The following is a 57098-nucleotide window of genomic DNA, read 5'->3' on the forward strand; positions in this document are numbered from 1 at the left end:
GTCGTGACGCAGAAGACCTACTACGCAAAGTGAAAGCAGCTCAATACGTAGCAGCACACCCAGGCGAAGTTTGCCCAGCTAAATGGAAAGAAGGTGAAGAGACGCTAGCACCATCTCTAGACCTAGTTGGCAAAATCTAAGCCACTGAATTTAAGCTCCTATCTGACATGCTGATAGGAGCTAAATAAAGAGAGCATTCCGGGTTAGATACTTTGACGACCTTCGGCCTGGTTTGCTCTCCCCCTCCGATTTTATCCAGAGTAACCATTGAATTAAGGCATTAACAACGATGTTAGACCAAGGGATCCAACAACAACTCAAACAATATCTGGCTAACGTGAAACAAGAAGTACGTTTAGTGGTTAGCCTAGATGAAAGCAAAGCATCAAATGACATTTTGTCTCTAGCGAACCAAATCGCAGAGATGAGCGACCTAATTACCGTTGAACGTGACGACAACGCAAGCGCACGTAAACCAGTGATGGCGGTAACGAACCCAGCGAAAGGCACATCATTGAGCTTTGCAGGCTTGCCAATGGGTCACGAATTTACCTCTCTAGTTTTGGCACTGCTTCACTCTGGCGGTCACCCAATCAAACTAGAACCAGAAGTGATTGAGCAAATCGCGGCACTAGACAAAGATCTCGACGTAGAAATCTTCATTTCACTGTCGTGTCAAAACTGTCCGGACGTGGTTCAAGCGTTCAACATGATGGCGGCGATCAACCCGAAAGTAAAAGCAACCATGATCGACGGTGGTTTGTTCCAAGATGAAGTGAAACAACGCGACATCATGGCCGTACCAAGCGTATTCGTGAACGGTGAGCTATTCGGTCAAGGTCGTATGTCTCTGACTGAAATCCTAAACAAAGTGGATGACGGCGCGAGCGAGAAAGCCGCGAAAGCACTGAGCGAAAAAGACCCATACGACGTACTTGTTGTCGGCGGTGGTCCTGGTGGTAGCGCAGCTGCTCTATATGCTGCTCGTAAAGGTATTCGCACTGGCGTTGTTGCTAAACGCTTTGGTGGTCAAGTTATGGACACCATGGCAATCGAGAACTTCATTTCGGTAAAACGCACTGAAGGTCCAAAACTGGCAACTGACCTAGCAGAACACCTAAAAGAATACGATGTTGACGTCGTGACTGAGCAACAAGCTGAGAAGCTAATGGGCGCAGCACACACAGAAGATGGTTTGATTCACATCCAACTTGAAAGCGGCGCAACGCTGAAGAGTAAGAGTGTCATCCTAAGCCCTGGTGCACGCTGGCGTGAAATGAACGTTCCGGGTGAGCAAGAATACCGCAACAAAGGCGTCGCGTACTGCCCACACTGTGACGGTCCACTGTTCAAAGGCAAGAAAACTGCGGTTATCGGTGGTGGTAACTCAGGCATCGAAGCCGCTATCGACCTTGCTGGTATCGTAGAACACGTAACGGTTCTTGAATTCGCAGACGTACTTCGCGCAGACCAAGTGCTTATCGACAAAGCGAACTCACTACCAAACGTAGACATCATCACGATGGCGCAAACTACTGAAGTAGTGGGCGACGGTACTCGCGTAACAAGCTTGAAGTACAAAGACCGCAACACAGATGAAATCAAAGAGATTGAACTGTCAGGTATCTTTGTTCAAATCGGTCTAGTACCAAACACAGAATGGCTAAAAGATTCAGAAGTAGCGCTATCTGAGCGCGGTGAAATCGAAGTCGGTAGCCGTGGCGATACTAGCCTAGAAGGTGTCTTTGCAGCCGGTGACGCAACAACCGTTCCTTACAAACAGATCATCATTGCGATGGGTGAAGGTGCAAAAGCAAGCTTAGGCGCATTTGACTACCTAATCCGTAAGCAAGGTTAATCTTAACAATTTGTCGCAGAACATGCGGTGTGGGTTTGAACAAAATCCATCGGGGCACCGTAGAATTTGACGATAAGAAATAAAACAAAAACTGGAAGCCCAAAGTATTGCCAGCAGGTATTCACTGCTGGCTTTTTTGGTTTTGGGGCAAGTAATTTAAACCTTAAGAGCGTGCTCGGGAGTGACCTCTACGCCATCGGGTGGTTATGGTTATATGGTCATTTTTCTAACGAGAGCGATGTGATAGCTTCAGCTATGGATGAAAAGTGGATCTTGGTCAGGCACATTTCTGCTTTCGCAAACTCATGCTCTTGAACCAATTGAGTTACTTCTGACAAAGTTAGCTTGATACCTTCAGACTCCAACAGATAGCCATCACCTTCTATTTTGACCAAAAAACACTGCCCATAACTATCTATAAGACGATCTGAACTATCCCAAATTAGACCTTCTAACTCAGTAACTAGCTGAGAGTTGGAGCCAAGATATAGCAGTTCCGAGTCACCATCTAGTTTAAAAATACATGGCCAAGTAATCATTTATTTATCCCCTAACCTAACGTCCAATTAAGGTGAACAACACTAAAAGCCCAAATTAAACCATTGCACCTTAAACACACAAACCAACTTCAAACGAAGTCGCTATGCACCGGAAATTTGTTTTGAATTATTAGTTGGCCACGAACTGCATGAATCACTCTTAGATACTTGTCTCGCTTTAGTGTTCGATAACCTGATGCGTTGCTTGTGGTAACAATTTATCTTTTGGATACTCAGGTAACAAAAACTCTATACCCTCTCTATTATTAATACCTGAGGCATCAACAAACTTCCATTCACTACCGCCTTGAGGCTTAAAGCCTATTAAGTAACTATCTGACTTTATCGTTACTGCGTCAGACTTAATCTCCATTTGGGTGGGGATCAACACTATAGTATTGAGTGATGTTACCGTCTTATCGTTCGGCATTTCATAAGTAAAATTGCTTATTTTTAAGCCATTCGACTTTAGCTCACGAAAAGACATCGCAGACATTTCAATCAATTTTTCCTTGCCACCCGCTGCATCAACCAACTTTTGAGGCATGAAGTCCACAACGGTCTTAAAATCTAAACTAATCGTAGCCTCTATAATCTTATCCGCGGAGGCCGCTATGGTTACAGTTTCATCATCTAATAACGTTTCCGCGTACCCAATGTTAGGTAATATAGTTAGCATTGCTAGCAACACTATTCTCATTTTGTCATTCCTTCTAACTAAAAATAATTAAGCTAACGCTCTCCTTTTACGTGCACATCATGCAGTCTTCAACATCTCCATTCAATTATTAATCAATAGGTTAATGGCTATATTGTGAACCTTGACGCCCGCACGGCGTTTATTTCATCGCTTCCCAAATTCAGCTAACTTCTGCTAGGAAAAATAACGTTAACAGAACATGACAGAGTGTTTTCTCTGAAGGTAATTAATGACAAACTATCGTCAGTTTATGGATTAACGCTTTAGTTATCGGCTTTCGATGACTAGATTTTTCAAGAGGCTACGGATAGAAGTGAAGTTTCGAGCAGCAATACTTTTTGGAGCATTGACTCTTACAATGGGGTGCGTTTCAAACCAACAAAGACTAAGTCAATCAATCTCAACAGCGATCAGTGAGTATGAGAATGGAGAAGAGTACTATGTTCATCCTGTTATTATTGACGCGACTGTAGAGAGGCTTATCTCTCAGGGTCTGGATGTAGATAAAGCCGCCCACAAGAACATCCTGATCGCAACCTCTGACAAAAAATGCATGAAAAACCAGAGCAGTCGCTCATTCGATAAAATCGTCGCTCATTGCCCTGATGGCTATTCAGTTTTGGTTGGCCAGCAAAGTAAAAGAATAGTAGAGGGAAAGGTAACATCATTTTTCACGGAATCGAACCGAGAAAGTGACAGCAGTTGGTTTGTATCTTTTCAAACACCTAATGAAGCGACCTTTGATATCTGCCTAACGGCTATCTGTTTTAAAATTGAAGACTAGGTTTACTTCTTCACGGCAGGAAAACTCGAGGCAAAAGTAAATGTATTACGAATATCGGGCTTTACATACTGAGGAACACACATGAAGAAAGTACTGATAACCGGGTTCGAACCCTTTGGCGGTGCATCGATTAACCCAGCGTTAGAAGCGCTCAAAAAGCTGCCTCATACCAAGCTAGACGGCGGCGAGATTGTCGTTTGCGAAGTACCCGTCACTCGCTACAAGTCCATCGAAACAGTGATTGCCGCAATTGAAACACAAAAACCAGACGTAGTAATTACGGTAGGCCAAGCCACAGGGCGAACCAGTATTTCACCAGAACGTATAGCAATTAATGTCGATGACTACCGCATCCCTGATAACGAAGGCAATCAGCCAATTGATGAGCCAATAGAAGTGAACGGCCCGACGGCTTACTTCACGACCTTACCTATCAAGGTAATCACCCAAACATTGCGTGAAAAAGGCATTCCTTGTCAGGTATCGAACACTGCAGGAACATTTGTCTGTAACCATCTGTTCTATGGCGTTCAACATTATCTAAGAGATAAAACCATACGTCATGGTTTCGTGCATATTCCTCTGCTACCAGAACAAGATACAACTGGAGATCAAGCGACCATGTCGCTCGACGTTATCGTAGAAGGGTTGCGCTTAGTCGCTCAAACAACCATCGACAACCAACATGATATCGCCTTCACTGGCGGCCAGATTTGCTGATCGCTAGTTAATCAAGCATTTCACTTATTGAACGTCGTCTTCTTCGTTGATTTCTCGCCCGCACCCAAGACATTGAGGCTCAATGTCAGTAGGTAACATAACCATCAAACCACAGTGCGGACAAAAGTCTCCTTGAGTATACATAACAGCCCTTAAGACGCAGAAAACTCGCCATTGTAAGAAACTAGACCTGTCTTTTTGCCCTTTAAAAGAATCGTAACACCACGTTCAGTTTGACCGGTAACCTGCCAGCCAAGCTTTTGTGCTTTGGCCAATGTCGCCAACATTAATGGTTTGTCTTGAATCGACTGGATGATGCTTTCAACATCCGTATCTTCTCCAATGGAGTCGATAAGGATCGGATTATCATAGTCCACTTCTGCTAACGTAATACCAGCTGTAGTTGTAGATAATGAAACAATACGAAAAACAGCTTTATCGTTGTAATCGACAATATGAGATTTGCCACTCTCATCGACGTAGCCATCAATTGTCACGATGTAGCCTGGTTTGCCCTGTGCGATCGCTTTCACGTGTTTCGCTCGTTCCACCCCACCAGGTCGCATTCTTCCCTCACTGTCTATCTCCATACCTGTACTCGCGATATCAAACTTGTCCCCGACTTTGGTACGGTTCCAAGCTCTAAGATAAATGCCTTTATCATTCTCGCTTCCCCAAGACCAAACGGTATTGTGGAGTGGAGCTTCCAGTCTTTGCTCAAAAAACTTAGAAATTGCAATCTTAGACACGACTTACCTCGATATAAAACATTCAAATGAACAGCTAATTTACATACAGAACATCATACTTAAAGTTATTTATCCATTCAACATATTGTCTATTATTCATCCAAGACGCTAACGCACTGGTGATCTGTAGGGGATTTGAGAAAGATAACTACCTCCGAGTCACAGAGCATAGAACTACCGATAATCCATATGATGGAAGCGAAGCTATTTGTGAATGGAAAACGATTCGATCAAGGCCAACTCTGACTGAAGCCCTTAACAAAAGTGACGTGAGTTTTTACATACGACTAGATATGAAATGCCTGCAAATGGATAGGAGTAAATTTGCAGGCTTTAGTTCATTACAAGCGATACTCTTTGAGTTCACCTTTATCTGTGATGGTCGCATTGGCGAGCTTATTGCCATAAATGTCTTTAAAGCCAATGTCGATCGAGTTACTCGCGTGGACAATTTTAGTGATTAAGATTTCACCTACATCATTGCTAAGAGTGAGGTAGTAATGCACATTGCGGCTGCAAGGAATTACTTTTTCTTTAAAGGTTTTGCTGATGTAGTACATGGATTCGCTGTTTAGCTCTACGCCATGCTTCTTAACGATATCCACTAAGTTGCTAACGATAGTGCCGACTTTTTTTAGTTCACCGGTTAAAATCATCATTGCCTCCAATCAATCGTACAGCCCATTGGCTCATCCAAAGGAAAAGCTTGGGCGCTGTGCTTGCAACCGCGACTAGACGTAGACAACTCTGAAAAAGCAACGGCAGCAGAAGGAACATTCAAATTATTCATATTTATATTGATTATTTTGTTGTGTCCCACCCAAGCTATCTTGAGAGCAATTACTGAAAAAGTAATTTAAAGTTGCATTTTTGCTCGGTATTTTCGAAGAGTCCTCGAAAGATGATTAAAAATATGTTTACTTTCAATAATTAACAGAAGAAGCATCGCTAGCCAGAATGTGCAAACCGCAACCAAAGCGAAGCAGAGATAACGCGATTACTATGATCTAAGTCAGACGTTTATTTATTACTCAGCTCAAAAGAAACCCTTGATTTTCAAAACATTGAATGTGTTTATCGAGCATCTAATGCACTTCATGCCTACTGTTAGTTAGGCCTAGACATAAAGCGACGAACCATTCACTATTGTCTGAGATTTCATCACCGAATAACGCTCACGTGACTGCCTCGCACTCTATACTGACATATATAAGATTAATCTCATCAAGGGTACGACCAATGCGCTTTCTGCTCTTAGCATTAGTCATTACACTGAGTTCTACGGATTTAAATGCTTCTACAATCAAGACGTTAACATTTGCATACTCTGATGTGGAATCTTTCCCTTTTCAAATGGGCAATGGCACTTCTGTCGCTACACCGCCTGGTTTATCAATTGATGTCTTAGAGCAAGCTGCACGTAAGCTAAATATTAGAATCAATTATGTGAGGCTTCCTGGAAAGAGAGTTCTAAGCCAAATTAAAGCCAACCGAGTAGACGGCGGTTTTATCTTCTCTTACAACCCAGAGCGAGCCCAATTCGCAAAGTACCCAATGAAAGAGCAGAAAGCGGATAGCACGCTGCGCATTGCTACGTTAGATTACTATTTCTATAAACTGAAAGATCAGCAATTGAAGTGGGACGGAGTAAAGCTGGAGTCGCTTGGAAATAGGTTAGTTGGTGCTCACGCAGGTTTTTCAATCATCAATAAACTGAAAGAAAATGAAATAAATACGCTAGGAATAGAAAGTACAGCAAAGTTATTTGAGATGTTGTACAAAAGGCGATTAGCTGCTGTTGCTATCCAAAGCAATATTGCTAGTAGTTATATTGATGCAAAAGGCCTAAGCAACATCGAACGAATGAACCCTCCTATATCGACCAAGGATTACTATCTCATCTTTAGCCCTAAGCTCGCCAAAGAAGATCCAGCATTAGTCAGTGAACTCTGGAGAGTCATCGGCGAAATACGCGATGAAGTGATAGAGGGCAATATGAACAAATACTTAGCCGAAGAGAAATAATGATCACTTGTTCTCTTTAAATGTCAGTGTTTATCCCTTTTTAATAAGCACTGACATTTGGTCCTTCTCACCTAAATAAGTGTCTGGCGAATACGGCCACATTCTTCCAGCTCTACGCTCGCTAATGCGCCATTAATCAAAGTGAGGTTAGGGGGTAGATGGCCGATATCCAAATCATAGATAACCGGAATACCAATATCGGCTAAGCCGGCTTGAATCGCTTCATAGTAGGTAAGCGCCTCTTCATCGGTTGGCTCTGGCACAGCGCTGCGGCCAAGTAGTAGACCATTGATATGCTTGAATACACCTTTAAACTTCATGCTAAGTAACGTTCGTGCCACATCAGTAGGCGACATTTCTGCGTTCTCCAAATAAAGTACAACGCCCTCTGGGTAGTCTTGAGACAAGGCTGCGAGATCCAAGAACTCTGTATTAAAAAGATGCAGCAAGGTATCCCAGCAACCACCAATCAAGCGTCCTTCTATAACTGAGCCAAATTCTGGCTTTACTAACCATTTCCAGCTTGAAGGCGTATCGGGATCTATCCCTGCAGCGGGTTTATTGGCAATATCAGGCCATTGACTAGCATACATACCTAATGCGTTTTGAGAAAAACTCTCGCCTAGAGGGGTGGCAAGATGGTTGAGTGTGTTGGAAGTAAGGGCGTCCGTCGCTTCTGGGACTACATCCATTAAGTTAGAGCAATGTCCTGTCGCCCAGCGAAGTCTGCTCGCAAACACAACTGCCACAGTACTAATATCAGAAAAGCCTAAAATCCATTTTGGTCTTGCATGCTCTAGTTTGGAAAAATCAATGAGGGGTAATAGCTCCATCGCCAACTCCCCACCCCAAGGTGGGTAGATAGCATCAATGTTGTCATCGAGAAGAAACGTCATCAGCTCTTCTAAACGCTGCTCGATGGGCGCACTAACATGCTTGAGCTCACCGTATAAACAGTCGCCAACAACGACATTGAAACCAGCTGATTCAAGATGCTTCTTAATGATATCGAACCTAGGCTGGTGGGCTTTGGCTATCCCAGAGGAGAATGCCGTAATTGCAATGGTGCTTCCTTGACGTAACGGATTAGGGTACTTCATTGTTTTTTCTCATTAATTTAAGCCAAAGACCAAACTAACGACTTACTCAATCAATTACAACGAGTTGCAATGACTAAATTTAGATAAGTAACGTAACAATAAGAATTATCATTTAGATTTGCATAAAGGTTTGACCACTTGTAATATCGCGGTCCATTCATCAGCCTTAGAAATATAATAATGCAACAACATAAATTTACAGCATTACTGACTGCTATTTTACTTGCTGGTTGTCATTCTGACGGAAGTTCTGACAACACCCCTGCTCAACAAACCAAACACGTTGAGTTGTCCGCTCAACGTATTCAAATCATCGACGAGTCCAAACTAGCACTGGATGCACCGGGTATTACCATAGAAAACGCCGCTTCTGTAAGCGACATATCCAGTAACTTTGGTCACGCCGAAGTCGATACTGCAACGGGTAAACTAAACTTCTCTCCATCTTACCTACCTACTGGCACCATGTCGGCGCGCTCTACCACTGCGGCAAATATGACAGCGTCTGAGCAAAATTATAAATTTGAAATTCACTACCAAATAGGTGAGCAAACCTATCAAGTTACTGGATACGCTCTACCTTTATTCAAAGACGACCAAGGTCAAGTAAGCACTCGCTTTTCAAAAATTTCACTCGAAGGAACACCTTTACCTGCAGAGGATCAAGTGCTCACTAAACAAGCCAGTGATTGGGCGTGTATCGTCGACGCTTCTTCCGAGCTAACTTGGCAAGTACCGCAGTCTAACGGTTCATTTGCGTTTGATGCGACGTACTATTGGGGTGATCGTACAATCAATCATCGCGATTTTGCCACCGCAACCTGCCACCTAACAGGGGACTGCAATACCGACAGCTTAATCGAGATCGCCAATCAACAGCAGCTATGCGGCCATTCAGACTGGCGGCTACCGACGCGCAACGAATGGAAAACGCTCCTAACTGCAGATATGTTTGATAACGAAAAGCGCCTATCTCCGATTGATCGCTTCTTCTTCCCTTACATGGATGCAAACTTTGATGAAGCGTACTGGACGGCTACCTTCACTCAATACAAAGACGGGCATGACGCAGATGCGGTTGACGGAGATTGGCAAGGTTCTAACTCTACGGTTGGTGATGCTTATGTGATGTGGATGAGTGATGACTTCGCCTATGAAAAAATGCCACCACGTTCAACCAATGAGCCGCGCCTATCAATGCTGGTTCGCGGGGATACCATTCCCGATGAGATAGACACCAAACCAGATGACGTAGAGATCATTACTGTAGATTTGAAACAAGAAATCAATGTAGACGGAAATGAAGATGACTCCTGGCAAGAACGTTTTGTAAAACTCGGTAAGTACGGTCAGCCATTACAAGATCAAACTGCTCTAGAATGGCAATGTACACAAGACAACCACTATGCGACGGTTTTACCTAGTATCAATATTCTTTGGCAACGAGTTGCTCCTGAGGCTTCACTGATGACTTACGCCCAAGCTGAAGCGTACGTTAGCCAAATCAACCAAGCGACACTTTGTGGTCGTGATGATTGGCGTTTGCCTACCGAAAAAGAACTAAAATCCCTGCTCATCGATACATTCGAGTTCAATCTGGAAGGCTTCTTCTTCCGCGCGGGTTACACCGACACCATTTTCAATGACACGGTTGTCGGCTTTGATAGCTACTACTGGACACAAACTGAGAGTCTTAACTATCCTGGCACTCGTGCTGCTGTTGCATTCCAAAGCAAAGGGGCTGAAAGCAGCTTCAAAGCTGACACCAGCTTGTTCCGTGTTCGTTTAATCTCGACTTCTCACGCTCAATAATGAAAATTCTTTCAATCAATCATGGCGCTGCACTGGTTGCAGCGTCGCTACTTTTGGGTGGCTGTAACGGTTCTGGTTCCTCATCAGACTCGTCGGCTAACACACAACCTGCAGTTATCGACACTCAACCTAAATCTCAATTGCATTTAGGAGAGAGTATTGAGTACCGCTATACTCTGACAAAACAACAAACCTTGCATATTTTGGAGCGTCCGAAGTATGGTCAACTGACCATTAATGACGCGACGATAAACTATACCGCTTCAGATTCGCAAATCGGCACGGACCAATTTCGTGTAGAAATCCGTGACGCGGCTAGCCAGACAACCATCAAATGGGTGGTGCGAGTCGACGGCGATGAACCTAGGTTTCATTCACTGGCGCTCAATGACCAAAACCAACAAGATCATTGGCAATGTGTCAGTGATTCGCAGACTCACTTAGGCGTCAGCTGGGCTGTTCCAAAAACACCACAACATCAGACTTTTGGTTGGCAAGATTGGGATGCCAACTTACCAGATCTAGAAGCACAGTGCTTTCTTGGCCAAAGAAACTGCAATACGGAAGCCTTGATTGAGTACGCTAATACCCAACAATGGTGCGGCAAATCTGATTGGCGCTTACCTTATGCTTACGAGCTCAAAAGCCTGACAAGCCAGCAAGATTTCGCTTTGGATCGTAACCAAGCCGCCATCGACCCGTTCTTTTTCCCAGAAACTGGCTTTGAGTATTACTGGTTAGCTTCCGATGCCAGTGATGTGCAGCAAGATAACCTCGCTCATCGCTATAGCTTTGGCGCGCAGAATATGCAGGTGTCGAAGCAAAATAAACGTAAGCCTGCATCTGCGATGTTAGTCAGCGGTGAGTTTCGCGATCCCAGCAAACCGAGTGAGCAAATAGAGCCACAATCAGAGCAGTCGAGCTTTATTCGCCTCAATGACCAAGGTCAACCCATTGCACTTGAGAAACAAACGGATGAGTTCAACCAAACGCCTTGGCGCTGTTTGGATGATATGCGCGGACGAGTACGTGATAACTTCTACCTGCGTGACGGAAAATTCTCATACGTTTACTGGCTAACACCTAACGATAATGACATTACAGGTACTCGCAATGAGTTTTCTATCGACGGAGACTCAACCGACGAATGCGGCCAATCTCATTGCCAATTACAAGAAGTGCTCGAATACGTCAACCAAGGAACAGAGTGTGGACGGAGCGATTGGCGCGTACCAACCATAGGTGAACTCGTTATGTTGCTGCACCAGCAAGTAAACGGTGGCAGCTATGAACTGCTTTACGCCGAGTCGCTAAACCACCCACAACAAGGCGAATATTGGGTCGCAACAGAGTCTGGTTACGGCACTATTGATCTACCAAGCCCAGATTCACTCACCTTGTCAGAACCAGAATCTGGGCAACGTGCGAAGCTGCTATTAGTCGCAAGTGAGTTCGAGCCACGAGCAAGCGAAGATCCGCGTTCTATCGGCCTACACCGCAAACCCAATATGACGCAGCTAAGACAAGCCTACGCCACTTCTCCAGACAATTGGCCTGCGCCCTTTGTCGATGATATGGATGAGTACCAAGAGCTGGGGACTATGCCAAAGCCTGAATTTCCACATACCAACCCATACCAAACGGAAAAAGTGGCTTTAGGTCGAGATCTCTTCTTCGACCCATTCTTATCCCAAGATCGAGATGTGTCTTGCGCTAGCTGTCACGATCCCAAAAAAGGATGGACGGACAATTTAGAAGTCTCTATCGGTCACAATCGTCAACATGGCAAACGCAACGCCCCGACTATCGTAAACAGTGCGTTTCTACCTTCGCTATTTTGGGACGGTCGCGCGGCTGATCTTGAGCAACAATCTTTGATGCCAATCCAAGACCCATTAGAGATGGCGGAAACTCTGCCCAACTTGATTGACCGACTTAATAATCACCCAAGCTATCCGCAACGATTTACAGCGGTGTTTCACGAAGAAACGATCACGAAGGAGCAACTTTCAATGGCATTGGCGACCTTCCAAAGAACCATTGTCAGCAACCCAAGCCGCTTAGATCAGTTCATCGAGGATGCACCGAACGGTGAGACGAATACCCTCTCCGATCAAGAGCTTTGGGGGCTGGATATTTATCGTCGCAACGGTCGCTGCGTCAATTGCCATATGGGCCCAGAGCTGACCAATCATAAGTTCGAAAATGTTGGCCTAACCTACTACAAAGCCTTCTATGAGGATCTAGGGCAATACAATGTTGATAAAAATAGCGACAGTGTCGGTAAGTTCAAAACACCATCGCTAAGAGATGTGATGAATACCGGACCTTGGTTTCACAATGGTTTAGTTCATACCATGGATGGCGTAATTTCAATGTATTCGGAAGGCATGGCAAGCAACGCTCCGTTTGGTTGGGATAAATACGATCCAAACTACCCTAAGCTGTCAGAGAAGATCCGCCCTCTCAATCTCACCTTTGAGGAGGCTCAGGCACTCAAAGCCTTTATGCAGGTGATTACCGCGCCTAGCCCGCAGCAGCCTGCATCCAAAGAGCAACTCGGCCAATAATGAAAAAGCCAGTATGAGTTATCATACTGGCTTTATTTTAAGGCTTAGCACTGCGTTAAATAGCTAATTCCCTATCTAGCTAATTACTTACCACCAATGCTCAAACGAGCAAAGCGGACATCTGGTGCAAAGAAGGTACGACTATCATTGATAAGCTGAGTCTCACCGACTGCTTCCACTTCTTGCAGCATTTTGTAGAAGTTACCTGCGACTGTAATACCGCGCACAGGTTGCACTCGCTGGCCATCGCGGCACAAGAAACCACTCGCACCAAACGAGAAATCACCGCTTACCGCGTCTGCCCCAGAGTGAACGCCCTGTAGCTCAATAAGCTCTAGGTACTCGCCTGATTTTACTTCTGAAGCACTGCTTTGACCTGTCGCAATGACCTTGTGATTGGCGGCAACATCAAGGCTCGATTTTGCTCCGCGAGCAGCACTAGCCGTTGACATCGCACCTAAGTAACTTGCCGTTTGGCTATTATGCAATAGGGTATTCAGCTGACCGTTAGCGATAAGCACGTTATCTTGAGTCGCAAAGCCTTCACTATCAAAACTCGCGATTGCCATCCCATTAGGCATGTATGCCGCATCCGTTAATGTGATCAGATCGCTGGCAACACCTTGACCGAGTTTGTCACCCAGAGGCGTGATACCTTTCATCGCACTCACACCAGAGAACGCGCTGCCAAATGCGCCAAACAAGCTGCTAAGTGCATTGATGTGGAAAATAGCAGGGTAGTTACCTGTTGCTACTGGTGAGCCGTCCAAAAGGTCGCGAGCAAGGTTGTAACCGTGCTCAATGCAGTAGGCTGAATCTAGTTCTTCAAAACGACGACCTAATGACATTCTTCCCGCCATAGATTGCTTGCCATCCTTTTCAAACAAGGTGTAGGCATAACAATGGAACGCTCGCTCAAAGTGTTGACACAATGTCCCTTGCGTATTGGCTATGATGGTACGACTCTCACTATCACCGTAACCATTGTATGGCGAACTCGATGCATGCGGGCGAGAGACAACGCCTTGTTCTAACGCTAAAGAAAGCTCAATTTTCTCATCAGCAGACGTCGAGTCTTGTTGTGCGATTTCAGCCACATCCGTGGTAATTTTACTCTCCACACAACTAATTGCTTGGTGTTCATCTTGCTTAGAAAAACGGGCGCTTTGCAGGGCGTTTGTTAGCATCAAGTCCAAGCTTGATTGTTCCAATGACTCCGAATAGCTGGTCGCTACACGCGCGTCTTTTACCACACGAACACCAAGTACTTGGCTAGAGCTGACTTTATATTCGTCCAATTGGCCTTGGTTAGCTTTTAGAGAAAAGCTGTTGCTACCACTTACGATTACGTCGGCTTCTGCACCTTGGCGTTTCGCTTCTGATAGAACGTAATCAACAGCATTTAGAAGTTGTTGTTCTTGGCTCATTAGTTACCGCCTCCCACCAAAATATTATCAACTTTCAACGTTGGCTGACCGACTGTGGTCGGGACTGAACCACTCACTGACCCACACATACCTGGTGCCAGCGCCATGTCTTTGCCGACCATGCTGATCTCTTTAAGCACTTTTGGTCCGGTGCTGATGAGCGTTGCTGTTTTCAGAGGCTTAGTGATTTTTCCATTTTCGATTAGATAGGCTTCGCGAACAGCAAAATTGAATTCGCCCGTGCCCGGTTGAACCGAGCCACCGCCCATCTTCTTGGCGTAGATACCTCGCTCGATGCCTGCCAACATATCATCAAGTGAGTGCTCCCCTTCTTCAATGAAGGTGTTACGCATGCGTGACGTTGGCGCAAACTTGTAGTTTTGACGACGACCAGAACCTGTTGGCTCATAACCGGTCTTCATACCGCCCATTTTGTCGACCATGAAGCTGGTCAACTGACCATCTTTAATCAATTGAGTTCGCTGGGTTGGCATACCTTCATCATCAACATGGATAGAGCCCCACTCATTGGTCATGGTGCCATCATCTACCGCGTTCACCGCACTGTGGGCAATCATCTCACCCATCTTGTCGTGGAACACCGACGCTTTCTTCGCAACAGAGGTGGTTTCAAGTAAGTGACCACACGCTTCGTGGAAAATTACACCGCCAAAGCCGTTGCCAATCACTACGGGCATTTCACCTGATGGACATGCATCTGCACCAAGCTTAACTAGCGCTTGTCTAGCAATAGTTTGCCCGAGTTCTTGCGCATCTAACTGATCGCTATATTCCCAACCAGACAATGCACCCGGCCCCTCTGAGCCAGAAGATTGCTCACTGCCCTTTTGGGCAACCGTATTACCTGCCACACGAATGTAATGACGCGTATCATCAACGTGCAGTCCTTCAGAGTTGAAGATAGAAACCTGCTGCTCTCGCTGCAGCACACTACCAATAAACTGACTAATGTATTCACTTTCAGCGCGGGCCGCTTTGTCAGCTTGCAATAAGAAAGCGATTTTCGAATCTAGGTTAGCGTCTTTACTCAGCGGCATACGACAACCGTGCTGCACTGGGTAACGGTTCAGGTTGATAGAGCCCGCCGTCGCGATCTGCTCGCGTTTATCTTTCGCTGCTAACAGTGATGTTACGCGTTTAAGCTCAGCTTCATCGGTACTGTTTGTGTAGCCATATAGCACTTTAAGACCGAAGAACAGACGAATACCGATACCAAAATCAATACCCGAGTTAACCTTATCCACTTCTCCAGAAGCAATCTGGACCGTGTTGGTTTGGTGGTGCTCAACGAATAGCTCTGCGAAATCAGCGCCTAGAAAAAGGGCATGATCGATCACCGCTTTCGCCGTTACAGAATTAAGCATGAAATCTCCTTGCTTGTAGAACGTCCTAGCTTTTCTCACCTTAAATTTGGCTCTTGATGGTTGAGCCGACTGGAATTGAGTTCATATAAGGGGATAAGCAATACACAAGATTTTAACATTTTTTGGCAAAATAACTCCCCTGATATTTTTTATAATTTATGAGGAGAGTCGCGATGATTTACATTAGTAAGTTACGATCTTCTCAATTTGCTTGGCCAAGCATCAGCAATACCACTAACACCAAGCTTGCTCCAAAGCAGCGGTTGACCAGCCTCATTTTCTCAGGCGTTTGAATCATTCGGTTCAACATCGAACCAAAACAGGCCCAAACCAACATGCCTAGAACACCCGTCACCACCATAACGCTGATAATAAACACAACTTGAGATAGGTAGTGCGCGTCAGGTGTGACGAATTGCGAGAACACCGTCAGCGAGGCAACCCAGCTTTTAGGGTTCAGAATCTGCACCAAGATGCCTGATAAAAAACCTGATTTTTTGGTGTTTGAACCACCTGAACTCTCCATATTGGCAATACCCCAAGCCATGTAAAGCAAGTAAGCGGCACCAATCCACTTAAGTACATTGTAAAGGTCAGGATAAAGAGTAAATAAACCGACTAAGCCAATACTCGCTCCTGCTAAAATTCCTATCACCCCAACTGCGCTACCAAAAATGAACGGTAACGTTGCCTTAATGCCATAGCGACTCGAAAGCCCAATCAAGGCAATATTTCCTGCCCCTGGCGTCAACGAAATAGATACAGCAAACAACAAAAATGCCACCAACCATTGAGCACTCATTCCTCTCTCCTCTATAAGTAATTTTTTGATATGGAGAACAGTCTAACGATTTGGCTAGAAATAAAATTGCTATGTACGCTACAGTAAAGGTTAATTTGAGCAGGCTATTTCTAAAAAGAGCATGAAAAAGAAAGAATCCACCAATTTTGAATTAGATAGTACCGACTTCGCCATTCTTGAACATATTCAGAAAGATGGCCGTATGAGCAACTCCAAACTCGCCGAAACAGTGAACTTAAGTGAGACCCCGTGCTGGCGTCGCTGGAAGAAAATGGAAGAAGAAGGTTACATTGAAGGGTACGCTGCCAAGCTAAATCGCAAAAAGCTTGGCTTTCAAGTTTCTGGTTTTACGCTTGTCACCCTCGGCAGCCATGAAGTCGAAAACACCGAGCCCTTTGAAGACTTTGTCGCTGAGGCCGATTGGATTCTAATGTGCCACTGCATTGCAGGCGGCGCAGACTATATCGTTCAAGTGGTTGCCCATGATCTCGATGAATATTTTGAACGCATCAGCTCGATGAGACGAGTGAAAGGGGTTAGCGCTATTCAATCCAACGTGTCAGTGAAAGAAATCAAAAGCACCTTTAAATTGCCATTGGAGTAGCGCCGTAGATTCAGCGACCCTCGTCATCCACGCCGACCATTAACGCGGAACTGCTGTGGGGTGACGTCAAAATACGCTTTAAACGCTTTGATGTAAGAAGAGTCGTTTTGATAGCCCACTTGGTCGGCAATACTTTGGATAGAGAATTCTTCGTCGAGTAAAGACAGTGAATAAATTAGCCGAATTTGTTGCCGCCACAACTGAAACGATGTGTTGAATTCTTTGGAGAACAAGCGCGATAAAGTGCGTTCAGATGCACCCACTTTTTCTCCCCAATCTTTGAGTGACAAGTCTAATGTTGGCGCGTCGGTCAGTGCTTCGAATATCAGCTTTAAGCGCCTATCTTCTGGTAACAACAACTGAAACGTCTGTACGTTATCTTTCATGATTTGATCATGCAGTACGTCTAGCAAGCGCGATACCTCCTCATTGCTCACCACTCCTTCACATTGACGACGTATCTCCTGTAGTAACTCGTTTAAGAACGGCGTCAGCGTGATGGTTCGCACTTGATGCTCATATTCAGTGCCAAAAGCGGGATTAAGGTAGATACCAACAAATGTGGTGTGGCTGAGAGCAATTGATTCATGCTGAATACCCGCCGGCACAAACAGCGCAGAGGTATGCGGCACTAGATGCTGGTAGTAGTCAGTTTTTGTTTGCAGCAGCCCTTTAATTGGGAAGATGACTTGATGCCAGGTATGTTGATGCATCGCATCGATGTAGCCTTTGGGCATATCGATGGTCTTAACCAGTGCCGGAGAGTGAGGGTTAGCAGCCATCATATCATTTGACGTTAAGACACCGGATCGCGAGTCAATTTGGCGGGTTAGATTCATTACCTGTCTTTACATCCCTATTCTGACAAAGATTAGCTAGGCTATCATGATTTACAGATTAGGTTGAGCCGAAAAGGAAGGAATATGAATAAGATTGGTGTCATCAATAGCGTATTGACCGGAAAAACGGTGGCTTTTGCGCATGGTGAGAAAAGTGCCATCAACAAGCAAATTGTGGATGAACGTCAATACGCGACTGAGCTTGGGTTTACCCACGACGAACAAGGTGACCCGCGTTTTCACGGTGGCATTCAAAAAGCCCTTCATATTTACCCTAGTGAACACTACCCTGCTTGGCAGCAAGATATTGGCAAAAAAGCGATTTTTCAATCTGCAGGTGCCTTTGGTGAAAACCTAAGTTCTAGTGGTGTTACAGAAGAAACCATTTGCTTAAAAGATAAGATTCGCATTGGCTCTACCTTATTGGAAGTCTCCCAGGGCCGTATGCCCTGCTGGAAGCTCAATGTGCGCTTTGACCAGCACGATATGGCAAAAAGAGTACAAGACACACTTCGAACAGGTTGGTATTTCCGAGTGTTAGAAGAAGGTGATATCGGTGCTGGTGACGAAATTCTTCTGTGTGAGAGACCTTATCCAGATTGGCCGCTATCTCGCATCATGGGAGCCGTATTTACAGCTAGCCTAGACAAACAAGAACTGAGTCAACTGGCTGAACTGCCACTAGTCGAATCGTGGGGAGCACTGATTGAACGTCGCCTAGAAACAGGGGAAGTTGAAGAATGGGAGCGACGCTTGGTTGGCCCGACAGCCCAACCACGATAGGTGAAGAGCGTAGTGATGGAGACTCGCAGCCTGGTGAGCTTCCATCACCTACCTATTAAGGTTCCAATCTACTCCGCCACCGCTTGGTGCTGAACAATATCAATGTTGATACCTGACGGGTCTTCAACCATAAAATGAATCTGCCCCCACGCCTCTTCTTTTAAAGGCATAGAGATAGTCATATTAAACTCTTGCGCCTGTGTATAGGCTTTCGCGGCATCTTTGACCTCTAAGCTGATCACATAGCCATTCGGGTCCATAATTCGATGCAAAAACTCTGGTTGAAAGGGGTGGTTGGGAACTAAGAACCCCAGTTGGACACCACTTTCCATTGAGACCAAATGCAAATAGAAGCCTTCCTGATAGTATACCGACTCAAAGCCAAAAAACGTCTCATAGAAGGCTTTCACTTGGGCTAGATTTTCCGTCACCATGACAGGGAACATCGCGTTAAACTCGATCATAGTATTCTCCTTGCTGACAATGCTGAGTTACACGTTATCGCTAGGGAGAATGATGCGCGATTGCGAAGATGTTCTATTGTACAAAACGGACATAACGGAAAACTTGTTCGGTGAAATTCCTGCTAAGCGGCTAAATTCGCGAGAAAAATGGGACTGATCAAAATACCAATCCGCCCACGCCATTTTGTCTTGCTCGACTTGCCACGCTCTTAATACATGTTGAAAGCGCGCAACCTGAAAAAACGCTTTCGGGCTTACCCCTAAATATTGTTGCGTCAGACGCCTAAGCTGCCTGTCGGTAATCCCAAATTGATCGGCGGCTAATTCTTTTAAGGAAAAATGACGAGGAGATTGATAGCAGTAGCGAACAAACTTTAGCACCCTAGGGTCAATCACTGGCCTGTCGATATGATCCAACATGACTCGCGCTAAGCGCACACAGTTTTGTTGAAACCCTTCATGGTTAGAGAGCGATTCCTGTAGCTGCTCAATGAACAAAGGTGAGAGCAACTCTCTTATCGGCAATTGATGATCAACTGGGCTCCACTCCTCGACCGTCTCTGAAAATAGAGCATATTGGCCAAGCAGTCGAAACCGAACACCAAAATAGCGCGTCGGCCCAACAATTGGGTAGATGATAGATTCGGTAAATGGCGACACTAATATCGCCTCATCTAGGTTATTCAGGCTAATAATCAGGTCTACGCAATTATCCGGCACGCTTCTATAAAAGTACTCTCCCATCGGCACATCTAGTTGCCAAAAGTAGTGCACCCAGTGGCTCAAAGGCGGTGGAGGCGTCCACGTTTGGTAGAGATTGTTATGTACTTGACCTTGGAGAGGTTGAAGTTCGGGTATCAGCATAAGCTTCAGTATAGGAGATTAGCCTGGCTTCGCTATACGCACTCTGATTAGGTAGCTTGATGAATCTTTAAGTATTACGTTAACTCGGAGGTGATGAACAAAAACGTAATAGATAAAGTGTTCGAGATACCTTTATTCACAGTCATCTCCTGTAGGCTCTGTTATTTCAAAAGCGGTTCCATCCAATGCTTTGCTGTAGTATGCATAATGCTGGCTTCTTAACTCTGTATTTAAAGTCAATGCAAAGACCATGTCCTGAGAGTCACTAGCATCATCCCAAACTAGATTAAGTTGCACCATGCAGTGAATGACAGGTTCAAACTTCATTGCGTGTGCATGTGCAATCTCCGTATCTATTTCCGTTCCCCCGGAGTAGTCGTAGTCAAATACCGTTTGTAAATACCTTGCACTTTGCTGATAAAAGCCACGCTCATTTTCTGGGATCACCAATGCGTTAATAAATTCATCGATATCATCTCTGATGCCATTTTCATCGGCATCAACGCCTTTCAATGTGTCATCCCGATTTAGCACAGGCTCAAAATTCTGATACAGATACGTTAATTGCTCCTTGGTGGTTGATGCGCTCTCTAAGGCTTGGCGATCTTGTTCTGAAAGCACAATTTTATCTTCCTTGTTTCTCGCGTTACCCTCAGGGACAAATCCAGCCAACAATAAACACCCAACTAGGGCTGCAACAGTTTTGTTCATTTAGCCATTCCAAATTCCATTGAATCAACGTATTAGATTGAAAATATAACCTATTTGGGTTATCTCAATACACCCAACTAATAGGGAGGGTTGTAGTAAATACGTTTGGGACGGATGGTTCCAGTGACGAACCATCCTGAGAGTTGCGAATTCGTAATGTGTTTTAATCACGAAGACCTGTAAGCAAGAGGCTGGCATCACGCAGCCTCTTTCTGTTATTGAGTACTTTTATTCGTTCGGCCTTCTTCTCATGACTACTCGGCCAGCCCCGAGCAATATCATGCTCAGCAATAGTAAAATGTTCATACTGCCACCACCGCCGCCACTACCACCGCCAGAATAAGTCGGGGAGGGCTGGGTAAATGCAGGCTGATTCTTGTCTGCGCGAGTTGGTTTCACCGGTTTGTTCTGTTTAATCTCGCGGACGCGTTGTTCTTTCAGTACTCTCTCTTGGTTCTTGCGCTCCATACCCAGTTGCTGGAACACATCTTCTTGTACCACAAGTAGAGAGGTGTAATCCGTTAACAGTCCATACTCCAATGCAATGTCTTCAATCGCCTGCTCTTTGTCGCTGTCTTTTTGCTCCAGGTAATCCATTTGCTCCTGTAGATCTCGAATTGCTGAAAACGCCCACATTCTCTCAAGTTCAGGATGCTCAGTCGCGGTATCTGGCAACATTACCTTGGTGCGATATGCACGAGATTCACCACCAATATCCATGGTTAATTTGATATCTGCTTCTCCACCTGTGAAGTAATGCCCAAACACGATCAGTTGCTCACCACGATACAAACTGCTTATCTGCTCTGGCGTCAGGTCTTTAATTTTCACGCCATCAATATCAAGCTGGATATTTCGGTATGCCTGATGAGTCAATTTGCTGGTGATGCTCATAAGATGACCGATAATGTCATCAGCGTTGGATACCGACATCGCCACACCATTCGATAATTTGGTCATTGGTACTAGCAGCGGCGTGTTCGCGCTGTTACCCATGATGAAGGTAAATAGTCGTACATCATGATTTTCCATCAACTCAAAGAAACGGCGCTTTTCCGTCACTCCCACGTTGGCTACGCCATCGGTCACTAGCACAATACCAGTAGGGCGATCGTCATCAAGTTTGCGAATAGCGGCAGACATGCCTTCGTAGAGATCAGTGCCATTGCTCGGCTCGACTTGCTCAATTGACTGCAACGCTTTACTGACATTGGTTGGGTTAACCGAAACAAAACCACCTGTTAAATCATAAGTATAGCTGTCGAACATCACGACACGGAACCTGTCTTCAGAAGGCAATTTGCCCAAGCCTTGGCGCACACCTTCCACCAGCGTCGAATACTTACCGGACATAGAGCCAGACTTGTCCAACACAAACACCCAGTCACGTCCTTGTGTTACTCGAGTCAGGTCATCACCTGGTGTAAAAGTCAGTTTCACTGTGCCGCGCTTAGATGATTCTGGGTCACGGTAAGCCACCATATCAACACGGCCCGGTAAGCCTTCTTGCAAACGCCAGTAGAAAACCACGTCCTGATCAAGTCTCATAGAAGCATGAGCAGTTTGCACAGACTCGCCCTCTTGCACTGTATTGGAGATTTGATTGCTGATGTTTACCTTCCAGGTCGTGTGTTCTCCATCCGCTTGCTGGGTGATCATTGCCGCAGGGTGTGCTGGCAGCCTGACATCATCAACGGGATAAGCAGAACGTAATGTCACGTTGAAAGAAAAATCCTGTTCTACTTTGTCGTTTCGAGTCCAAAAACTGTTCTTGGCTTCATCCACCCCGCCTTCTTCAAGCGGGTAGACATAACGTCCAATGCCATGGTCTAACAAGGCATCTTGCATGTATACCAGCTTCACCTTCACACTCTGTTGCGGCTGCACTGGATACACCCGAATATCAAACGTTTTGTATTGATCTTTTTCGGTCAGTGCTGTGGCGTTGCCTTGCGCTTTTTGATCGTTGTAAATCTTACGCGCTTTTTCTTTGGAGACCGCCTCTGCAATGACCGGCGAGCCGTTAATCCAATAGATAAACTCGCCGACAACCGCTTTTTGAGGAACAGGGAACGAGTACAAAGCTTCCAACTCTGTGTCATTAGGGTTGTAGAATGTCTGTTCAATCGACGTGGTCGCGTATCCGTCCTGAATCGCAACATCAACATGGTGGGATTCGATCTGAAGGTCTTTATATTGGCTGTTAACAGGTTTGAGTAATCCGGCCGCTAGCGCCTTTGGTGCAAACGTAGCGATAAGCATAGTGACAAGCACAACGCCCCAGATGGCGATTTGTGAATTCATTTTCAGTCGGTTCAGCATTATTGCCTCCTTTACCTTCTGTCATCAGAGAGTCTTTCTCCGGCTGCTCAGTAGGTTGCATGAAGGCTGAAGGACTACAAAGCTCTGCAAGCAAAGTAGCAAACAATAATACTGCGGGTATTATCCGACGCGACTTTTCGTTGTGTCGTCCCCTATTTCGAATTCATCAAACAGCGGGAAGGTCCAGCGACGCATTGCGATCACCATCGAGGTACCATGCCGCTCTTCCATTGATAACTCGCTGTCGCTATCGCACGATTCATAAAACTCTTTCACTAAACGCTGAATACGCTGTTGGAACTTGTAATTGGTAGGTATAGACATCAGCCCGGTCGACATCACTAATTTCTCGTCATTTTTGGAGAAGTGTGTGTGGAAGAAGGTTTTTATTACTTGTTGCTGGAAGAACTGCTGAATTGGCCCTCCAGAAATCCACGAAAACGAGGAAGAGATCTTGAGTTTGATTCGATTAGCAGGCATCAACTCAATCACTTTAATGCGATCAAGATGCGCCAGTTTTTGAATCAATTGAGGCTCACTGAGATTGTATTGACTTAAGATCTGCTCAAAACGATAACCATTAGTGATACAAACAGCGACGAGCAATAACGCCTTATCCGCTACTAACTGTTTTTCCTGCTCCCAGGTCAATGAAGAAAGGTTCTGACTCTCTTCTTCGGCAAATTTAAACAATGCCGCCATGTCCAGATCAATCAGATTACACACAGCAGACAAACGCTCAAGGCTCATGCTGCCACCGTTTGAAAAAAGACGCTTCACCGAACCTTCACTCAAATCCAGTGCTTTTGCGACATCCTGATAATTCACACCCTGTGATTTCAACTGCTTCTTCAACGCCTGAATGACCTGATCACACTCTGACATTCCTCTCTCCTTGATTAACCAATTAACTTTAAGCGGAAACCGTAAATAGTATCTGAATCATGGTATTTACAAATAGCTAGGCCAAGAGTTTCTCTAGTAATCTCATCTCTGTCAGCTAAATATTCGAGTATCTTCGCTTCATTCATACGCACAGCTCACACTTTATTAGTGCGCATGCATGTTTGCCAAGCCTTATCTCAATTCGAAGGTACATCCGATAGGGGAAACACATGTCCGAAAACGGTACAGAATGACCGTCTTTAGCAACGAAATCTCTACTACGCTCTACCGCTGATAGTGATAGAATCTCCGCATCAGAATTATCGAGAAACTTTATGTTTATCCACCATGTTAACGGTATCGACTGGCTAGTGATTACCGCATTTGAAGAACTGAAAACTATGTTTATAGAAGATGCCGGAGCGATTCCTTCTTGCTTCTCTACCGCCAGCGAATTGAGCCTAATTGATCAAGCCAAGCGCACTTATGGGTATCTACCTATACTCGACGGCGTAATCACCGATACCGGCACCTTTCAAAGCAAGCAAAACGAAGAAGATTTGAACCCACAACTTGCTTGCCTAGTAGAAGGTCGTGGTCGGGTGTTTATCTACCACGGAGGTTTTGTGGCTTTTGTGGATGACGAGCAAACATTTATTACACGATTGGATTAACAAACACTCGCTCAGTTGCAACCGACAAATCCGTATCCTTGGCAGTGAATAGAGCGAATACAGGTTTGCAGATCGCATCCACACTTACCCATCACTCTAAGATAAGTTATCTCAGCTAACCTATTTAGGGTGACGGGTTAACAACACACGAAAAATTAAACTATCAAGGTAAGCCAGATAACTTGTAAGCTCATTTCTTTGTGCGAGAAGCCGAGCGCTTCGCCTTACTCTGGAACTGTTTAACGCTTTTTTTGTTATTGGTTCGGCGGTTGGCTTTTTTATCACGTGGAGCACGTTTGCTCTCGCCTGTTGATGGTTTATCGGTCACAGGAAAGCCTTCTAAGCCTTGAACGGGTAGCTCGCGCTGAGTCAGGTTACGGATCGCATTCAGCGCCTCTGTTTCTCCATGGCAAACCAGCGATATCGCCACACCCTGCTCCCCAGCGCGCGCAGTTCGCCCTACTCGATGCACATAGGTTTCAGCGTGCATTGGCAATTCAAAGTTAATGACAACCGGAAGTTGTTCGATGTGAATACCACGCGCGAGTAAATCTGTGGCAATCAGCACTTTTGTCTGACCTGATTTGAACTGCTCTAGCGTCTCTTCACGCTCAGATTGGCTCTTATTGCCATGCAAAGCACTGGTCGCAATTGCGGCTTTATTGAGCTTTTTCGCCAAGCTATCGGCATTCTCTTTTGCACCAATAAATACCAATGCTTGAGACCAGCAGCTTTGTTTAATCAACTCGATTAGCGCTTTCGCTTTACTGCCTTTATTGACCAAATAGAGCGTCTCCGCAATATCTTTATTGGTGCTGTTTTCTTGGTGAGCCGTTAACGCGACAGGCGTATTCATCAAAGCATTCGCTTTTTGTTTTAATGCATCAGAGAACGTGGCAGAGAACATCGCTGTTTGTCTTCGCACGGGTAGCTTTTCCGCAATCGCTTGTACATCTGGCCAAAAGCCCATATCCAATAAACGGTCCGCCTCATCCAAGACTAACGTCTTAATGTGCTTGAGAGAAAACTCTTCACAGCTCAGCAGATCCATGAGTCGCCCTGTCGTCGCAATCAGTACATTAGGGCGAAGCGCCAATTCAGCTTGCTGCTGCGCTTTATCAACGCCACCGCACAATACCACAGAGCTCAAACCAAGCGGCTGAGTGATCTTACTGACCGAATCATTGACTTGGAATGCCAACTCGCGAGTTGGCACTAAGATTAGAGCTTGTTGCGTAGGATCTGGCAACAGGCACTGCAACAGTGGCAATACGTAAGCGAGTGTTTTACCACTGCCAGTATTGGCCTGCGCTAATACGTCTTTCTCTTCCAATAAATGCGGAATCACCAAAGCCTGGATATCGGTCGGTTTGGCAATCTCCTGCGGGAGCGCTTGAACAAGCTCTGGGATCAGAGATAAGGAAGAAAAAGACATCGAATAGATTCCTAGATAAGAGTTAACTGGCTAACGAATGCGGTGACATCACCACATTATCAGATGCCGAGATAGAGGCTTTGCTCACAGGCATCACGACACAGAGAGTATATCATCGAGCGCTACCCTAAAGCCGTTAAAGAATTTGGTTCGGAGAATAATATGATAGTAATCACCGGCGCAAGCAGTGGTCTTGGTGCAGAATTAGCCAGAGTGTATGACGCACAAGGTTTAGATTTGTTCCTAACAGGACGCAGCGAACAGAAACTCGCAAATGTTCTCCAAAACATTAAGGCCGACACAAAACATCAAACCTGTGACCTCGCTAATGCCGCCGATGTCTCTTCCCTTTTCGATCAAGTCGACGAAACTCCGACAACCATTATCCATTGTGCTGGCAGTGGCTACTTTGGTTTGCTGCAAGCTCAACAACCAGAAGCCATTGAGCAGTTGATTCAGAACAACCTCACCTCTGCTATCAATGTAGTGAGAGAATCCGTCAAGCGTTACCAAGATAAACCGGTTAATCTGGTTATCATCATGTCGACGGCTGCACAGCAACCAAAAGCGCAAGAGTCAACGTATTGCGCCGTTAAATGGGCAGTCAAAGGCTTCGTCGAATCAGTGCGTTTAGAGCTAAAAGGTAAGCCAATGAAACTCATCGCTGTCTACCCTGGTGGAATGGCAACCGATTTTTGGCCCACCAGCGGGAAAGCGCTCGACACAGAAAACTTTATTGATGCGAAAGATGCCGCTGAGATGATTTCAGGCGCTTTAACAAACCTTGGTAATGGCTATGTCTCCGATATTACGGTCAATAGAGGTTAAGCATGAGCGATTCACCTAACCATTCTCTGGGGTTTAGCTATCAGCAGAATGCGGATAACGTACACATCCGCAGAGATGGACACGTCGTCACTGTATTAAGAGGCAAAGCGGCTAAAGATTTTGTTATCAAAGTCTCTGGGGCGAGCACCGAAAAACAGCAGCAGCTCATGGCTCGCGCCACATGAAATTATAAACGCGGAAACGAAAGACAGTCTAAAAGACGTCGCACTTAACGAATGCCTAAGCTGGTACAACCTCAACCAATGGACAAACAATCAATTCAAAGAGAAACCTAAATTTGGATCTTCAATTAGAAAAAGCACTAATAAACAATCTTCGGTGGTGCCAAACCGTGGCGAAACTTCACGGTGTGTCCTTTGATTTACATAACGCATGGTGGCAATCAATAGAACCAATGCCAACCTTCTTTCCAAATACAATCACGCTCTCTGCCGATCTAAAGTCGGATAGCTTACTCCAAGCCTTGCCAACCCAGGGAACGCATTTCATAAAAGATTCTTTCGCCAATTTGGCGCTCGAAGAGCAGAGCTTCATTAAATTATTTGAAGCCCAGTGGTACATGGCAAGCCCAACTCAAGAAACGTTCACGCCTTTCGCCAGTAACCTAAAGATCAACGAAGCTACAGACTCTGAATCTCTCTCCGACTGGGAGCAAGCTTGGCGAGGTGAAGAGAATTTTGCCGCCATTTTTACCCCTTCGTTTTTAGAGAACGATACTGTCCGTTTCTTCTCCGTAGAACATGATGACAAACGGTCAGGGATAACCACATTCTTCGATGGTCAATCGCTGGGTATTTACAATTTATGGGGAGATAAATCCCTGATCTCGTGTTTGCTGTCTCACATCAGCACGCTCTATCCAGACACACCAATTGTTGGTTATGGTGACGAACAGGAAGTGAACTCTCTAGACACATGGGGCTTTAAGCCACTTGGTCCACTCGCCGTTTGGGGAAGGTTTGAGTAGTCACAGGGAGCATCATACAAAGGGGCTGCGCTGTTTACGAATGACTCTTTACACCGCAACCTTGGATGATAAGTTGAGTTAGAAACTCAGCTGCTTGTTGGTAGTCTTCACCATCAAGTCGCTCTTTCTGCATCACATTACAGATCTGCCAACCAAAATCCGCATAGGTCTGAGTTGCCGCCCAAATCGTAAACATCAAGTGATGAGCAGGTACATCAGTCATTAAGCCCTGTTGCGACCATGTCGAGAATTTATCGATGATCATCTGAGATTGCTTGAATAGCTCCGCTCCGATGTCTGTTGGCAGTGCTTTCGCACCAGACATCACTTCGTTTGCAAACACTTTAGACGCATGAGGATGATCCTGAGAAATACGCAACTTAGCTTGAATATATTGGCTGAGAGCTTCAACTGGGTCGCTCAACTCTTCAATGGGTTTAGACGCTTCAAGCAAAGGCTGAGTTACCGTCTGTAAAACAGCGTAATAGAGCTTATCTTTCGAGCTGAAGTAGTAGAACACATTCGCTTTAGGGATCTCGGCAGCGTTGGCTATGTCCACCATTTTTGTTGCCGCATAACCATGAGTCGCAAATTGCTCACTTGCAACCTCAATAATCAAATCCTGATTTTTCTGTCTAATTCGTGACATGTTCAATCCCTATAACCCTCACTCAACCTACATAGTAAACAAACTCTTAGCGATGACAAAGCACAGAGGCTGAAAAGGCGAGTTCACTTTAAAGTTTAAAGCGATTTACAGTGTAATTTCTCTATATTCGGTGATTACCCCTATCTCTTATGAGCGTGGTTTCCTTAAAACACCTTTAAATTATTGTTTCTATATAACAACAGTAATTTGATCAACATCGTATATATCAACAATATCATTTTCCCTACCATTGCCATCTGTTATCCAAACACAACATTCAATAAGGAAATATAATGAGAAAACATCTAATCGCTGCTCTTAGTACTCTTGCTATGAGCCAAGCTGCCTTTGCTGAACCTCAATTTATCCAGAGTATTCCTAACTTACCTGGAGCAGAGTCAATCGTGTATGACGAAGCCAAACAGGTTTACTTTGTATCTTTGCAAGCTGGTGGTGAGCCTGGCGACGGCTCAATTGTCGCGTTGAATGAAGATTTTAAATTCATTGCAACCGTTGCTCGTGGCTTAGAAAACCCGAAAGGCATTGCTATAAAAGGAGAGCGACTGTTCGTAGGGGATATGGAGAATCTGGTCGAGGTGAATTTGACCAATGGCAATATCATTAAGCACCGCGCTGAAAACGCGGAGTTTTTGAATGACGTGGCCATTGACGATGCAGGAGACGTCTATGTCTCTGATATGTTTACTTCCGCCATTTATAAATACTCAAATAATCAGATTTCGAGCTGGATGGAATCCCCAAAACTGGAGAACCCCAATGGCCTCAAATTTATTGATGGCCAGCTCTATGTATCAGCGTGGGGTTATTTCAACGATGGTAACCCTCTAAAGGCACCTAAAGGTCGAGTGTTAAGAATTGACCCGAAAAGCCAATCTATTACTCCGATAACTCAACAGCCTTTGGGGAACTTGGATGGCTTGCAGATCGATAATCGTGGTGATCTGATTGTGTCAGACTGGAAACGAGGCACGATTTACTCTGTATCAACCAGTGGCCAATCCAGCATGCTGATTGACCTCCCTCGCGGTGCCGGAGATGTGTACTACTCTCAGTCCACTTATCGCCTCTTTGTACCAATGGCTTTGGAAGGAGAAATTTTGGTCTTTCGCAATATCAGCCTGTAAACAAATCACCCCACATAGCATGCTCTATGTGGGGTCACTAAGCCTTAGTGACTGTTGTAGCTAGCTTTAGAATAGGTCTTATTCTCAACAAAATGATAACGACTTCGTAGAATTGAATTTACAACTTGATGCTCCGGACAATGTTGCTCTTTACTCCTCTCATGCGACAAAGCGTGCGATAATGACCTGTTTTTATCGCAACCATTTGAAGGAACCAAATGACCGCTACAGATTATCTCAACGATCTCAACCAACGTTACCTCACCATTCATCGCAGCAAAGAAGACTTCTTTTGGGATACTTACATGGGCATTAGTGATGACCATGAAGGTTCAACTAAAGCACAAACTGCATGGACGAGTTTTCTTAGTAACGCTCAGCAGATCGCTGAAATCAAGCAGCAATTAGAAGCCTCAGAATCAATTGCCGACGCAGAAGAGAAACAAGCAACGCAAACGGGCCTAAAAGGCTGGTTGAACACTTTTCAAGCTCATGCCATTGAAGGTGATGAAGCCCAAGCGCTAAAAAATGAGTTAATTGAGTTTGAGGCAGGTCTGTTTGAAAGAAAGCAGAACCACGTACTAACGTTTACGGATGAAGATGGCCAACAAGTTGAAGGTTCATTACCAGTATTGGCATCAACAATTCGTACCAATAACCACGAGTCGACTCGTCAATCTGCTCACCAAGCTCTTCTAGGTTTAGAGCAGTGGCTACTGCAAAATGGCTTCATTGAGCTTATCAAGCTACGTAATCAATTTGCTCGCTCTTTGGGTTACGCGACTTTCTTTGATTACTCAGTAGTTAAAACTGAGAAGATGACATCAGATGAGCTCTTTGCCATTCTGGATGACTTCGAAGTTCGCACCCGTGACACTAACCTCGCGAGCCTCGCCAACCTGGCGAAAGAAAAAGGCGATAATGCGCTGACTGGCCACAACTTTGTGTTCTCTTATTCTGGGGATGCAATGCGTGACCTAGACCCGTATGTGCCATTCTCAAAATCTCTTCGCCGCTGGGTTGAGTCTTTCGGTCGTCTTAATATTGCCTACTCTGGCGCAGAGCTGACACTGGATCTACTCGACAGAAAAGGTAAGTACCCGAATGGATTCTGCCATGGTCCTATCCCTTCGTTTTATGACCAAAAAGAGTGGATTGCAGCCAAAGTTAACTTTACTAGTAATGCTAAACCCGATCAGGTGGGTAGCGGTTACTCAGGTATTAACACTTTATTCCACGAAGGCGGCCACGCGGCGCACTTTGCCAATGTGAAGATGAACGCGCCATGTTTCTCGCAAGAGTTTGCGCCAACGTCAATGGCTTACGCAGAAACGCAATCCATGTTCTGTGATAGCTTGCTCAACGATGCAGATTGGCTAAAACAGTATGCACTTGATGCCGAAGGCAACCCAGTGCCAGATGACGTAATCAAAGCGATGATCAGCAGTCGCCAACCATTCGCCGCATTTTCCGAGCGAAGCATCTTGGTTGTACCTTACTTTGAGCGCGCTCTGTATCAACTGAGCGATGAAGAGCTAACGCCTGAGCGTATCACAGCTCTAGCACGCCAGTGCGAAAAGCAGATCTTAGGTCTAGAGTGCAGCCCTCGCCCACTGATGGCAATCCCTCATTTAGTGTCAGATGAAGCGGCTTGTGCTTACCATGGTTATCTGCTGGCTCATATGGCGGTATACCAAACTCGTGCTTACTTCCTCGATAAATTTGGCTACCTAACCGACAACCCAGCCATTGGTCCACTGCTTGCCGAGCATTACTGGCACTCTGGTAACCAGCTATCTCATAATGAAACCATTGTGAGTTTAACAGGCGAAGGATTTAACGCTAAGTACTTAGCTGATGCGTGTAACCTATCCTCAGAACAAGCCTGGGCAGCGCAACAAGAAAAAATTGCGGCTTTAGCGACGCGCCAGCAGGCTGAAGTTGCCTCTTTGAATGCGACGATTAAAGTCGTCGATGGCAGTAAAGAGTTGGCGAGTAACCAGGTGTCAGATGAAGCGATGTGCGATCAATTTGAAGCCTACATCAAAGAAACCTACGGCTGCTAAGCCTACACTCATTACTCATCAAAGGCCGCCGTACTAGCGGCCTTTTTGTTACTCAGCTAGCCATCACTTACCGACTCGTTACCAGACAAAATACTACAACTCTATGATTTTTATAAAATAAGCTTGTAGAACGTCGCCAACATGTCATTATCCGTACAAGCAATACATTGCATCAATCGCTATTCAAGGAGGAACGCATGATTGAAATCCGCAAAGCTAATGCATCTGATGTCCAACCTATCTATGACTTGCGCCAGCGCTCCATCCTTACCAATTGCGCAAACCACTATCAACCAGAGCAACTTGCCCTTTGGACGCAGGGTGGCGTGTCTGAAAAGCTGAAAGACGATATTGTCGCCACATTCTACGTTTCTGAGATTGAAGGCAAAATTGCGGGCTGTGGCAAACTCAATACCGAAACGGGCATGGTTGACGCTATTTTTGTCGATCCGCCATATTTCGGTTTAGGTGCTGCAAAGAAAATGCTCACTTTTCTTGAACAAATGGCTAAAGAACACAAATTAGAAAAAATGGTCCTAGAGGCAACTCTCAATGCCGCTCCTTTCTACCGCGCTTGCGGATTTCAAGGGGAGGAAATCTCGACCTATCACTCTCCGAGGGGAGTAAGTTTAGATTGTGTCGTGATGGAAAAAGTAGTGACTTAACTGCAATTTTTCAAACCTCGCGGTTTACTCACCACACCTTTAGTTGTCAGGCCGCATCATTCTTTTCTCACTATTAATTTAGGTAAACTCTCACATGCTATGGCGTAGATTTTTTGCATATCTCATCGATATGCTGCCAATATTTTCCCTCACTTTCGCCTTTTTTTGGTTTTTCATGGGCTATGACGTTATTTTCACGGGCTTTTTAGATGGGACTATCGATCGCGAAGAATTCTATCCACATAGAAACCAAGTCAGAGACTTCTCTGCACTTCTTTGCTTTATCTATTTCGTCATATTTGAGTGTCGAGGAGGTTTTAATACGGTAGGAAAGTCTGCTTTGAAGATTAAAGTCGTAAACAAAGATGGAGGAAACATCACTTTGTGGCAGTCTTGTGAACGCAACTTCCTCAAATTCTTCAGTGTTGCGATAATGGGACTTGGCTTTTTGTACGTATTCTTCAACAAAGAACGTCTGTTTCTGCACGATAAAATAGCTGGAACGCGATTGATTACACTGAATGAAAAGCCTACTTCCCAGGAAGAGTTTCAATGATTAGCCATATCGACCATATTGTTCTCACCGTCTCCAACATTGCCCATTCTGTGGCGTTTTACCAACGGGTGCTGCAGATGGAAGAGGTCACCTTCGCCAACGGTCGTAAAGCGCTTAAGTTTGGTAATCAGAAAATTAATTTACAACTATTGGGCCAGGAGCCTAGAAACCAAGCTCAAGTTGGCTCGGGAGATCTTTGTTTGATAACACATTGGTCGCTAGAGGAAGTGATTACTCACTTAACTAAAGAACAGATAGAAATCGTCGAAGGGCCGGTTGAGAAGTCTGGCGCCCAAGGCCCCATTCAGTCTGTCTACTTTCTAGATCCGGATTCTAATCTGATTGAGATTAGCGTTTACTCTTGAACGAGCACGAAATAACAAAGCTATGGATATAAAAATGGCCACTTAATGCGGCCATTTTTGTTTTGATTATTCCGAGACGGCTACTTAAAATTCATCATCAACGCAGCAGCCACATTGCGTGAGGTCATCTCCACATTAAATGCCGCCTCTTTCAGCGCAGTGGGCAGGTCTGTTGCTCCCAAGACTACACTGTAGACCGCATCAATGCCGTGCTCATGGACCACTCGACAATCTTGAGCAGTACTGCCGGCAATACCAATCACAGGTAAGTTATAGAGTTTCGCGGTACGTGCCACACCAATTGGCGTTTTACCATGAATGGTTTGGCTATCAATGCGCCCTTCACCCGTAATCACTAAATCAGCATCTTTCACAACTTCAGCAAGGTTAACCGCATCCATGACTATGTTAATGCCGGGGCGAAGTGTTGCATCAAATAGGCCCATTAAAGCAGCACCAAGACCACCAGCAGCGCCTGCACCCGCCTGATTGATCACATCTTTGCCGTTGGTCTGACGGATCACTTCAGCGTAATGAGCAAGGTTTTTATCTAGCTGCTCGATCATCTCTGGGGTTGCGCCTTTTTGCGGACCAAACACATGAGACGCGCCTTTCGGGCCACACAAAGGATTATCAACATCACAAGCGACTTCGAGTTGAATCTCTGCTAAACGAGGATCTAGGCCTGACAGGTCAATTTCAGCTAAGCCCGCAAGTGCACCACCACCAAAGGGTAAATCAACACCTTGAGCATTCACCAACTTTGCCCCTAGCGCTTGAGCCATGCCCACACCGCCATCGTTGGTTGAGCTTCCACCGATACCGATAATGATATGATTCACGCCTTTATCCAGTGCAGCCTTGATCAACTGACCCGTTCCATAGGTAGAAGTGAGTAACGGATTCCGTTCACTTGGCTTCACTAAATGAAGCCCAGACGCCGCAGCCATTTCAATCACAGCTGTTGAGCCATCACCCAACAAGCCATAAAACCCTTCGACAGGTTGACCAAGTGGCCCCGTAACCTTGACTGTTACGATATTGCCACCTGTGGCGTCAACCAAGGATTGCACTGTGCCTTCTCCGCCATCAGCCATCGGCAGTTTGATGTATTCTGCGTCAGGCATGATTTCTTTAAAGCCATTTTCAATCGCAGTTGCCACTTCCATAGCGGTTAAACTTTCTTTGTAAGAATCTGGAGCGATAACTACTTTCATATATGTTTCCTATATTGGCTTGCTACAGCAGAACAAGACTTAGAATGTAAACCAACGTCATGGCCGTGATACCTTGTACTAAAGTCGCCATGGTTTGCGCGCGATACGCTAAGCCAACAGACATACGGCTAAATTGCGATACCACCCAGAAGAAGCTGTCATTGGCATGTGATACTGTCATCGCACCCGCACCAATCGCCATAACGGTAAGTACTCGTCCCATTTCTGAGTCTAGTCCCAGCTGGGCCAGCATCGGAGCAACCAGAGCCGAAGTCGTAACTAGGGCAACCGTTGATGAGCCTTGTGCAGACTTCAATGCAGCCGCCACAATAAACGGCATGAAGATCCCGACACCCAACGCAGATAACGTGGTACCTAAATACTCACCCAGCGGTGTCGCTTTCAGCACGGCACCAAATGCACCACCAGCACCAGTAATGAGAAGGATTGGCGCTGCTGCCGTAATACCTTGGCTAATACGCTCTCCAAACTCTTCCACCTTGTTGTCACTCTTAAGCAAGCGAACAGACAGGAACAGACCAATAATAAGTGCCGTCAGTGGTTGACCTAGGAAAGAAAGCACCTCAAACAGAGTTCCGTCACCTAAAGGCAGGCTTGGGAACTTAGCGATAGAACCTAAACAGATCAGCAAAATCGGTACAAAAATTGGTGCAAACGCTTGTCCAGCGGTTGGTAACTCACCATAAGACGCTTTTAGCTCTTTCCAATCTTGTTTCGCTTCATCTAGCTGATCACCACCATCAGGCTCCACATCTTTGAATCGATTTGCCCACAGCATACCTGCGATCGCCGCGGTTGCTGCCACAAAGATACCAACACCAATCACCAAACCAAGGTTGGATTCAAGGCCTAGATTACCAGCTGCGGCAATTGGGCCTGGCGTTGGCGGCACGAACGTATGAGTTGCGTAAAGGCCAGTAGCCAACGCCACACTCATTGCGACACTGGATGTTCTAAGGCGGTTCGCGAGTGACTCTTTCAAAGAGTTCAAAATAACGTAACCCGAATCACAGAAAACAGGCACAGAAACGATGTAGCCAATAATGCTCATAGTGAGTGTTGGTGAACGCTCGCCAAGGACTTTAATGACCGTGTCAGCCATAGTGATCGCTGCGCCACTCTTCTCTAAGATGACACCAATAATGGTACCAAGAACAATGACTAAGCCTATGTAGCCTAAAATTCCGCCAAAGCCAGATGCAATGGTTTTAGCGATACTGTCTGCCGGCAATCCGTAGGCAAATGCTGCCAAAAAGGCTGCAACAATGAGTGCTAAAAAGGGGTGTAACTTAAATTTGGTTGTAGCGAGGACGATAAAGGCTATCACCCCCAGCAGGATTAAGATAAGACTCATGATAACTCCGTTTATTATAGGTTTACTCAGAGTAGGTGAACTCTCTTCACATACTCAGGGTGTCTGTAGGGACGGTGCTATTATTCAGTGAATTCTTCCTCATTCCTTTATGCAAAGTGACAAATTTATCAATGGCAAATTACCAAAAACTGTCAAATTGCACAAAAAACCAATATTAATCACAAGCATTTCAACGCCAAATATAACTGCACTTTATGATCTAAATTATTGATTTTTAATAAAGTGATCTCTTCGATCTTTTCCAGTCGGTAACGGAGCGTATTTCGGTGAATATGTAGCACTGCACAAGCTTGAGCTAGATCGCAATCTTGGTCAAAAAACACGCTTAGCGTTTTTATCAACACGCCTTTTGTGTCCTGTTGCTGCAGTTTTACCAATGGCTCAAGTAACTGTGCTCTTCGCCACTGATCTTGTTTTAGCCCTCCGACTAACACCGACAGCTTATGTTCTTGATAGAAGAGAATTGCCTCTTTACTCAGCGCTCCACCTTCCAGCGTTGCCTTTGCCGTGTCATACGAGCGTGCCAAACCTGCTAAGCCAGGAAAATACTGCCCCATTGCAATCTTGATCGAGAAGTCAGCTTCCTGTGCAATACGTTTTAGTAGCCGCTTGACCCTTGCTCGCTCTTCAGAATGATTCCATTGCCCCTCAATGAGGGTGACGGGTTTTAGCACCACAACCTCATTCATTGACACCGAGACAATACCAACAATGTTGTCTCGCTCTGGGTACTCCAATAAATGCACTAGTTTCTGCAAATGTTCTAACGTAAGTGATTGGCCTTTCTTAGGAATCACTTTCACCGCTGCCGCAATGCGGGGCTGAGAAAGATTGAGATCCAAACGTTCCGCAATGGATAACAGCTGATTTTCATTTAATGTTGAACCTTGAATTAGCTGAAGAAGCAGTTCTTCACGATGGCGTTTATTCCACTGAATTTGTGCCATCATGGCTTCTTGTTCAACAATCAGCTCTGCGGTCATCTTTACTAGCTCGCCGTAGCTTCTCACCTCATCGGGCTGCCCTGATATCCCCACAACCCCAATCACTTGATCTTGGTAAAGTATTGGTAAGTTAATGCCTTCTTTAACCCCAATTAACGTGCTCGCTACCGTTTGATTGATTTCGACAGTGCGATTGTCATGGATTGCAAGTAATGCCCCTTCATGCGTGCGGTGCAATCGCGTGGGATCACTCGATCCAATAATTTGTCCATTTTCATCCATTACGTTAACGGGAAATTGGATAATTTTCGTCGCTCGTTCAACAATTTGACGTGCGATTAAGGTATTTAACTGCATCTTTTGTGCCTTGTGATGTCAGTCGTTCGACTGTGTGCATTAACATATCACAAGCCCTTCTCAGTTCGCGCGGTGGCACAATCGACCAGCTCACAGAGAGAAGAAAAAATCCCGAAGTAAGTACTCAAGGTGCCTGCTAAGACGGAGCCCGAGAAAATACTCCTACCTGTTGTCTTACAACGGGAACGCGTATAAAAGGAGACAAAAACTACGCGATTTGTTTTGCAATTAATTTAGGGTTCATACCAAACCCAAGGAGCGCAAAGGGAGAGGAATCCTCTGCCCCCCTGACGGAGTCCCATCCGCTCATTCAATCACGAATTGAGTGGTTCGAACGTTTCTCAATCGCTTTGATCAGTGCGGAATGATCCCAATCTCGCCCACCTAACGCTGCACAATCTTCAAACAGTTCTTGTGCATTGGTCGTATTAGGTAAAGCAACACCTAACTCCTCAGCTCCTGTTAGCGCTAAATCTAGGTCTTTCTGATGCAGTGAAATTCTAAAGCCAGGGTCAAATGTGCCTTCAATCATACGTTCGCCGTGTACTTCTAGAATCTTCGAGCTAGCAAAGCCGCCCAATAGCGCCTGACGCACTCGTGCAGGATCGGCTCCTGCTTTTGAAGCAAAGACCAGCGCTTCAGACACAGCTTCAATGTTTAATGCCACGATGATTTGATTCGCGACCTTACAAGTTTGTCCGGCACCATTTTCACCCACTAGCGTGATGTTTTTCCCCATCACCTCAAACAGTGGACGCGCCTTATCGAATGCTTGTTGAGCGCCACCAACCATGATGCTCAGTGCTGCATTGATCGCTCCCACTTCTCCGCCAGATACTGGAGCATCGAGGTATTGAGCACCACTTTCATTAATGCGCGCCGCGATAGCTTTAGTTGCCATTGGTGATATAGAGCTCATATCTATAACCAGCTTGCCTTCAGCACCACTAGCAATAAGCCCTGCTTCAACGCCGTTGTCACCAAATAAGACCTCTTCCACTTGAGGGGTATTGGGTACCATGAGAATCACGACATCAGCGACGCGCGTTGCTTCCTGCGGAGAATGGCAAACCAATGCTCCAGCTTCAACCAAATCGGCTGGTGGTGGATTAAAATGGTCTGACAATACCAGTTCGTAGCCCGCTTTTTGCAAATTGGCAGCCATAGGGCGGCCCATAATTCCAGTACCAATAAATGCAATTTTCATCATCTGTTCTCCTTAACCTAACCGCCGCGATTAGCGATACAAATTGATCCAATCTAAACCTTCTGAGGTCGTGGTCTTTGGCTTATATTCACAACCCACCCAACCTTGATAGCCGAGCAGGTCTAGCTGATTTAATACAAATGGATAGTTAATCTCTCCTGTCCCTGGCTCATGACGGCCTGGGTTGTCAGCCAGCTGCACGTGGGCGATCTGGCTAATATTCGCTTCTATCGTTGGCGTGAGATCACCTTCCATAATCTGCATGTGATAGATGTCGTATTGAATAAACAGGTTGTCACTGCCCACTTCTTTGATCACAGCTTTTGCTTGCTCCGTGGTATTGAGGAAAAAGCCCGGAATATCACGCGTATTGATCGCTTCAATCACCAGCTTTATCCCATGCAGTTTCAAGGCTTCTGCGGCATAACGAAGGTTAATAACAAACGTGGCGTGAGCATCTTGCTGGCTTACCCCTTTTGGAACAATTCCTGCGAGACAGTTAACTTGGGTGTTACCCAATACTTTGGCATAGTCGATTGCCTGCGCGACCCCGGCTTGAAACTCTTCAACTCGGTTGGGGTCGACGGCAATACCGCGCTCACCCGCATCCCAATTACCGGCCGGAAGGTTGAACAGTACTTGGGTAAGTTGGTTTTCAACGAGCTTCTCCTTAATCGCTTGAGCCTCTAATGCATAAGGAAATAGGTACTCAACTCCACTAAAGCCCGCTTTAGCAGCCGCTTCAAAGCGGTCTTCAAACTCCACTTCGGTAAATAACATCGATAAATTAGCTGCAAACTTTGCCATGGTATTTTCCCTCCCTACTTAGTCACGGTGAATGAGTGCGGTTGGCGCATCATCAATACTTTCAGCCAACGCTTCAAATTCGTTGATGGCGTCGATCTCTACTCCCATTGCAATGTTGGTCACTCGCTCTAGAATCACCTCAACCACAACAGGTACCTTGTGCTTGTTCATTAGCTCTTTTGCCTCTGCAAATGCTGCTTGCATCTGCTCAGGGTCCGTTACACGAATCGCTTTACAACCTAAGCCTTCCACAACCGTTACGTGGTCAACACCGTAGCCATTTAACTCTGGAGCGTTTTGGTTTTCAAAGGCCAGTTGCACACAGTAGTCGATATCAAATTGACGCTGCGCTTGGCGAATCAGACCTAGGTAAGAGTTGTTCACCAATATGTGGATGTAAGGCAAGTTGAACTGCGCGCCGACCGCTAATTCTTCAATCATGAACTGGAAGTCGTAGTCACCAGAAATCGCTACGATGTCACGATTGGGATCCGCGGCCCGTACACCGAGTGCCGCTGGTGTCGTCCAACCTAATGGACCCGCCTGACCACAGTTAATCCAGTGACGAGGCTTGTAGACATGTAGGAATTGCGCTGCCGCAATTTGTGATAAACCTATGGTGCTGACGTAGCACGTATCGCGATCGAACGCCTTGTTCATCTCTTCATAAACGCGCATTGGTTTAATTGGTACATCGGTATAGTGAGTTTTGCGTAGCATAGTGGCTTTACGCTGCTGACACTCCCCTACCCAAGCGCTGCGATTGGGCAGTTTTCCTGCATCTCGCCATTCACGGGCAACGTCCACCAATAACTCAAGCGCTGCTTTGGCATCAGACACAATGCCCAAATCAGGACAAAATACGCGGCCAATTTGTGTCGGTTCGATATCTACGTGAACAAACTTACGTCCTTTGGTGTATACATCGAGAGAGCCGGTATGACGATTGGCCCAGCGATTACCAATTCCAAATACAAAATCAGATTCGAGCAAGGTGGCATTGCCATAACGATGCGCAGTTTGTAGCCCCACCATTCCAGCCATTAGCTCATGATCATCGGCGATTGAGCCCCAACCCATTAATGTTGGAATCACTGGTATACCGGTGATCTCAGCAAACTGTTGCAACAACTCTTCTGCGCCAGCGTTGATCACGCCGCCACCAGAAACAATCACAGGGTTTGCTGCGTCACACATCATCTCAATCGCTTTCTTTACCTGCGCGCGGGTAGCTTTGGGTTGAAAGGCTTCTAGTGGCTCATACGTGTCGATATCAAACTCGATTTCCGTTAACTGAACATCAAGTGGAAGGTCGATGAGTACAGGACCCGGCCGACCAGATCGCATCAAATGAAAGGCTTGCTGAAATGCACGCGGCACTTGTGCCGGCTCTAATACTGTCGTCGCCCACTTAGTAACCGGCTTGGCAATCGATTCGATATCAACGGCTTGAAAATCCTCTTTGTGCAGACGTGCTCGAGGAGCTTGTCCGGTAATACACAAAATTGGGATGGAATCGGCTGATGCGGAATACAAACCGGTGATCATGTCTGTTCCTGCTGGTCCCGAAGTCCCAATACACACGCCAATATTCCCTTGTTTGGTTCGCGTGTAGCCTTCCGCCATATGTGACGCGCCTTCTACATGTCGCGCCAGCACATGATCAATACCACCCAGCTTTTTCATTGCTGCGTACATAGGGTTGATGGCAGCGCCCGGAACGCCGAAGGCAATGTCTACACCTTCTTTCTTCATCACTTCTACCGCTGCTTCTATTGCCTTCATCTTTGCCATGCGAACCTCCATTTCGATTGTATACAATTCAAAGACACTTTGTGTACTATGAATTAAATTCAGAATTTGGCAACCCCCATTTGCAACATTTTTTCAACATAGAGCATTAACTCGAAGCGTTCGCTAACCCCATAACACAAAGAAATCATTACTTTATGTAAAATATCTTCATATAAAAATAATTATCAAATACCGAGAATGAAAAATAATTGTTAAATACCCTTTGATTGTTTACATGAGATGAAATATAAGTATTCGTGAGAGTTGTATTTTGTACACAAAATCATTCGATATTGTTTAAAGGAGACAAACAATGAGTCTGAACGATGTAGCAGAAAAAGAAGAAACCGCCTGTCTACGCGTAGTCGGTAATATGGACAAATCAGAATATCAAGACATCCTCTCTAGCGAAGCGCTGTCCTTCTTGAGCAAGCTAGTAGAAAGGTTCGCACCGCGCAGAGATGCATTGTTGCAAGCACGAGAAGAGCAACAACAAAAATACGATGCCGGAGATCTGCCAGACTTTCGCAGTGATACACAAACCATTCGTGACAACAAAAGCTGGAAGATAGCGACTCCACCAGCAGAGTTATTGGATCGCCGTGTGGAGATCACTGGCCCTATTGATCGGAAAATGGTGATCAACGCTTTGAACTCGGGGGCAAAAGTATTTATGTGTTGTTTCGAAGATGCCTCTTCTCCAACTTGGGAGAATATGGTTCAAGGGCAGATAAACCTTCGAGACGCTAACGCGAAAACCATCAGCTATCATGACCAACAGAAAAACAAACATTATCAGCTGAATGAGAACCCAGCCCTTTTGATTGCTCGGCCACGAGGCCTGCACCTGCCGGAGCAATCCATTCAATTTGGCAACAACCCTATCCCCGGTTGTTTGATGGATTTTGCCCTCTACTTCTATCACAACTACCTAACTCGCGCGGAACAAGGTCTTGGGGTTTACTACTACATACCTAAGCTTGAAAGCATGGAAGAATCTCAATGGTGGGATGATGTGTTCTCGTTTACCGAAGACTATTTTGGTGTTCAGCGAGGCACGATCCGCGCTACGGTTTTGATTGAGACCCTACCGGCAGTATTCCAAATGGACGAAATGCTCTATGCCATGCGAGATCATATTGTTGCAATGAACTGTGGGCGTTGGGATTACATATTCAGCTACATCAAAACCCTTAAAAATCATTCAGACCGCATCTTACCCGACCGCCATGTCGTTGGGATGGACAAAGAGTTTCTTAACGCATACAGCCAATTGCTCGTTCGTACATGCCACCAGCGCGGAGCACTGGCAATGGGGGGAATGTCAGCATTTATTCCAGTCAAAGATCCAGCTGAAATGGAGCGCGTGACAGCCAAGGTAATCGAAGACAAAGAGCGTGAATCCCTCAATGGCCATGATGGCACTTGGGTCGCTCATCCTGCTTTGGTCGATTTGGCCATGTCTGTATTTGAGAAAAACCTGCAAGGAAAACCCAACCAGCTCGACTTTGTCAGCCCAACGCATCACATCGATGGCAGCGTGCTGCTCAAACCATGTGATGGCAGCCGTGACGAAGCCGGTGTCCGTAAAAACATTCGTATTGCTTTGTACTACATCGAAGCATGGATTCAAGGACAAGGCTGCGTACCTATCTATGGCTTAATGGAAGACGCAGCAACTGCCGAAATCTCTCGAGCGAACATCTGGCAATGGATTCACCATAGCGTAGAGCTAGATGATGGCCAAACCTTTACCACTCAACTATTCCATACCTGGTTGTATCAGGAACTGGATACCATTAAACAGGAAGTTGGTGACACTCGTTATGCAGTGGGTCGCTTTGAACAAACCGCTGACCTTTTCTTCAAGCTATCCACCGCAGAAAAGTTCGCCAACTTCCTGACTTTACCTAGCTACGAGCTTCTTCAAGGGGCTGCGTAACACCACGCAAAGCCTCCCATAGTGGGAGGCAGCGGGTATATGACCAACAGGAGATAACATGGGAAGTTTAACTCTAGAACAAGCTTTGTCTGTCACAAATGGTACTTTTCAAGCCGGCATCAAAAGTCAAAGTGCTCCGCTCACCGTTGCGGTTCTCGATAGTGGTGGCAAGTTGATATCACTTCAACGTCAAGATGGGTCGAGCATGATGCGCCCAGATATCGCCATTGCTAAAGCTTGGGGAGCCCTCGCGCTAGGCTGTTCGTCGAGAAAACTCGCCCAAGATGCCGACAATCGTCCTGCGTTTATCTCTGCTGTGAATGTGCTTGCTCACGGTAATATGGTCCCTGTTCCAGGAGGTTTACTTATCCGCGATGCGGAAAGCAATATTTTAGGCGCTGTTGGCGTCAGTGGCGATCAATCTGATATCGATGAAAGCTGCGCGCTCGGCGGGATTGATTACGCTCAGCTCTATAGTGACGAACTGGCCTCTTGATGTCCCCCGATTAGAATAAAAAAACGCCCGATATAAGTTGTATCGGGCGTTTCTCGTTCAAGACAAGTTGATGTTATTCGTACTGAGTCAACCAGCCTTTTAGAATGGTATTCATCTGTTTTTTCTGGTTGGTATTCATGCCTTTTACCAGTTTGGCTTGAACTGAAGCATGCTCTTCAATGATTTTATCGATGAGGGTAAAACCATCTTGGGTCAACTGCACAGTGACGCTTCGACGATCTTCTTTGCTGTGCTCACGGCTTATAAGCCCTTTTGATTCCAGCTTGTCTAATCGGTTAGTCATTGCACCAGATGTCAGCATCATTGAATCAATCAGTTCAGAAGGCGTTAATCGAAACGGTTCGCCGCTGCGTCGTAATGTCGCCAGCACATCAAACTCTCCTAACTTTAGGTCGTAACGCTTATGCAGTTGAGCAACTTCCGTTTCCATATACTTAGCAATTCGCATCAAGCGGCCCATAATAGCCATAGGCTCGGTTTCTAAATCTGGCTTTTCCTTAGCCCATTGCACAACTACTCTATCAATAGCGTCCATGAATGTTTGTCTCCGGTAACAAAATGCTGTTTTAAATATCTTAACATAGAGATACTTTACAAACAGCGATTTTAAGCGTACATTCATCACAAAAGTATCTTAACGTAAAGATAGTTATTATGAATATATTACTAGCCATGATTCCGGCGTTCTTTTGGGGCACCACCTATGCCGTTACGCAATATACGCTTGCGGACTGGCCCCCTTTGCTACTGGGAGCAATCAGAGCTTTACCTGCCGGAATTCTGTTGTTGGCGTTTAAACCGAGTTTGCCGAGAAAAAGCGATTGGCAGATCTTATTTAGCCTAGGTTTAATCAATATCGCGACGTTTTTTGGCCTGATCTTTGTGATGGCATTAACGTTGCCCTCTGCGATTTCCGGTGTGGGAATGATTTCTGTGCCCGTGTTTGCCATGCTCTACAATTGGCTCATCAACAAGCATCGTCCCGGAATCATTCAAGCCCTTAGTGGTGCAACGTTAATTGCGCTCGCTTGGATGCTCTTTGACCCTAGCTCCCTCAGCCTAAACCCTATTGGTTTAGGAGCAATGCTAGCCGCGATTATGTGTATTGTTGTCGGTAGCTCCATCACCAAGTCGCTTGGAAATCGCATGCACTGGTGGACGGTGTTAACTTGGCAATTGATTTTGGGAGGTGTGATTCTCTCAGTATCCGCTGGCGTTCAAGGTGTTATGCAGCCAGAAAAATACGCGGCAATTATCAATAACTTCTCAACAACGAATCTGTCTGGTCTATTGTGGGTAGTCGGCCTAAATACGGCACTTGGTTACGGCATGTATGTGTGGTTGTTACAACGCATGTCAGTGGTTGATTTTACCTTTGGCGGTATTGCTAACCCTATTGCGGGTATTGTGTCGGGCTTGGTATTGCTGGGTGAGTCTTTCACCCCATTCCAGTACAGTCTAATGATTGGCATGATCGTTATGTCATTACTTCCTCAGGTCATTCTAGCCATTCGGCAGAATAGGCCAGCCCCAGCTGAATGTCAGAGCAACTAACTTAACCAGCCGCGCGACCTAGCGCGGCTTTTTTTGTTTTTGGGGAACGTAACGAAAGTGGCAACTATACTCAAACCACACAATCTCACTGAACACTTTTGATTTGACTTACCCGCTACACTGTCGACAACATCGATGAAGTGGTTCAATCATGACAAGACTGGAGGCCTAAATGCCGATTGCGAACTGCTTTCTCTCTCCTTGCGTAGTGAACAATGAAAATACAAGTAACGAATTAATTGATCGCTGGGGAGTACACTCTGGGTTCAATCCGTCAGAGATGACCTTCACAGTCCTAAAAGCTGAAGAGCAAATGGGCAAAAGTTATGACGCCATTTGTACCTTATACTTACCCAGCCTTTGGTCACGAGAGTCAATAAGCTTACTCCAAACCGGACTTGCAAAAGCGATCGCTGAGGTTTACCAACTGGAATCGACAAAAGTAATCGTGATAACTTCGATTGTTGAACCCAATAGAGTTGTTGAAAATGGCGAGGAAGTGAGTTGGTAAAGCAAAACCTTTCATCCGCTAAGGCACGAAATACACAGTTTTAAACAAGGAATTACCGTGGAAATCTGGAAGCTACTTTTCTTCATACCTGCATGTTTTGCGCTAAACATGACACCCGGCCCTAATAACCTACTTTCGATGAACAATGCTCGCTGTTATGGTTTTCACTCAGCATTCATGGCAGGGTTAGGAAGAATTGCCGCTTTTTCAGCAATGATTGCTTTAGCAGCTTCTGGGTTAGCTGTCGTACTCTACGCTTCTGAGACGCTGTTCTTTACCATAAAACTGTTCGGCGCAGCTTATTTGCTATGGATAGCCTTTAACCTTTGGCGATCTGAAACCAGCCCAATAGGGGAATTAGATCGCTCGCGAAGCAAGCTCGGCTTAGCCAAGCAAGAGTTTCTGTTAGCAGCAGGCAACCCCAAGGCCATCTTGATTTTTACTGCCTTCCTTCCACAATTCGTTGATGTTTCTGCCAACGTCAATCAACAGTTCTTTATCTTAGGTATGACTTTCTTAGTCTTAGAGCTAGCAGCCATTGCTCTCTACGCATTATTTGGTCTCTACTTAAGAAAATGGTTCTTACAACCTAACCTGGCTAAGCGTTTCAATCGTACGTGCGCCAGCCTCTTAGCGCTCTCTAGTGCTAATCTACTTTTTAGCCGTCAACAATAAGCCTCATCCCTGAGGCTATTTCTTTATCAATGTGCGCGAATTTTCGCGATTTCGCCACTCGAGCTCCCTAAACATTGATGCTCTAAAGGTTCTTTGGCGATGCAGCCCATGAGTGTCTCGATATCACTGGGGCAAGAGACAAGAAATGGCCCTTTACACTGTAAACTCACCACGTATTTCTAATGTTGCTTTTTTACCCTAATTTAATTAGGGTAAAAATATGACTTATTTAGCAAGTTACACTTCACCAGTTTGTTGCTGCTGTAATCGTTTCGATTTACGGCGGCTTTCGTGTAGCTACTAGTTAGCAAAATAATTTACCCAATGATAGGCCGCTGATGTTTTCATCCGCGGCCTTTTTGCATTTTAAGGAATTCAGTTATGGATAGATCTCCCCTCTCGCTTTACAACACAATGGAACGAACTGTGCAGCCGTTTCACTCTATCAAAACCAACCGAGTTGGACTCTACGCATGTGGTCCTACCGTGTACGACTATGCACACGCAGGTAACCTGCGCACTTACCTGTTTGTCGATATTCTTCGGCGCGTGTTGACCATCAACGGCTATGACGTTAATCATGTCATGAACATCACTGATGTTGGCCATTTAACATCTGATGCTGACACTGGTGAAGACAAAATGGAGAAAGGTGCAAGAAAACAAAATAGATCCGCTTGGGAAATCGCGCTCTACTTTGAGCACGCCTTTCTCGACGACCTTGAACAGCTCAATATTCAAACGCCAACCACTATTTGTCGAGCGACAGAACACATTCAAGAGCAGATCGATTTTATCCTAAGCCTAGAAGAGAAAGGATTTACTTACCAAACTAGCGACGGTGTCTATTTTGATACCAGCAAACAGGCAGACTATGGACAGCTCGCAAAACTGGATAAGTCGGGTCTAGAAGCTGGGATTCGAGTCGAAATGGCAGAGAAAAAGCATCCAACCGATTTTGCACTTTGGAAGTTCTCAGGTACAAAATCACGTCAGATGGAGTGGTCAAGCCCTTGGGGCACCGGCTTTCCTGGCTGGCATATTGAGTGTTCAGCGATGGCAGAAAAATATCTCGGTGAGCGCTTCGATATTCACGTGGGTGGGGAAGACCATATTCCAGTTCATCACACCAACGAGATCGCTCAATGTCAGGCTAAAAATGGTCACATCCAAGCGAACTATTGGTTACACGGCTACTTTCTCCAACTCAACAAAGAGAAAATATCCAAATCAGGCACCTCACTTCGTTTGGATGCCCTGATCGAGCGCGGATATGAACCGCTAGCGTATCGATACCTTACCTTAACGAGCCACTACCGCAGCCATTTAAGCTTTACTTGGCAAAGCATGGAAAGCGCTCAAACCGCACTCAAGCGCATTAGAAACAAGGTTGCAAACCTTGCCGATGGTGGCAAGGCAATTTCAGAATACAAAACCCGCTTTATCAACCTGATTAATCAAGATTTAAATATGCCAAAAGCGCTCGCCTTGTTATGGGAGGTATTAGATAGTGACTTCTCCTCAGCAGATAAAAAAGCGACCGCGCAATTCTTTGACCAAGTGTTTGGCCTTAATCTCGATCATATTGAAATGTTGGAGGTTCCAGCAGAAATCATATCGCTAGCGCAAATGAGACTAGAATTGAAACAAGAGAAAAGGTTTGAAGAGGCAGACCAAATCCGCAGCCAGCTTGCTGAACTAGGCTATCAGGTTGCAGATAAAGGTGACACCTTTGAAGTACTCCCGCTTTGATACGTTAGTCCTCTTAAGCGACGTGTGTTCCCCGCGTCGCTATCACATTAGTTTTGAGCGTCCAACTGGTACTTTAATCTTGTTCAATCGGCTTTATCACTCGGCATGGGTTACCTGCTGCGACGACGTTGGCCGGAATGTCTCTGGTAACAACACTGCCCGCACCAATCACGGAGTTCTCTCCTATCGCGACACCTGGGCATACAATGACTCCACCACCAAGCCAGACGTTATCGCCAATGGTAATCGGTGTGCCAAATTCAACCCCGTCTTCCACTCGCCCTTTTACATCTAGTGGGTGGCCTGCTGTATAGATCTGCACGTTAGGCGCAAACAGCACATTATCGCCAATATGTACCTCAGCGACATCAAGCACCACACAGTTGAAGTTTGCGTAGAAATTTTTGCCCAACTTAATGTTTGATCCGTAATCGCAACGAAATGGCGGCTCAAGGTAGGCCCCTTCGGAGTCAGGAATCAAACGATCAACAGCGCTACGCCATTCAGGAGTATTGGGAATACTATTATTCAATGTCTGTAACACCTTACGGCACTCAATGCGCTCATTGAATAGTTCTTCATCCCACGCTTCGTATGGCTCACCAGCGAGCATCTTTTGTTTTTCTGTTCTCATTGCAGTTACCTAAAATCACCAACAAACCTTCTTTAAGGGCAGCAATATCGCATACTCCTAAGCTGTTTTTTCACCTACCTAAATCTAAATTATGACGACGTGGAGCCCATCACTTTTTGCGTCAGCGAATCGTTATTCAACGGTGATCATTCATCGTTTTGACCGATGCCAGAAACGAATTTAATTCACCATGGCAAGTAATAGCTCATAGAAACATTTCGCCGCAGGGCCCGTTTTCACCCCTTTTGGCAAAGTAAGGTGCAGCGGAACTTGATAACAGTCGCTCTGTTCAACGCTCAGAACCGCCAATTGGCCTTGATTGCGCTGCTTAATCACATGCTCAGGCAAACGGCAAAATCCGACGCCTTGCTCTACCGCGCGAAAAGCATGATCAAAATTATCTACCGTAATACGCTGATTGGCTTTCAACCACCCAACACTCAGGCCTTCGGAACTCGCGCCTAAATCACGAACGACAATTTGGCAATGAGTGGCAAAATCAGCCACACAGAGCGACTGCTTTTTCGCCAATGAATGGTGTTTGGCTACCACAGGCAACATAGTTGTCATCGCATAAGCTTGTGCTGGGTAGTTAGTGACCGGCAAAGTAATGATGGCAACATCAGCCTGCTCTGTTGTCACCATTTCGGTCGTTTTGGACAGAGAGGTTTCAACCACCCGAATAGAGGTAGCACTGTTACTTTGAAGATACGTGGCCATCGCCTTATAAAGCATCGATGGGTCACATAGGTGGTCCATCGCTACTAGGATCTCAGATTCAACCCCTGCCGCAATTTGTTGACTCAACGCTTCAAGGTCTCGAGCCTGCTCCAACATTCCACTGGCTCGCCTTAGTAAGGCTTTACCTTGTGACGTTAACGCAGCTCTTCGACCTTTTACTTCCACCAGCTGAACACTCAGTTGATCTTCGAGCTTTTTAATCGAATAGATCAGTGTTGTATGGCTTTTGTTTAACGCTAAGGCTGCTGCTTGAATGCTACCAGCCCGGTCGATCTCTTGCAGAGTGCTCCATTGCTCTAAGGTACTTTTAAGCCTCATGATTAACCTGTCAATTTTTTAGACATTAATACGCAATATTATGAACTTTTCTGTGCAATTTATATAGATAAGATTAGATCCATCAACAAGGAGTCGCGATGGTCGCACTCCCTTATTTGGCAGGAAAGAATGATGAAACTACTACAAGTCGATTTCGATTATCACGGACCTCTGGGCGCAGAAATGTCTGATGCCTTGGTCGATTTAGCCCACTCTATCAATCAAGAACCGGGGATGATTTGGAAAATCTGGACTGAAAATGAGGAACAAAAGCGTGGTGGCGGTATCTATTTGTTCACAGATGAAATAAGTGCTCGTGCTTACTTAGAGATGCATAGCGCAAGGCTACAACAAATGGGCGTTCAAGAGGTGAGAGGAGTGATATTTGATGTCAACGCACCACTCACCGCCATCAACTCAGGTCCAATAAGCCGTTAATGGAGCATAGAATGAATAACAAAACCTTTCTTACCATTCATGGTGTTATCTACTCTCTTTTTGCCTTTGCCCTGTTCTTTGTACCTAAAGTGATGTGGCCAGTGTATGGCGTGGAGATAAACGATCAATATGCTTTGTTCCTCTCCCAACATACCTCCATTTTCTTAGGTGGTATAGCGGCAGTAAGTTTACTTCTACGACAAATTGAACATGTAGAAACGCAACAGCAATTGCTCAAGGCCTTCATTGTCACCAACGGACTTGGGGTCATCATTACCGGCTATGCTGGAGTCACTGGCATTTTTGTTGGCTTAGGTTGGAGCGATCCCGCGTTCTTTGCACTGCTCACTTGGCTCAGTGTGCGTCAGCTAAACAAGCAATAAACCTATATCGCGCCTCACTTTCGGGGCGCGGCTTCTCTCTCGCCTTTAACTCATATTGTGCGTAGAATACGCGCTCTTTACCCATTTACAGAGCATACAAAGGCAGACGGTTTGCACACAGTAGAACAACTTAAACGCGGCGAGTTACATGGTATCGTTCGACTCAAACTCTCAGAGCAGTTAACAGAGTTACCCGAAGAGATCTTATCACTGGCGGATTCTCTTGAGATCTTAGACTTATCCGATAACCAGCTGACCGATCTCCCTTCGTGGCTCGCAGACCTCCCAAAGCTTAAGATTGTTTTCGCCTCTAACAACCAATTTACCCATTTACCTTTAGTGCTGGGACGCTGTGAACAGCTTGAAATGATCGGCTTTAAAAGTAACAAAATTTCCCGAGTATCAGGCGATGCTCTGCCTGAGCAACTGCGTTGGTTGATTTTAACAGATAACCGGATTGAGCAGCTTCCGCAAGCACTAGGCCATCGACCTCGCCTACAAAAATTGGCACTTGCTGGAAACATGATCAAGGAACTTCCAGGCAGCTTTGTCCTACTCGAAAACTTAGAGTTAGTTAGACTTTCAGCCAATCAATTACTGCATTTCCCAGATGTACTGCTCGAACTACCTAAGCTAGCTTGGATGGCATTTTCTGGTAACCCATTCTGCGAGCGTACGACTCATATCACTAGTGTACCGGATGTCTCTTCTGATTCTTATCAGCTAAATCATGTATTGGGTCAAGGGGCTTCTGGGGTGATCTCGCATGCAAACTGGCTTGATCGTAACTTTGATTTTCCTGACCAAGTCGCAGTCAAAGTCTTTAAGGGTGAAGTCACCAGCGACGGCTATCCTCAAGATGAGCTGCAAGCCTGCTTACAAACAGGTTTACACTCCAATTTGGTGGAATCGATTGGTCAAGTGAACGAGAAAGAGTGTCTTGCCTTGGTAATGGCCTTGATTCCCGAAGACTACTTCAACCTTGGTTTGCCTCCAACACTCAAGACTTGCACGCGCGATGTATTCAAGCCAGATTTCAGCCTCTCAATTAAACAGATTGAAAAAATCGTTGATCAGATGATCGACGTATTTAATCACATGCATGACAACAAGGTTTGTCACGGAGATCTGTACGCTCATAACGTACTGGTTAATAAAGAGAGTAAAATGATCTTTGGCGATTTTGGTGCGGCTTCTATTTATGATTATTTGAACGAATCACAACAACGCGGAGTGCGTAAAGTCGAAGCTCGTGCCCTAGCCCACTTTATCGATGATTTACTGTCTATTTGTCATCCCCGCGAGCAGCAAACCGCCGCGTATTCTTCATTACGCAATTTAGCTCGTCTAGCGAGTTAGAGATAAACTGAGAAGTAAAATCCTATCAGTCAGAGCGCTTACCGTTAGCGCTCTTTTTGATCGAGTTCATCTTGCAAAGCTTCTAACTGCTGCAATATTACAAGAAACTTCTCACCGAATGGAGTCACTTGATATTCAACTCGCGGTGGCAACTCGTTGAAGACAACCTTATCCAAAATACCAAACTCAACATTACGCTTTAAACACTGATTGAGCACTTTGGTCGATAAACCTTCCACATTTCTTACCATCTCCCCCGGACGATTAATGCCCGCAGCCAATAGCTGATAGACAGTGAGCGACCACTTGCAACCGTATATCGCTTCAACCATACGAGCGCTGTTGTGAGGTGCTGTTTTTCTTGGAAAAAGTTTTTCCTTGTTATTCATAAAGATGTACCAAAAAGTACCTACCCTACCGATTTGTACTTACTATTCAGTTAGTTAGATTGTTCTTAATATTAGCACGTCCCAATCAATCAGGAGAAAGAAAATGACCTTCAATAATCAAGGAACGGCGCTAATCATTGGTGGCTCTAGTGGCATGGGCTTTGAAACAGCAAAGCAACTGCTTGAACACAATATCCCTGTCATCATCGTTGGTAACAATGCCACGAAACTGGAACAAGCTCGAGTTCAACTAGCAGCATATGGACACGCAGAAGCATTGCAAGCCGACTTGTATGACAATGGTTCGGTTGCCGATTTGATTGACCACATTACGTCATTCAACAAACCAATTAGCTACTTAGTAAATGCAGCAGGTTACTTCAATCCAAAACCATTTATTGAGCATAGCGAGCAAGACTACGACCGTTATCATCAGCTCAACAAAGCCATGTTCACTATTACACAAGCAGTAGTGAAAAACATGGTGGCAAACCACTTTGGTCGCATCGTCAACATTGGTTCGATGTGGGCTAAACAAGCCATTAAAGCAACGCCGTCTTCTGCCTATTCGATGGCTAAAGCTGGCTTGCATGCCATGACCCAACATTTAGCCATGGAGCTTGCTGAGCACAACATACGTGTGAATGCCGTTTCTCCAGCAGTCGTAAAAACACCAATTTATGAGACCTTCATTGAGCCTAAAGAGGTTGATCAAGCACTGGAAGGCTTTAACGATTTCCACCCGATTGGCCGTGTAGGTTCAGCGCGTGACGTCGCCAATAGCATTGGCTTCTTACTCTCTGATAATGCAGATTGGGTCACTGGCGCAATTTGGGATGTTGACGGCGGCGTAATGGCCGGTCGAAACTAAACTTAGTGAGAGGCGGATACGCCTCTTACTTGCCACCAATTGGATACCAAGGAGATATAGATGCTTAATATGAACTTTTCCGAGCGTGTCGTAATCAACACAGAAACACAACCATGGGTGGCAAGCCCTGCCAAAGGGGTTTGGCGCAAACCGCTAGAAAGGGAGAGCGCAGAATCTGGTCATACAACCAGCCTAGTTCGCTATGAAGCAGGCTCTCGTTTCAACACACACCCTCACCCTGCAGGTGAAGAAATATTTGTTCTACAAGGCGTGTTTTCAGACGAAACTGGAGACTATGGAGCGGGTACGTATTTACGGAACCCTCCGGGAAGCCAGCACGCCCCTTTCAGCGAATCGGGGTGTGATATTTTGGTCAAGCTCAATCAGTTTGATACCAAAGACAAACAAAGTGTACGTATTGATACGAATCAGCAGGCGTGGCTAGCTGGCATTGGCGGTCTTGAGGTGATGCCATTACATGAGTTTGAGCACGAACATGTTGCACTCGTAAAATGGCCTAAAGGAGAGCGATTCCAGCCCCACCGTCATTTTGGTGGAGAAGAGATCTTTGTTTTGTCAGGTGAATTCATCGACGAGCACGGACATTACCCAAAAGGGACGTGGATTCGTAGTCCTCATATGAGTGAGCATTTTCCATACGTTGAGCAGGAAACCATTATCTTGGTCAAAACGGGGCATTTACCGTTAGCGTAGATGTGGTTACAACTTAGAAATAGCAAGTCGAAAGATCGCCTTAAGCGGCTCGAGATCAAGATAAACCCCAGCAATATTGGCTTCAACCCACTGTTGCTGGGAGATCGTAGGCCAATTGAGGTCATAACCAAGAACAAATAACATCTCTTCGAAGAAGAAGCGCTGCACACGTCCATTGCCTTCTCGAAATGGATGAAGTAAGTTCATCTCACAAAATAGCGAGGCGACTTCGTTGATGAAAGTCTCGTTATCGTCAATATTGGCAAGTGACGGAATTAGCTGAAACAGCTTTTCACCTTCAACTTCGATCCGTGGAACAGTGCAAAACCGGGTATCTCCTTTTGAGATATCAACCTCTCGTATGTCGCCGGCCCAAGAAAACAGGTCTTGGAATAAGTAGAAGTGTAAGTGTTTTAGGTGGGAAAAAGTAAACTCATCTATCGAGGTTAGATCACTTTGATAAGTCCGATAACGCTCTGCCGTAAACGCAACTTCCGCTTCAGCCAGTTGGTCTGCATCACGTAGGTTAAGCAGATTGATTAATACATCGCTTCCTGCGTAGCAGTACTTATCATGATAAACACCATACTTATCGCGCATATTTCCTTTTTAGTTCTGCAATTGTGCGGTTTTCACTCTCTTCCTTTAGCGTCATACCTTCATATTTTAGGCTAACTTTGAAATTCTCAGGTTTCGGTGTAAACGATTTTTTCGTTCGTGTTGGCGCAGCATCAGAAGATGGATTGGACATAGTTACCTCTGCTTATAGATCTGATTCAAGTGTAACCCACAATATGAACCGCTTCTACCCAGCCCATATTGTGTTGCGATCTATGGCGATTGTGTGAAGATTATCGACCGCCAGCAAGCTCAAGAAACGTGCCGGTGACAAACGATGCTTCATCAGACAGCAACCAAACAATAGCATTTGCGACTTCTTCTGGTGTACCACCACGCTTAAGTGGAAGATTGGGACCCAAGCGATCAACTCGTCCTGGCTCACCGCCATCAGCGTGCATTTCTGTATGGATACAACCTGGTCGTACACCGTTCACACGAATGTCCTCTCCAGCTAACTCTAAAGAGAGCCCTATGGTTATTGAGTCCATCGCCCCTTTTGAGGCGGCGTAATCCACGTACTCGAAAGGAGCACCTAATCGAGACGCCGCTGAAGACACGTTCACAATTGCCCCATGCCCATTGGCCTGATCGAATTGATTAATAAAGGTTTTACAGCAAACAAAGCAGCCGATCACGTTAGTATCAAGTACCTGCTTAAATCGAGCCACATCGATATCACGCAGCTCAGATTGAGTAAACAGGATGCCTGCGTTGTTGACTAAGTGAGTCACGCAGCCATAGCGCTGACGAGTCGCAGCAAACATTGCCTCCACTTGGGTTTCGTTACTGACGTCAGCCTGATAAGAAAAAGCATCACCTCCCTGTGCGATGATCTCATCGACTACTTGCTGCGCTTGCTCTTGGTTGCGATGATAATTGACGCAGACCGAATACCTCTGCTTCGCCAATAGCAAACATGTCGCCGCACCAATCCCCCGACTACCACCCGTCACAATTACAACTTTTCTCATCTTCGTTCCTTGACCATTTCGACTGACTTTACACTGTAAACCTAACCGATTTGAGCCATCTTTTTAACCCCTTCGAGCAGTACATCAACTAGTAAAGTCAATGCCTTAGGTTGATATTTCCGCTGTTTGTACACTAAATATGCTTGTCGGTCATTGCGGTGAAACTGAGGCAAAATGCGCGTTACATTCATCTCATCATTGATATGACGAAAAGGCAGTGATGCAACACCTAACCCTTTCTCCACTGCCGCACAAACTGACACAATGTCGTTTACCACTAACCTAGGTTTGATCGTCATAAGTTCAACCAGTGCATCACCGTGATAGACTGGAATATCAACCACGTGATCGACACTGATCCAGTCAAGTTTCGCCAGTTGCTTGAGATCAGTAACAGTATCATCAAGGGTAAGGAGGTACTCAGGACTGGCAAAAAACGCATGCTGAGCCTTAAAAAGGGGCCGAGCAATCATATCGTCCAATCCTGTTGTATCGAACGTCATTAATAAATCTCGATCGGACTGGGGAACAACTTGCTCTTGGCTCAACACCAAATCAATGCTCACCTTAGGATAATCGGACAGAAACTGTTCTATGACCTCGCCGACAAATCCGCGATAAAAGTTGTGGGGTAGAGCTAACTTTATTGAGCCAGAGACCTCTCCGCTGTCTGAGATGAACTGCCCAAAGCCTGATTCAATCGACTCGATGCCGCTTCGAAGCAACTCAAATGCCTGCATGCCACTTTGTGTTGCGACCAGCTCCCTTCCCTGCTTCTCAAGCAATCGGGTATTTAAACGCGACTCTAACGCAGATAAGCGACGTGACATGGTAGAAACGGGTAGCTGAAGCTTCTTCGCTGCCGCTAACAGTGAGCCCTCTTCCACGACACAACAAAATAGGTAGAAATCATCGATATTTCCAAATATGGAATTCATAGTTCTGTATCTGCATATTTTTCTCAATAATGCTTGGTTATATCCTTATTTCTATCCCGATAACAAGTGAAACAAGGACAAACTATGACTCGTAAACATTTTTGGATCTCTGCCCTACTTTCTTCATTCACTATGGCTGTGATCATGTCTGGCCTGCTATCAGGCTATAAACTTGGATTTGGTTCTGAGTGGCCCTCAGTGTGGTTGCAAAGCTTTTCGCTTGCATGGCCTTGCGCGCTACTACTCAACCTGACGGTGTTACCGCAGATACGTCGATTAGCAGCATGGCTTGCTAAACCAAGCGCTATTTCACAGGCATAAAAAAACCGAGCTCAATGGCTCGGTTTTTCGACTCTTTGCGATTACATCTCAGCGTTGTGGTAAACCTGCTGAACATCATCACAATCATCAAGCATATCTAAGAACTTCTGGAACTTCTCAGCGTCTTCACCTGATACCGGAGTGTGTGTTTGAGGTACGAACGTAATCTCTTCCACATCCATTGTTAGATCAGGGTATGCCGTGTTTAGTGCTGTCTTCGTTTTAAAGAACTCAGTGTGAGGTGCAAATACAGTGATCACACCATCTTCTAGTTCAACGTCAGTCACATCAACGTCTTCCATCATTAGCGTTTCTAGAATGACTTCGTCGTCTTCGCCTTTGAATTGGAATACCGCTTGGTGATCGAACATGTGAGAAACTGCACCTTCAACACCAATCTTCGCACCACATTT

Annotated in this window: 59 protein-coding genes and 1 pseudogene (1 of these 60 running past the window's edge); 30 read left to right on the forward strand and 30 right to left on the reverse strand. The window is 45.5% G+C overall.

What is annotated here, in order from left to right; genetic code table 11:
* Positions 1 to 140, forward strand: a pseudogene (locus AC4MRV_RS00005) (peroxiredoxin); the annotation flags it as partial.
* 149 nt (positions 141 to 289) lie between these two features.
* Positions 290 to 1858, forward strand: a complete 1569-nt coding sequence (gene ahpF / locus AC4MRV_RS00010) for an alkyl hydroperoxide reductase subunit F (RefSeq protein WP_491185365.1) — start codon at positions 290 to 292, stop codon at positions 1856 to 1858.
* A 218-nt stretch (positions 1859 to 2076) separates the two neighbouring features.
* Here ahpF and AC4MRV_RS00015 read toward each other — a convergent pair whose 3' ends face one another.
* Both AC4MRV_RS00015 and AC4MRV_RS00020 read right to left on the reverse strand, forming a co-directional pair.
* On the reverse strand, positions 2077 to 2397 hold the full coding sequence (locus tag AC4MRV_RS00015; RefSeq protein ID WP_491185366.1) for a DUF4144 family protein: 321 nt from the start codon (positions 2395 to 2397) through the stop codon (positions 2077 to 2079).
* 178 nt (positions 2398 to 2575) lie between these two features.
* The gene (locus tag AC4MRV_RS00020; protein WP_491185367.1) at positions 2576 to 3097 is read right to left on the reverse strand and encodes a hypothetical protein; all 522 of its coding nucleotides are present in this window, start codon (positions 3095 to 3097) and stop codon (positions 2576 to 2578) included.
* Between the two features lie 313 nt (positions 3098 to 3410).
* Here AC4MRV_RS00020 and AC4MRV_RS00025 point away from each other — a divergent pair, with 313 nt between their 5' ends.
* Entirely contained in the window at positions 3411 to 3881 is a 471-nt protein-coding gene (locus AC4MRV_RS00025; RefSeq protein ID WP_491185368.1) for a hypothetical protein, read from the forward strand.
* An 81-nt stretch (positions 3882 to 3962) separates the two neighbouring features.
* Positions 3963 to 4601, forward strand: a complete 639-nt coding sequence (gene pcp, locus AC4MRV_RS00030; protein WP_491185369.1) for a pyroglutamyl-peptidase I — start codon at positions 3963 to 3965, stop codon at positions 4599 to 4601.
* 152 nt (positions 4602 to 4753) lie between these two features.
* Here pcp and AC4MRV_RS00035 read toward each other — a convergent pair whose 3' ends face one another.
* Positions 4754 to 5350 (reverse strand): hypothetical protein, encoded by a 597-nt coding sequence (locus AC4MRV_RS00035; protein ID WP_491185370.1) that lies wholly within the window; start codon positions 5348 to 5350, stop codon positions 4754 to 4756.
* Positions 5351 to 5691: 341 nt separating this feature from the next.
* Positions 5692 to 6009 (reverse strand): hypothetical protein, encoded by a 318-nt coding sequence (locus tag AC4MRV_RS00040; RefSeq protein WP_491185371.1) that lies wholly within the window; start codon positions 6007 to 6009, stop codon positions 5692 to 5694.
* Between the two features lie 580 nt (positions 6010 to 6589).
* On the opposite strand from AC4MRV_RS00040, the gene AC4MRV_RS00045 reads away from it, so the two are divergent.
* Entirely contained in the window at positions 6590 to 7375 is a 786-nt protein-coding gene (locus AC4MRV_RS00045; protein WP_491185372.1) for a substrate-binding periplasmic protein, read from the forward strand.
* Positions 7376 to 7446: 71 nt separating this feature from the next.
* On the opposite strand, the gene AC4MRV_RS00050 is transcribed toward AC4MRV_RS00045, so the two are convergent.
* Entirely contained in the window at positions 7447 to 8475 is a 1029-nt protein-coding gene (locus tag AC4MRV_RS00050) for a S66 family peptidase (RefSeq protein ID WP_491185373.1), read from the reverse strand.
* Positions 8476 to 8655: 180 nt separating this feature from the next.
* Here AC4MRV_RS00050 and AC4MRV_RS00055 point away from each other — a divergent pair, with 180 nt between their 5' ends.
* Entirely contained in the window at positions 8656 to 10287 is a 1632-nt protein-coding gene (locus tag AC4MRV_RS00055; protein ID WP_491185374.1) for an Lcl domain-containing protein, read from the forward strand.
* Positions 10287 to 12857 carry a cytochrome c peroxidase gene (locus tag AC4MRV_RS00060; protein WP_491185375.1) on the forward strand — a complete coding sequence of 857 codons (2571 nt, stop codon included), beginning with the start codon at positions 10287 to 10289 and terminating at the stop codon, positions 12855 to 12857. The genes AC4MRV_RS00055 and AC4MRV_RS00060 overlap by 1 nt, the downstream gene beginning before the upstream one ends.
* 83 nt (positions 12858 to 12940) lie before the next feature.
* Here AC4MRV_RS00060 and AC4MRV_RS00065 read toward each other — a convergent pair whose 3' ends face one another.
* The 3 genes from AC4MRV_RS00065 to AC4MRV_RS00075 form a co-directional block, all read right to left on the reverse strand.
* Positions 12941 to 14284, reverse strand: a complete 1344-nt coding sequence (locus tag AC4MRV_RS00065; protein WP_491185376.1) for a TldD/PmbA family protein — start codon at positions 14282 to 14284, stop codon at positions 12941 to 12943.
* Positions 14284 to 15669, reverse strand: coding sequence for a TldD/PmbA family protein (locus AC4MRV_RS00070; RefSeq protein ID WP_491185377.1), 1386 nt, complete (start codon positions 15667 to 15669; stop codon positions 14284 to 14286). The genes AC4MRV_RS00065 and AC4MRV_RS00070 overlap by 1 nt, the downstream gene beginning before the upstream one ends.
* 202 nt (positions 15670 to 15871) lie before the next feature.
* The gene (locus AC4MRV_RS00075) at positions 15872 to 16471 is read right to left on the reverse strand and encodes a LysE family translocator (RefSeq protein ID WP_491185378.1); all 600 of its coding nucleotides are present in this window, start codon (positions 16469 to 16471) and stop codon (positions 15872 to 15874) included.
* 121 nt (positions 16472 to 16592) lie between these two features.
* Between AC4MRV_RS00075 and AC4MRV_RS00080 the strand changes: the two genes are divergently transcribed.
* Entirely contained in the window at positions 16593 to 17075 is a 483-nt protein-coding gene (locus AC4MRV_RS00080; RefSeq protein ID WP_491185379.1) for an Lrp/AsnC family transcriptional regulator, read from the forward strand.
* A gap of 23 nt (positions 17076 to 17098) precedes the next feature.
* On the opposite strand, the gene AC4MRV_RS00085 is transcribed toward AC4MRV_RS00080, so the two are convergent.
* Positions 17099 to 17914, reverse strand: a complete 816-nt coding sequence (locus AC4MRV_RS00085) for an AraC family transcriptional regulator (protein ID WP_491185380.1) — start codon at positions 17912 to 17914, stop codon at positions 17099 to 17101.
* An 84-nt stretch (positions 17915 to 17998) separates the two neighbouring features.
* Here AC4MRV_RS00085 and AC4MRV_RS00090 point away from each other — a divergent pair, with 84 nt between their 5' ends.
* Positions 17999 to 18697: an MOSC domain-containing protein gene (locus AC4MRV_RS00090; RefSeq protein WP_491185381.1), complete on the forward strand. Its 699-nt coding sequence runs from the start codon at positions 17999 to 18001 to the stop codon at positions 18695 to 18697.
* 68 nt (positions 18698 to 18765) lie between these two features.
* On the opposite strand, the gene AC4MRV_RS00095 is transcribed toward AC4MRV_RS00090, so the two are convergent.
* The 5 genes from AC4MRV_RS00095 to AC4MRV_RS00115 form a co-directional block, all read right to left on the reverse strand.
* The gene (locus AC4MRV_RS00095) at positions 18766 to 19161 is read right to left on the reverse strand and encodes a VOC family protein (RefSeq protein ID WP_491185382.1); all 396 of its coding nucleotides are present in this window, start codon (positions 19159 to 19161) and stop codon (positions 18766 to 18768) included.
* Between the two features lie 27 nt (positions 19162 to 19188).
* Positions 19189 to 20025, reverse strand: a complete 837-nt coding sequence (locus AC4MRV_RS00100; protein WP_491185383.1) for a DUF6597 domain-containing transcriptional factor — start codon at positions 20023 to 20025, stop codon at positions 19189 to 19191.
* Between the two features lie 132 nt (positions 20026 to 20157).
* Entirely contained in the window at positions 20158 to 20736 is a 579-nt protein-coding gene (locus AC4MRV_RS00105; RefSeq protein ID WP_491185384.1) for a hypothetical protein, read from the reverse strand.
* A gap of 228 nt (positions 20737 to 20964) precedes the next feature.
* Entirely contained in the window at positions 20965 to 23058 is a 2094-nt protein-coding gene (locus AC4MRV_RS00110; protein ID WP_491185385.1) for a VIT and vWA domain-containing protein, read from the reverse strand.
* 120 nt (positions 23059 to 23178) lie between these two features.
* Positions 23179 to 23943, reverse strand: a complete 765-nt coding sequence (locus AC4MRV_RS00115; RefSeq protein WP_491185386.1) for a helix-turn-helix domain-containing protein — start codon at positions 23941 to 23943, stop codon at positions 23179 to 23181.
* A gap of 335 nt (positions 23944 to 24278) precedes the next feature.
* On the opposite strand from AC4MRV_RS00115, the gene AC4MRV_RS00120 reads away from it, so the two are divergent.
* A complete protein-coding gene (locus AC4MRV_RS00120) occupies positions 24279 to 24617 on the forward strand; it encodes a cytosolic protein (protein WP_491185387.1) in 339 nt (112 codons plus the stop codon).
* A gap of 190 nt (positions 24618 to 24807) precedes the next feature.
* Here AC4MRV_RS00120 and AC4MRV_RS00125 read toward each other — a convergent pair whose 3' ends face one another.
* Positions 24808 to 26052: a DEAD/DEAH box helicase gene (locus AC4MRV_RS00125; RefSeq protein WP_491185388.1), complete on the reverse strand. Its 1245-nt coding sequence runs from the start codon at positions 26050 to 26052 to the stop codon at positions 24808 to 24810.
* Between the two features lie 162 nt (positions 26053 to 26214).
* Here AC4MRV_RS00125 and AC4MRV_RS00130 point away from each other — a divergent pair, with 162 nt between their 5' ends.
* The 3 genes from AC4MRV_RS00130 (at position 26215) to AC4MRV_RS00140 (ending at position 27868) form a co-directional block, all read left to right on the forward strand.
* On the forward strand, positions 26215 to 26880 hold the full coding sequence (locus AC4MRV_RS00130) for an SDR family NAD(P)-dependent oxidoreductase (protein WP_491185389.1): 666 nt from the start codon (positions 26215 to 26217) through the stop codon (positions 26878 to 26880).
* A 2-nt stretch (positions 26881 to 26882) separates the two neighbouring features.
* Entirely contained in the window at positions 26883 to 27065 is a 183-nt protein-coding gene (locus tag AC4MRV_RS00135) for a hypothetical protein (protein ID WP_491185390.1), read from the forward strand.
* A gap of 167 nt (positions 27066 to 27232) precedes the next feature.
* Entirely contained in the window at positions 27233 to 27868 is a 636-nt protein-coding gene (locus tag AC4MRV_RS00140) for a phosphoenolpyruvate synthase (protein WP_491185391.1), read from the forward strand.
* A 34-nt stretch (positions 27869 to 27902) separates the two neighbouring features.
* Here AC4MRV_RS00140 and AC4MRV_RS00145 read toward each other — a convergent pair whose 3' ends face one another.
* Positions 27903 to 28517 (reverse strand): TetR/AcrR family transcriptional regulator, encoded by a 615-nt coding sequence (locus AC4MRV_RS00145; protein ID WP_491185392.1) that lies wholly within the window; start codon positions 28515 to 28517, stop codon positions 27903 to 27905.
* Positions 28518 to 28810: 293 nt separating this feature from the next.
* On the opposite strand from AC4MRV_RS00145, the gene AC4MRV_RS00150 reads away from it, so the two are divergent.
* The 5 genes from AC4MRV_RS00150 (at position 28811) to AC4MRV_RS00170 (ending at position 33314) form a co-directional block, all read left to right on the forward strand.
* Complete coding sequence (locus AC4MRV_RS00150; RefSeq protein WP_491185393.1) at positions 28811 to 29662, forward strand: SMP-30/gluconolactonase/LRE family protein; 852 nt, start codon at positions 28811 to 28813, stop codon at positions 29660 to 29662.
* A gap of 218 nt (positions 29663 to 29880) precedes the next feature.
* Positions 29881 to 31728 carry a M3 family metallopeptidase gene (locus tag AC4MRV_RS00155; protein WP_491185394.1) on the forward strand — a complete coding sequence of 616 codons (1848 nt, stop codon included), beginning with the start codon at positions 29881 to 29883 and terminating at the stop codon, positions 31726 to 31728.
* A gap of 197 nt (positions 31729 to 31925) precedes the next feature.
* Entirely contained in the window at positions 31926 to 32393 is a 468-nt protein-coding gene (locus tag AC4MRV_RS00160; RefSeq protein WP_491185395.1) for a GNAT family N-acetyltransferase, read from the forward strand.
* A gap of 94 nt (positions 32394 to 32487) precedes the next feature.
* Complete coding sequence (locus AC4MRV_RS00165) at positions 32488 to 32949, forward strand: RDD family protein (protein WP_491185396.1); 462 nt, start codon at positions 32488 to 32490, stop codon at positions 32947 to 32949.
* Positions 32946 to 33314, forward strand: coding sequence for a VOC family protein (locus AC4MRV_RS00170; RefSeq protein ID WP_491185397.1), 369 nt, complete (start codon positions 32946 to 32948; stop codon positions 33312 to 33314). The genes AC4MRV_RS00165 and AC4MRV_RS00170 overlap by 4 nt, the downstream gene beginning before the upstream one ends.
* An 80-nt stretch (positions 33315 to 33394) precedes the next feature.
* Here the strand turns inward: AC4MRV_RS00170 and AC4MRV_RS00175 are convergent, their stop codons facing one another.
* The 6 genes from AC4MRV_RS00175 to gcl form a co-directional block, all read right to left on the reverse strand.
* Positions 33395 to 34531, reverse strand: a complete 1137-nt coding sequence (locus tag AC4MRV_RS00175) for a glycerate kinase (RefSeq protein WP_491185398.1) — start codon at positions 34529 to 34531, stop codon at positions 33395 to 33397.
* Positions 34532 to 34553: 22 nt separating this feature from the next.
* Positions 34554 to 35906 (reverse strand): GntP family permease, encoded by a 1353-nt coding sequence (locus AC4MRV_RS00180; protein ID WP_491185399.1) that lies wholly within the window; start codon positions 35904 to 35906, stop codon positions 34554 to 34556.
* A gap of 179 nt (positions 35907 to 36085) precedes the next feature.
* Positions 36086 to 37228 (reverse strand): sugar diacid recognition domain-containing protein, encoded by a 1143-nt coding sequence (locus AC4MRV_RS00185; RefSeq protein WP_491185400.1) that lies wholly within the window; start codon positions 37226 to 37228, stop codon positions 36086 to 36088.
* A gap of 310 nt (positions 37229 to 37538) precedes the next feature.
* On the reverse strand, positions 37539 to 38438 hold the full coding sequence (locus AC4MRV_RS00190) for a 2-hydroxy-3-oxopropionate reductase (RefSeq protein WP_491185401.1): 900 nt from the start codon (positions 38436 to 38438) through the stop codon (positions 37539 to 37541).
* Positions 38439 to 38465: 27 nt separating this feature from the next.
* Positions 38466 to 39242, reverse strand: a complete 777-nt coding sequence (hyi, locus tag AC4MRV_RS00195) for a hydroxypyruvate isomerase (protein ID WP_491185402.1) — start codon at positions 39240 to 39242, stop codon at positions 38466 to 38468.
* A gap of 18 nt (positions 39243 to 39260) precedes the next feature.
* On the reverse strand, positions 39261 to 41036 hold the full coding sequence (gene gcl, locus AC4MRV_RS00200; protein ID WP_491185403.1) for a glyoxylate carboligase: 1776 nt from the start codon (positions 41034 to 41036) through the stop codon (positions 39261 to 39263).
* A gap of 313 nt (positions 41037 to 41349) precedes the next feature.
* On the opposite strand from gcl, the gene aceB reads away from it, so the two are divergent.
* Both aceB and AC4MRV_RS00210 read left to right on the forward strand, forming a co-directional pair.
* Entirely contained in the window at positions 41350 to 42978 is a 1629-nt protein-coding gene (gene aceB / locus AC4MRV_RS00205) for a malate synthase A (RefSeq protein ID WP_491185404.1), read from the forward strand.
* A gap of 58 nt (positions 42979 to 43036) precedes the next feature.
* Positions 43037 to 43474 (forward strand): GlcG/HbpS family heme-binding protein, encoded by a 438-nt coding sequence (locus AC4MRV_RS00210; RefSeq protein WP_491185405.1) that lies wholly within the window; start codon positions 43037 to 43039, stop codon positions 43472 to 43474.
* A 73-nt stretch (positions 43475 to 43547) separates the two neighbouring features.
* Here AC4MRV_RS00210 and AC4MRV_RS00215 read toward each other — a convergent pair whose 3' ends face one another.
* Entirely contained in the window at positions 43548 to 44030 is a 483-nt protein-coding gene (locus AC4MRV_RS00215; RefSeq protein WP_491185406.1) for a MarR family winged helix-turn-helix transcriptional regulator, read from the reverse strand.
* Between the two features lie 119 nt (positions 44031 to 44149).
* Between AC4MRV_RS00215 and AC4MRV_RS00220 the strand changes: the two genes are divergently transcribed.
* The 4 genes from AC4MRV_RS00220 to cysS all read left to right on the forward strand — a co-directional run bounded on the left by AC4MRV_RS00220 (position 44150) and on the right by cysS (position 47987).
* Positions 44150 to 45049: a DMT family transporter gene (locus AC4MRV_RS00220; protein ID WP_491185407.1), complete on the forward strand. Its 900-nt coding sequence runs from the start codon at positions 44150 to 44152 to the stop codon at positions 45047 to 45049.
* A 172-nt stretch (positions 45050 to 45221) separates the two neighbouring features.
* Complete coding sequence (locus tag AC4MRV_RS00225) at positions 45222 to 45560, forward strand: hypothetical protein (protein WP_491185408.1); 339 nt, start codon at positions 45222 to 45224, stop codon at positions 45558 to 45560.
* 57 nt (positions 45561 to 45617) lie between these two features.
* Positions 45618 to 46235, forward strand: a complete 618-nt coding sequence (locus AC4MRV_RS00230; protein ID WP_491185409.1) for a LysE family translocator — start codon at positions 45618 to 45620, stop codon at positions 46233 to 46235.
* 381 nt (positions 46236 to 46616) lie between these two features.
* The gene (cysS, locus tag AC4MRV_RS00235) at positions 46617 to 47987 is read left to right on the forward strand and encodes a cysteine--tRNA ligase (RefSeq protein ID WP_491185410.1); all 1371 of its coding nucleotides are present in this window, start codon (positions 46617 to 46619) and stop codon (positions 47985 to 47987) included.
* 73 nt (positions 47988 to 48060) lie between these two features.
* Here cysS and AC4MRV_RS00240 read toward each other — a convergent pair whose 3' ends face one another.
* Both AC4MRV_RS00240 and AC4MRV_RS00245 read right to left on the reverse strand, forming a co-directional pair.
* Entirely contained in the window at positions 48061 to 48621 is a 561-nt protein-coding gene (locus AC4MRV_RS00240; RefSeq protein WP_491185411.1) for a sugar O-acetyltransferase, read from the reverse strand.
* Positions 48622 to 48801: 180 nt separating this feature from the next.
* Positions 48802 to 49680 (reverse strand): LysR family transcriptional regulator, encoded by an 879-nt coding sequence (locus tag AC4MRV_RS00245; RefSeq protein ID WP_491185412.1) that lies wholly within the window; start codon positions 49678 to 49680, stop codon positions 48802 to 48804.
* 132 nt (positions 49681 to 49812) lie between these two features.
* Between AC4MRV_RS00245 and AC4MRV_RS00250 the strand changes: the two genes are divergently transcribed.
* The 3 genes from AC4MRV_RS00250 to AC4MRV_RS00260 all read left to right on the forward strand — a co-directional run bounded on the left by AC4MRV_RS00250 (position 49813) and on the right by AC4MRV_RS00260 (position 51860).
* Entirely contained in the window at positions 49813 to 50118 is a 306-nt protein-coding gene (locus AC4MRV_RS00250) for a monooxygenase (protein WP_491185413.1), read from the forward strand.
* A gap of 11 nt (positions 50119 to 50129) precedes the next feature.
* Positions 50130 to 50501: a hypothetical protein gene (locus AC4MRV_RS00255; protein WP_491185414.1), complete on the forward strand. Its 372-nt coding sequence runs from the start codon at positions 50130 to 50132 to the stop codon at positions 50499 to 50501.
* A gap of 111 nt (positions 50502 to 50612) precedes the next feature.
* Complete coding sequence (locus tag AC4MRV_RS00260) at positions 50613 to 51860, forward strand: leucine-rich repeat-containing protein kinase family protein (RefSeq protein WP_491185415.1); 1248 nt, start codon at positions 50613 to 50615, stop codon at positions 51858 to 51860.
* Positions 51861 to 51904: 44 nt separating this feature from the next.
* On the opposite strand, the gene AC4MRV_RS00265 is transcribed toward AC4MRV_RS00260, so the two are convergent.
* A complete protein-coding gene (locus AC4MRV_RS00265) occupies positions 51905 to 52249 on the reverse strand; it encodes a winged helix-turn-helix transcriptional regulator (RefSeq protein WP_491185416.1) in 345 nt (114 codons plus the stop codon).
* 103 nt (positions 52250 to 52352) lie between these two features.
* Between AC4MRV_RS00265 and AC4MRV_RS00270 the strand changes: the two genes are divergently transcribed.
* Together AC4MRV_RS00270 and AC4MRV_RS00275 are read left to right on the forward strand one after the other, a co-directional pair.
* On the forward strand, positions 52353 to 53120 hold the full coding sequence (locus AC4MRV_RS00270; RefSeq protein ID WP_491185417.1) for an SDR family NAD(P)-dependent oxidoreductase: 768 nt from the start codon (positions 52353 to 52355) through the stop codon (positions 53118 to 53120).
* 60 nt (positions 53121 to 53180) lie between these two features.
* A complete protein-coding gene (locus tag AC4MRV_RS00275; protein WP_491185418.1) occupies positions 53181 to 53834 on the forward strand; it encodes a cupin domain-containing protein in 654 nt (217 codons plus the stop codon).
* Positions 53835 to 53840: 6 nt separating this feature from the next.
* Here AC4MRV_RS00275 and AC4MRV_RS00280 read toward each other — a convergent pair whose 3' ends face one another.
* From AC4MRV_RS00280 to AC4MRV_RS00290, 3 genes are all read right to left on the reverse strand, one after another.
* Complete coding sequence (locus AC4MRV_RS00280; RefSeq protein WP_491185419.1) at positions 53841 to 54434, reverse strand: Fic/DOC family protein; 594 nt, start codon at positions 54432 to 54434, stop codon at positions 53841 to 53843.
* Positions 54435 to 54685: 251 nt separating this feature from the next.
* A complete protein-coding gene (locus AC4MRV_RS00285) occupies positions 54686 to 55426 on the reverse strand; it encodes an SDR family oxidoreductase (protein ID WP_491185420.1) in 741 nt (246 codons plus the stop codon).
* A gap of 41 nt (positions 55427 to 55467) precedes the next feature.
* The gene (locus AC4MRV_RS00290) at positions 55468 to 56364 is read right to left on the reverse strand and encodes a LysR family transcriptional regulator (RefSeq protein WP_491185421.1); all 897 of its coding nucleotides are present in this window, start codon (positions 56362 to 56364) and stop codon (positions 55468 to 55470) included.
* An 84-nt stretch (positions 56365 to 56448) separates the two neighbouring features.
* Between AC4MRV_RS00290 and AC4MRV_RS00295 the strand changes: the two genes are divergently transcribed.
* Positions 56449 to 56685 carry a DUF2798 domain-containing protein gene (locus AC4MRV_RS00295; RefSeq protein ID WP_491185422.1) on the forward strand — a complete coding sequence of 79 codons (237 nt, stop codon included), beginning with the start codon at positions 56449 to 56451 and terminating at the stop codon, positions 56683 to 56685.
* A 41-nt stretch (positions 56686 to 56726) separates the two neighbouring features.
* Here AC4MRV_RS00295 and AC4MRV_RS00300 read toward each other — a convergent pair whose 3' ends face one another.
* Positions 56727 to 57098 carry the 3' portion of a YebC/PmpR family DNA-binding transcriptional regulator gene (locus tag AC4MRV_RS00300; protein ID WP_491185423.1) on the reverse strand. Its footprint extends 345 nt past the window's final position, so only the last 372 of its 717 coding nucleotides appear in the window; the start codon falls outside the window, past its right edge — the gene reads right to left on this strand; its stop codon occupies positions 56727 to 56729.

The organism is Vibrio sp. (genome assembly GCF_984391705.1).

Coding starts and splice junctions, on each gene's coding strand:
- ahpF (WP_491185365.1), top strand. CDS start 290: ATGTTAGACCAAGGGATCCAACAACAACTCAAACAATATCTGGCTAAC.
- AC4MRV_RS00015 (WP_491185366.1), bottom strand. CDS start 2,397: ATGATTACTTGGCCATGTATTTTTAAACTAGATGGTGACTCGGAACTG.
- AC4MRV_RS00020 (WP_491185367.1), bottom strand. CDS start 3,097: ATGAGAATAGTGTTGCTAGCAATGCTAACTATATTACCTAACATTGGG.
- pcp (WP_491185369.1), top strand. CDS start 3,963: ATGAAGAAAGTACTGATAACCGGGTTCGAACCCTTTGGCGGTGCATCG.
- AC4MRV_RS00040 (WP_491185371.1), bottom strand. CDS start 6,009: ATGATGATTTTAACCGGTGAACTAAAAAAAGTCGGCACTATCGTTAGC.
- AC4MRV_RS00045 (WP_491185372.1), top strand. CDS start 6,590: ATGCGCTTTCTGCTCTTAGCATTAGTCATTACACTGAGTTCTACGGAT.
- AC4MRV_RS00050 (WP_491185373.1), bottom strand. CDS start 8,475: ATGAAGTACCCTAATCCGTTACGTCAAGGAAGCACCATTGCAATTACG.
- AC4MRV_RS00055 (WP_491185374.1), top strand. CDS start 8,656: ATGCAACAACATAAATTTACAGCATTACTGACTGCTATTTTACTTGCT.
- AC4MRV_RS00060 (WP_491185375.1), top strand. CDS start 10,287: ATGAAAATTCTTTCAATCAATCATGGCGCTGCACTGGTTGCAGCGTCG.
- AC4MRV_RS00065 (WP_491185376.1), bottom strand. CDS start 14,284: ATGAGCCAAGAACAACAACTTCTAAATGCTGTTGATTACGTTCTATCA.
- AC4MRV_RS00070 (WP_491185377.1), bottom strand. CDS start 15,669: ATGCTTAATTCTGTAACGGCGAAAGCGGTGATCGATCATGCCCTTTTT.
- AC4MRV_RS00075 (WP_491185378.1), bottom strand. CDS start 16,471: ATGAGTGCTCAATGGTTGGTGGCATTTTTGTTGTTTGCTGTATCTATT.
- AC4MRV_RS00080 (WP_491185379.1), top strand. CDS start 16,593: ATGAAAAAGAAAGAATCCACCAATTTTGAATTAGATAGTACCGACTTC.
- AC4MRV_RS00085 (WP_491185380.1), bottom strand. CDS start 17,914: ATGAATCTAACCCGCCAAATTGACTCGCGATCCGGTGTCTTAACGTCA.
- AC4MRV_RS00090 (WP_491185381.1), top strand. CDS start 17,999: ATGAATAAGATTGGTGTCATCAATAGCGTATTGACCGGAAAAACGGTG.
- AC4MRV_RS00095 (WP_491185382.1), bottom strand. CDS start 19,161: ATGATCGAGTTTAACGCGATGTTCCCTGTCATGGTGACGGAAAATCTA.
- AC4MRV_RS00100 (WP_491185383.1), bottom strand. CDS start 20,025: ATGCTGATACCCGAACTTCAACCTCTCCAAGGTCAAGTACATAACAAT.
- AC4MRV_RS00105 (WP_491185384.1), bottom strand. CDS start 20,736: ATGAACAAAACTGTTGCAGCCCTAGTTGGGTGTTTATTGTTGGCTGGA.
- AC4MRV_RS00110 (WP_491185385.1), bottom strand. CDS start 23,058: ATGCTGAACCGACTGAAAATGAATTCACAAATCGCCATCTGGGGCGTT.
- AC4MRV_RS00115 (WP_491185386.1), bottom strand. CDS start 23,943: ATGTCAGAGTGTGATCAGGTCATTCAGGCGTTGAAGAAGCAGTTGAAA.
- AC4MRV_RS00120 (WP_491185387.1), top strand. CDS start 24,279: ATGTTTATCCACCATGTTAACGGTATCGACTGGCTAGTGATTACCGCA.
- AC4MRV_RS00125 (WP_491185388.1), bottom strand. CDS start 26,052: ATGTCTTTTTCTTCCTTATCTCTGATCCCAGAGCTTGTTCAAGCGCTC.
- AC4MRV_RS00130 (WP_491185389.1), top strand. CDS start 26,215: ATGATAGTAATCACCGGCGCAAGCAGTGGTCTTGGTGCAGAATTAGCC.
- AC4MRV_RS00135 (WP_491185390.1), top strand. CDS start 26,883: ATGAGCGATTCACCTAACCATTCTCTGGGGTTTAGCTATCAGCAGAAT.
- AC4MRV_RS00145 (WP_491185392.1), bottom strand. CDS start 28,517: ATGTCACGAATTAGACAGAAAAATCAGGATTTGATTATTGAGGTTGCA.
- AC4MRV_RS00150 (WP_491185393.1), top strand. CDS start 28,811: ATGAGAAAACATCTAATCGCTGCTCTTAGTACTCTTGCTATGAGCCAA.
- AC4MRV_RS00155 (WP_491185394.1), top strand. CDS start 29,881: ATGACCGCTACAGATTATCTCAACGATCTCAACCAACGTTACCTCACC.
- AC4MRV_RS00160 (WP_491185395.1), top strand. CDS start 31,926: ATGATTGAAATCCGCAAAGCTAATGCATCTGATGTCCAACCTATCTAT.
- AC4MRV_RS00165 (WP_491185396.1), top strand. CDS start 32,488: ATGCTATGGCGTAGATTTTTTGCATATCTCATCGATATGCTGCCAATA.
- AC4MRV_RS00170 (WP_491185397.1), top strand. CDS start 32,946: ATGATTAGCCATATCGACCATATTGTTCTCACCGTCTCCAACATTGCC.
- AC4MRV_RS00175 (WP_491185398.1), bottom strand. CDS start 34,531: ATGAAAGTAGTTATCGCTCCAGATTCTTACAAAGAAAGTTTAACCGCT.
- AC4MRV_RS00180 (WP_491185399.1), bottom strand. CDS start 35,906: ATGAGTCTTATCTTAATCCTGCTGGGGGTGATAGCCTTTATCGTCCTC.
- AC4MRV_RS00185 (WP_491185400.1), bottom strand. CDS start 37,228: ATGCAGTTAAATACCTTAATCGCACGTCAAATTGTTGAACGAGCGACG.
- AC4MRV_RS00190 (WP_491185401.1), bottom strand. CDS start 38,438: ATGATGAAAATTGCATTTATTGGTACTGGAATTATGGGCCGCCCTATG.
- hyi (WP_491185402.1), bottom strand. CDS start 39,242: ATGGCAAAGTTTGCAGCTAATTTATCGATGTTATTTACCGAAGTGGAG.
- gcl (WP_491185403.1), bottom strand. CDS start 41,036: ATGGCAAAGATGAAGGCAATAGAAGCAGCGGTAGAAGTGATGAAGAAA.
- aceB (WP_491185404.1), top strand. CDS start 41,350: ATGAGTCTGAACGATGTAGCAGAAAAAGAAGAAACCGCCTGTCTACGC.
- AC4MRV_RS00210 (WP_491185405.1), top strand. CDS start 43,037: ATGGGAAGTTTAACTCTAGAACAAGCTTTGTCTGTCACAAATGGTACT.
- AC4MRV_RS00215 (WP_491185406.1), bottom strand. CDS start 44,030: ATGGACGCTATTGATAGAGTAGTTGTGCAATGGGCTAAGGAAAAGCCA.
- AC4MRV_RS00220 (WP_491185407.1), top strand. CDS start 44,150: ATGAATATATTACTAGCCATGATTCCGGCGTTCTTTTGGGGCACCACC.
- AC4MRV_RS00225 (WP_491185408.1), top strand. CDS start 45,222: ATGCCGATTGCGAACTGCTTTCTCTCTCCTTGCGTAGTGAACAATGAA.
- cysS (WP_491185410.1), top strand. CDS start 46,617: ATGGATAGATCTCCCCTCTCGCTTTACAACACAATGGAACGAACTGTG.
- AC4MRV_RS00240 (WP_491185411.1), bottom strand. CDS start 48,621: ATGAGAACAGAAAAACAAAAGATGCTCGCTGGTGAGCCATACGAAGCG.
- AC4MRV_RS00245 (WP_491185412.1), bottom strand. CDS start 49,680: ATGAGGCTTAAAAGTACCTTAGAGCAATGGAGCACTCTGCAAGAGATC.
- AC4MRV_RS00250 (WP_491185413.1), top strand. CDS start 49,813: ATGAAACTACTACAAGTCGATTTCGATTATCACGGACCTCTGGGCGCA.
- AC4MRV_RS00255 (WP_491185414.1), top strand. CDS start 50,130: ATGAATAACAAAACCTTTCTTACCATTCATGGTGTTATCTACTCTCTT.
- AC4MRV_RS00265 (WP_491185416.1), bottom strand. CDS start 52,249: ATGAATAACAAGGAAAAACTTTTTCCAAGAAAAACAGCACCTCACAAC.
- AC4MRV_RS00270 (WP_491185417.1), top strand. CDS start 52,353: ATGACCTTCAATAATCAAGGAACGGCGCTAATCATTGGTGGCTCTAGT.
- AC4MRV_RS00275 (WP_491185418.1), top strand. CDS start 53,181: ATGCTTAATATGAACTTTTCCGAGCGTGTCGTAATCAACACAGAAACA.
- AC4MRV_RS00280 (WP_491185419.1), bottom strand. CDS start 54,434: ATGCGCGATAAGTATGGTGTTTATCATGATAAGTACTGCTACGCAGGA.
- AC4MRV_RS00285 (WP_491185420.1), bottom strand. CDS start 55,426: ATGAGAAAAGTTGTAATTGTGACGGGTGGTAGTCGGGGGATTGGTGCG.
- AC4MRV_RS00290 (WP_491185421.1), bottom strand. CDS start 56,364: ATGAATTCCATATTTGGAAATATCGATGATTTCTACCTATTTTGTTGT.
- AC4MRV_RS00295 (WP_491185422.1), top strand. CDS start 56,449: ATGACTCGTAAACATTTTTGGATCTCTGCCCTACTTTCTTCATTCACT.